Source organism: Sphingomonas sp. OK281 (assembly GCF_900115295.1).
GTDB lineage: Bacteria > Pseudomonadota > Alphaproteobacteria > Sphingomonadales > Sphingomonadaceae > Sphingomonas.
This window is the reverse complement of the sequence record NZ_FOVZ01000001.1, coordinates 170,107-224,837: the sequence shown is the minus strand read 5'-3', so window position 1 is coordinate 224,837 and position 54,731 is coordinate 170,107. Positions and strand designations below refer to the sequence as shown.

Annotated in this window: 65 protein-coding genes and 1 tRNA gene (2 of these 66 only partly in view); 17 read left to right on the top strand and 49 right to left on the bottom strand. The window is 64.0% G+C overall.

Annotated elements, in window-relative coordinates; genetic code table 11:
• The 23 genes from BM244_RS01145 to rpsJ all read right to left on the bottom strand — a co-directional run.
• Positions 1-133, bottom strand: partial view of an adenylate kinase gene (locus BM244_RS01145; protein ID WP_093398012.1) — the beginning only. 518 nt of this gene lie to the left of the window's left edge; the window shows 133 of its 651 coding nt (coding positions 1-133); the start codon lies at positions 131-133; its stop codon lies beyond the left edge, outside the window.
• 52 nt (positions 134-185) lie between these two features.
• Positions 186-1,550: a preprotein translocase subunit SecY gene (gene secY, locus BM244_RS01140; protein WP_055872627.1), complete on the bottom strand. Its 1,365-nt coding sequence runs from the start codon at positions 1,548-1,550 to the stop codon at positions 186-188.
• Between the two features lie 278 nt (positions 1,551-1,828).
• Positions 1,829-2,371, bottom strand: a complete 543-nt coding sequence (gene rplO, locus BM244_RS01135) for a 50S ribosomal protein L15 (RefSeq protein ID WP_093396866.1) — start codon at positions 2,369-2,371, stop codon at positions 1,829-1,831.
• Between the two features lie 120 nt (positions 2,372-2,491).
• The gene (gene rpmD, locus BM244_RS01130) at positions 2,492-2,668 is read right to left on the bottom strand and encodes a 50S ribosomal protein L30 (protein ID WP_055872633.1); all 177 of its coding nucleotides are present in this window, start codon (positions 2,666-2,668) and stop codon (positions 2,492-2,494) included.
• Between the two features lie 6 nt (positions 2,669-2,674).
• Positions 2,675-3,469 carry a 30S ribosomal protein S5 gene (rpsE, locus tag BM244_RS01125; protein WP_060524133.1) on the bottom strand — a complete coding sequence of 265 codons (795 nt, stop codon included), beginning with the start codon at positions 3,467-3,469 and terminating at the stop codon, positions 2,675-2,677.
• 3 nt (positions 3,470-3,472) lie between these two features.
• Positions 3,473-3,829: a 50S ribosomal protein L18 gene (gene rplR / locus BM244_RS01120; RefSeq protein ID WP_031393749.1), complete on the bottom strand. Its 357-nt coding sequence runs from the start codon at positions 3,827-3,829 to the stop codon at positions 3,473-3,475.
• A complete protein-coding gene (rplF, locus tag BM244_RS01115) occupies positions 3,829-4,362 on the bottom strand; it encodes a 50S ribosomal protein L6 (RefSeq protein WP_056047628.1) in 534 nt (177 codons plus the stop codon). The genes rplR and rplF overlap by 1 nt, the downstream gene beginning before the upstream one ends.
• A complete protein-coding gene (gene rpsH, locus BM244_RS01110; protein WP_093396865.1) occupies positions 4,362-4,757 on the bottom strand; it encodes a 30S ribosomal protein S8 in 396 nt (131 codons plus the stop codon). Before rpsH ends, rplF begins: the two co-directional genes overlap by 1 nt.
• Positions 4,758-4,767: 10 nt before the next feature.
• Positions 4,768-5,073, bottom strand: a complete 306-nt coding sequence (rpsN, locus tag BM244_RS01105; protein WP_056015537.1) for a 30S ribosomal protein S14 — start codon at positions 5,071-5,073, stop codon at positions 4,768-4,770.
• Positions 5,074-5,201: 128 nt separating this feature from the next.
• Complete coding sequence (gene rplE / locus BM244_RS01100) at positions 5,202-5,765, bottom strand: 50S ribosomal protein L5 (RefSeq protein ID WP_082441396.1); 564 nt, start codon at positions 5,763-5,765, stop codon at positions 5,202-5,204.
• A gap of 49 nt (positions 5,766-5,814) precedes the next feature.
• Positions 5,815-6,132, bottom strand: a complete 318-nt coding sequence (gene rplX / locus BM244_RS01095; protein WP_056047623.1) for a 50S ribosomal protein L24 — start codon at positions 6,130-6,132, stop codon at positions 5,815-5,817.
• On the bottom strand, positions 6,132-6,500 hold the full coding sequence (rplN, locus tag BM244_RS01090) for a 50S ribosomal protein L14 (protein WP_031393755.1): 369 nt from the start codon (positions 6,498-6,500) through the stop codon (positions 6,132-6,134). Before rplN ends, rplX begins: the two co-directional genes overlap by 1 nt.
• 267 nt (positions 6,501-6,767) lie before the next feature.
• Positions 6,768-7,040, bottom strand: coding sequence for a 30S ribosomal protein S17 (rpsQ, locus tag BM244_RS01085; protein ID WP_031393756.1), 273 nt, complete (start codon positions 7,038-7,040; stop codon positions 6,768-6,770).
• Between the two features lie 10 nt (positions 7,041-7,050).
• Positions 7,051-7,257 (bottom strand): 50S ribosomal protein L29, encoded by a 207-nt coding sequence (rpmC, locus tag BM244_RS01080; RefSeq protein WP_093396863.1) that lies wholly within the window; start codon positions 7,255-7,257, stop codon positions 7,051-7,053.
• A 4-nt stretch (positions 7,258-7,261) separates the two neighbouring features.
• The gene (rplP, locus tag BM244_RS01075) at positions 7,262-7,696 is read right to left on the bottom strand and encodes a 50S ribosomal protein L16 (RefSeq protein ID WP_031393758.1); all 435 of its coding nucleotides are present in this window, start codon (positions 7,694-7,696) and stop codon (positions 7,262-7,264) included.
• 15 nt (positions 7,697-7,711) lie between these two features.
• Positions 7,712-8,419 (bottom strand): 30S ribosomal protein S3, encoded by a 708-nt coding sequence (rpsC, locus tag BM244_RS01070; RefSeq protein WP_055872646.1) that lies wholly within the window; start codon positions 8,417-8,419, stop codon positions 7,712-7,714.
• Positions 8,419-8,796 (bottom strand): 50S ribosomal protein L22, encoded by a 378-nt coding sequence (gene rplV / locus BM244_RS01065; protein WP_056047621.1) that lies wholly within the window; start codon positions 8,794-8,796, stop codon positions 8,419-8,421. Before rplV ends, rpsC begins: the two co-directional genes overlap by 1 nt.
• Positions 8,796-9,071, bottom strand: a complete 276-nt coding sequence (rpsS, locus tag BM244_RS01060) for a 30S ribosomal protein S19 (protein WP_031393761.1) — start codon at positions 9,069-9,071, stop codon at positions 8,796-8,798. The genes rplV and rpsS overlap by 1 nt, the downstream gene beginning before the upstream one ends.
• Before the next feature lies 1 nt (position 9,072).
• On the bottom strand, positions 9,073-9,912 hold the full coding sequence (gene rplB, locus BM244_RS01055; protein ID WP_055872649.1) for a 50S ribosomal protein L2: 840 nt from the start codon (positions 9,910-9,912) through the stop codon (positions 9,073-9,075).
• A gap of 4 nt (positions 9,913-9,916) precedes the next feature.
• Positions 9,917-10,231: a 50S ribosomal protein L23 gene (locus BM244_RS01050; protein ID WP_056047618.1), complete on the bottom strand. Its 315-nt coding sequence runs from the start codon at positions 10,229-10,231 to the stop codon at positions 9,917-9,919.
• Entirely contained in the window at positions 10,224-10,850 is a 627-nt protein-coding gene (rplD, locus tag BM244_RS01045) for a 50S ribosomal protein L4 (protein WP_056047616.1), read from the bottom strand. The genes BM244_RS01050 and rplD overlap by 8 nt, the downstream gene beginning before the upstream one ends.
• Positions 10,851-10,852: 2 nt before the next feature.
• The gene (rplC, locus tag BM244_RS01040) at positions 10,853-11,599 is read right to left on the bottom strand and encodes a 50S ribosomal protein L3 (RefSeq protein ID WP_056060507.1); all 747 of its coding nucleotides are present in this window, start codon (positions 11,597-11,599) and stop codon (positions 10,853-10,855) included.
• Between the two features lie 288 nt (positions 11,600-11,887).
• The gene (gene rpsJ, locus BM244_RS01035; RefSeq protein WP_007406109.1) at positions 11,888-12,196 is read right to left on the bottom strand and encodes a 30S ribosomal protein S10; all 309 of its coding nucleotides are present in this window, start codon (positions 12,194-12,196) and stop codon (positions 11,888-11,890) included.
• A 298-nt stretch (positions 12,197-12,494) separates the two neighbouring features.
• On the opposite strand from rpsJ, the gene BM244_RS01030 reads away from it, so the two are divergent.
• On the top strand, positions 12,495-12,869 hold the full coding sequence (locus tag BM244_RS01030; protein WP_093396862.1) for an endonuclease domain-containing protein: 375 nt from the start codon (positions 12,495-12,497) through the stop codon (positions 12,867-12,869).
• A 110-nt stretch (positions 12,870-12,979) separates the two neighbouring features.
• Here BM244_RS01030 and BM244_RS22530 read toward each other — a convergent pair whose 3' ends face one another.
• From BM244_RS22530 to BM244_RS01005, 6 genes are all read right to left on the bottom strand, one after another.
• On the bottom strand, positions 12,980-13,420 hold the full coding sequence (locus BM244_RS22530) for a hypothetical protein (RefSeq protein WP_139226840.1): 441 nt from the start codon (positions 13,418-13,420) through the stop codon (positions 12,980-12,982).
• Between the two features lie 235 nt (positions 13,421-13,655).
• On the bottom strand, positions 13,656-14,849 hold the full coding sequence (tuf, locus tag BM244_RS01025) for an elongation factor Tu (protein ID WP_093396860.1): 1,194 nt from the start codon (positions 14,847-14,849) through the stop codon (positions 13,656-13,658).
• Between the two features lie 213 nt (positions 14,850-15,062).
• A complete protein-coding gene (gene fusA / locus BM244_RS01020) occupies positions 15,063-17,159 on the bottom strand; it encodes an elongation factor G (RefSeq protein WP_093396859.1) in 2,097 nt (698 codons plus the stop codon).
• Between the two features lie 147 nt (positions 17,160-17,306).
• Entirely contained in the window at positions 17,307-17,777 is a 471-nt protein-coding gene (rpsG, locus tag BM244_RS01015; RefSeq protein WP_031393769.1) for a 30S ribosomal protein S7, read from the bottom strand.
• Between the two features lie 53 nt (positions 17,778-17,830).
• Complete coding sequence (gene rpsL / locus BM244_RS01010) at positions 17,831-18,202, bottom strand: 30S ribosomal protein S12 (RefSeq protein ID WP_010164594.1); 372 nt, start codon at positions 18,200-18,202, stop codon at positions 17,831-17,833.
• A 425-nt stretch (positions 18,203-18,627) separates the two neighbouring features.
• The gene (locus tag BM244_RS01005) at positions 18,628-19,641 is read right to left on the bottom strand and encodes an alpha/beta fold hydrolase (protein ID WP_093396857.1); all 1,014 of its coding nucleotides are present in this window, start codon (positions 19,639-19,641) and stop codon (positions 18,628-18,630) included.
• A 168-nt stretch (positions 19,642-19,809) separates the two neighbouring features.
• Here BM244_RS01005 and BM244_RS01000 point away from each other — a divergent pair.
• From BM244_RS01000 to nusG, 3 genes are all read left to right on the top strand, one after another.
• Positions 19,810-19,886 (top strand) — tRNA-Trp (locus tag BM244_RS01000).
• 538 nt (positions 19,887-20,424) lie between these two features.
• Positions 20,425-20,622: a preprotein translocase subunit SecE gene (secE, locus tag BM244_RS00995; RefSeq protein ID WP_056047594.1), complete on the top strand. Its 198-nt coding sequence runs from the start codon at positions 20,425-20,427 to the stop codon at positions 20,620-20,622.
• 13 nt (positions 20,623-20,635) lie between these two features.
• Entirely contained in the window at positions 20,636-21,172 is a 537-nt protein-coding gene (nusG, locus tag BM244_RS00990) for a transcription termination/antitermination protein NusG (RefSeq protein WP_055872668.1), read from the top strand.
• Between the two features lie 170 nt (positions 21,173-21,342).
• On the opposite strand, the gene arsH is transcribed toward nusG, so the two are convergent.
• The 9 genes from arsH to BM244_RS22965 all read right to left on the bottom strand — a co-directional run bounded on the left by arsH (position 21,343) and on the right by BM244_RS22965 (position 28,663).
• Positions 21,343-22,095: an arsenical resistance protein ArsH gene (arsH, locus tag BM244_RS00985; protein ID WP_093396856.1), complete on the bottom strand. Its 753-nt coding sequence runs from the start codon at positions 22,093-22,095 to the stop codon at positions 21,343-21,345.
• Positions 22,095-23,378, bottom strand: a complete 1,284-nt coding sequence (locus BM244_RS00980) for an arsenic transporter (protein ID WP_093396854.1) — start codon at positions 23,376-23,378, stop codon at positions 22,095-22,097. The genes arsH and BM244_RS00980 overlap by 1 nt, the downstream gene beginning before the upstream one ends.
• Entirely contained in the window at positions 23,378-23,806 is a 429-nt protein-coding gene (gene arsC, locus BM244_RS00975; RefSeq protein WP_093396853.1) for an arsenate reductase (glutaredoxin), read from the bottom strand. The genes BM244_RS00980 and arsC overlap by 1 nt, the downstream gene beginning before the upstream one ends.
• Positions 23,807-23,817: 11 nt before the next feature.
• The gene (locus BM244_RS00970) at positions 23,818-24,150 is read right to left on the bottom strand and encodes an ArsR/SmtB family transcription factor (RefSeq protein ID WP_093396851.1); all 333 of its coding nucleotides are present in this window, start codon (positions 24,148-24,150) and stop codon (positions 23,818-23,820) included.
• A gap of 112 nt (positions 24,151-24,262) precedes the next feature.
• Positions 24,263-25,225 carry a helix-turn-helix domain-containing protein gene (locus BM244_RS00965; RefSeq protein ID WP_093396850.1) on the bottom strand — a complete coding sequence of 321 codons (963 nt, stop codon included), beginning with the start codon at positions 25,223-25,225 and terminating at the stop codon, positions 24,263-24,265.
• Between the two features lie 213 nt (positions 25,226-25,438).
• Complete coding sequence (locus BM244_RS00960) at positions 25,439-26,032, bottom strand: hypothetical protein (RefSeq protein ID WP_093398011.1); 594 nt, start codon at positions 26,030-26,032, stop codon at positions 25,439-25,441.
• Positions 26,033-26,043: 11 nt separating this feature from the next.
• Positions 26,044-27,201 carry a M48 family metallopeptidase gene (locus BM244_RS00955; protein WP_093396848.1) on the bottom strand — a complete coding sequence of 386 codons (1,158 nt, stop codon included), beginning with the start codon at positions 27,199-27,201 and terminating at the stop codon, positions 26,044-26,046.
• Position 27,202: 1 nt separating this feature from the next.
• Positions 27,203-27,970: a hypothetical protein gene (locus BM244_RS00950; protein ID WP_093396847.1), complete on the bottom strand. Its 768-nt coding sequence runs from the start codon at positions 27,968-27,970 to the stop codon at positions 27,203-27,205.
• A gap of 522 nt (positions 27,971-28,492) precedes the next feature.
• Positions 28,493-28,663, bottom strand: a complete 171-nt coding sequence (locus tag BM244_RS22965) for a hypothetical protein (RefSeq protein WP_175517989.1) — start codon at positions 28,661-28,663, stop codon at positions 28,493-28,495.
• On the opposite strand from BM244_RS22965, the gene BM244_RS00945 reads away from it, so the two are divergent.
• From BM244_RS00945 to rplL, 7 genes are all read left to right on the top strand, one after another.
• Complete coding sequence (locus BM244_RS00945; protein ID WP_175517987.1) at positions 28,656-29,897, top strand: EAL domain-containing protein; 1,242 nt, start codon at positions 28,656-28,658, stop codon at positions 29,895-29,897. The genes BM244_RS22965 and BM244_RS00945 overlap by 8 nt on opposite strands.
• Positions 29,898-30,424: 527 nt before the next feature.
• On the top strand, positions 30,425-30,856 hold the full coding sequence (rplK, locus tag BM244_RS00935; RefSeq protein ID WP_056047586.1) for a 50S ribosomal protein L11: 432 nt from the start codon (positions 30,425-30,427) through the stop codon (positions 30,854-30,856).
• 4 nt (positions 30,857-30,860) lie between these two features.
• Positions 30,861-31,553, top strand: a complete 693-nt coding sequence (gene rplA / locus BM244_RS00930) for a 50S ribosomal protein L1 (RefSeq protein WP_056047582.1) — start codon at positions 30,861-30,863, stop codon at positions 31,551-31,553.
• Between the two features lie 220 nt (positions 31,554-31,773).
• On the top strand, positions 31,774-32,058 hold the full coding sequence (locus BM244_RS00925) for a hypothetical protein (protein ID WP_139226839.1): 285 nt from the start codon (positions 31,774-31,776) through the stop codon (positions 32,056-32,058).
• Complete coding sequence (locus tag BM244_RS22525; protein WP_139226838.1) at positions 32,058-32,537, top strand: PIN domain-containing protein; 480 nt, start codon at positions 32,058-32,060, stop codon at positions 32,535-32,537. The genes BM244_RS00925 and BM244_RS22525 overlap by 1 nt, the downstream gene beginning before the upstream one ends.
• Positions 32,538-32,989: 452 nt before the next feature.
• Positions 32,990-33,505, top strand: coding sequence for a 50S ribosomal protein L10 (gene rplJ / locus BM244_RS00915; RefSeq protein WP_093396839.1), 516 nt, complete (start codon positions 32,990-32,992; stop codon positions 33,503-33,505).
• A 64-nt stretch (positions 33,506-33,569) separates the two neighbouring features.
• Positions 33,570-33,944 (top strand): 50S ribosomal protein L7/L12, encoded by a 375-nt coding sequence (rplL, locus tag BM244_RS00910; protein ID WP_056047577.1) that lies wholly within the window; start codon positions 33,570-33,572, stop codon positions 33,942-33,944.
• Between the two features lie 485 nt (positions 33,945-34,429).
• On the opposite strand, the gene BM244_RS00905 is transcribed toward rplL, so the two are convergent.
• The 5 genes from BM244_RS00905 to BM244_RS00885 all read right to left on the bottom strand — a co-directional run bounded on the left by BM244_RS00905 (position 34,430) and on the right by BM244_RS00885 (position 40,497).
• Positions 34,430-35,788: a hypothetical protein gene (locus BM244_RS00905; protein ID WP_093396838.1), complete on the bottom strand. Its 1,359-nt coding sequence runs from the start codon at positions 35,786-35,788 to the stop codon at positions 34,430-34,432.
• 288 nt (positions 35,789-36,076) lie between these two features.
• Complete coding sequence (locus BM244_RS00900; protein ID WP_175518097.1) at positions 36,077-37,342, bottom strand: Xaa-Pro dipeptidase; 1,266 nt, start codon at positions 37,340-37,342, stop codon at positions 36,077-36,079.
• 70 nt (positions 37,343-37,412) lie between these two features.
• Entirely contained in the window at positions 37,413-38,048 is a 636-nt protein-coding gene (locus BM244_RS00895; protein ID WP_254784200.1) for a TadE/TadG family type IV pilus assembly protein, read from the bottom strand.
• Positions 38,045-38,632, bottom strand: a complete 588-nt coding sequence (locus tag BM244_RS00890; RefSeq protein WP_254784199.1) for a TadE family protein — start codon at positions 38,630-38,632, stop codon at positions 38,045-38,047. Before BM244_RS00890 ends, BM244_RS00895 begins: the two co-directional genes overlap by 4 nt.
• On the bottom strand, positions 38,629-40,497 hold the full coding sequence (locus BM244_RS00885) for a Tad domain-containing protein (protein WP_175517985.1): 1,869 nt from the start codon (positions 40,495-40,497) through the stop codon (positions 38,629-38,631). Before BM244_RS00885 ends, BM244_RS00890 begins: the two co-directional genes overlap by 4 nt.
• A 276-nt stretch (positions 40,498-40,773) precedes the next feature.
• Here BM244_RS00885 and BM244_RS00880 point away from each other — a divergent pair, with 276 nt between their 5' ends.
• The gene (locus BM244_RS00880) at positions 40,774-43,158 is read left to right on the top strand and encodes a hypothetical protein (protein ID WP_254784198.1); all 2,385 of its coding nucleotides are present in this window, start codon (positions 40,774-40,776) and stop codon (positions 43,156-43,158) included.
• Positions 43,159-43,290: 132 nt separating this feature from the next.
• Here the strand turns inward: BM244_RS00880 and BM244_RS00875 are convergent, their stop codons facing one another.
• On the bottom strand, positions 43,291-44,352 hold the full coding sequence (locus tag BM244_RS00875) for an SDR family oxidoreductase (RefSeq protein ID WP_093396832.1): 1,062 nt from the start codon (positions 44,350-44,352) through the stop codon (positions 43,291-43,293).
• Between the two features lie 119 nt (positions 44,353-44,471).
• Here BM244_RS00875 and BM244_RS00870 point away from each other — a divergent pair, with 119 nt between their 5' ends.
• Positions 44,472-44,702: a hypothetical protein gene (locus BM244_RS00870; protein ID WP_056047557.1), complete on the top strand. Its 231-nt coding sequence runs from the start codon at positions 44,472-44,474 to the stop codon at positions 44,700-44,702.
• Positions 44,703-44,754: 52 nt separating this feature from the next.
• Positions 44,755-45,042 (top strand): hypothetical protein, encoded by a 288-nt coding sequence (locus BM244_RS00865; RefSeq protein ID WP_056047554.1) that lies wholly within the window; start codon positions 44,755-44,757, stop codon positions 45,040-45,042.
• A gap of 117 nt (positions 45,043-45,159) precedes the next feature.
• Here the strand turns inward: BM244_RS00865 and zwf are convergent, their stop codons facing one another.
• The 4 genes from zwf to BM244_RS00845 all read right to left on the bottom strand — a co-directional run bounded on the left by zwf (position 45,160) and on the right by BM244_RS00845 (position 51,027).
• Positions 45,160-46,659, bottom strand: coding sequence for a glucose-6-phosphate dehydrogenase (gene zwf, locus BM244_RS00860; RefSeq protein ID WP_254784197.1), 1,500 nt, complete (start codon positions 46,657-46,659; stop codon positions 45,160-45,162).
• An 81-nt stretch (positions 46,660-46,740) separates the two neighbouring features.
• Entirely contained in the window at positions 46,741-48,288 is a 1,548-nt protein-coding gene (locus tag BM244_RS00855; RefSeq protein WP_175517983.1) for a cation:proton antiporter, read from the bottom strand.
• 244 nt (positions 48,289-48,532) lie between these two features.
• On the bottom strand, positions 48,533-49,318 hold the full coding sequence (locus BM244_RS00850) for a SapC family protein (protein WP_056047545.1): 786 nt from the start codon (positions 49,316-49,318) through the stop codon (positions 48,533-48,535).
• Between the two features lie 263 nt (positions 49,319-49,581).
• Positions 49,582-51,027, bottom strand: coding sequence for an FAD-binding oxidoreductase (locus tag BM244_RS00845; RefSeq protein WP_254784196.1), 1,446 nt, complete (start codon positions 51,025-51,027; stop codon positions 49,582-49,584).
• A 76-nt stretch (positions 51,028-51,103) separates the two neighbouring features.
• Here BM244_RS00845 and BM244_RS00840 point away from each other — a divergent pair, with 76 nt between their 5' ends.
• From BM244_RS00840 to BM244_RS00830, 3 genes are all read left to right on the top strand, one after another.
• Entirely contained in the window at positions 51,104-51,586 is a 483-nt protein-coding gene (locus tag BM244_RS00840; RefSeq protein WP_254784195.1) for a hypothetical protein, read from the top strand.
• Positions 51,587-51,934: 348 nt separating this feature from the next.
• Positions 51,935-53,614, top strand: a complete 1,680-nt coding sequence (locus BM244_RS00835; protein WP_093396827.1) for a DEAD/DEAH box helicase — start codon at positions 51,935-51,937, stop codon at positions 53,612-53,614.
• A complete protein-coding gene (locus BM244_RS00830) occupies positions 53,614-54,138 on the top strand; it encodes a thioredoxin family protein (protein WP_093398006.1) in 525 nt (174 codons plus the stop codon). The genes BM244_RS00835 and BM244_RS00830 overlap by 1 nt, the downstream gene beginning before the upstream one ends.
• 247 nt (positions 54,139-54,385) lie before the next feature.
• On the opposite strand, the gene BM244_RS00825 is transcribed toward BM244_RS00830, so the two are convergent.
• On the bottom strand, positions 54,386-54,731 hold the 3' portion of the coding sequence (locus tag BM244_RS00825) for a glutathione S-transferase family protein (protein ID WP_093396826.1). The gene runs 272 nt beyond the window's last position; 346 of the gene's 618 nt are visible here — the last part of the coding sequence; the start codon falls outside the window, past its right edge; it ends in the stop codon at positions 54,386-54,388.

Here is a 54,731-nt window from a genome sequence, read left to right as displayed (position 1 = left end):
CCGGCGTTCCGGCGGCGACCGCTGCACGCAGCATGTCACCGGTCGAAAGCTGCACCATGCCACGCTCGCTGACCAGCGTGGCGGCTTGGGTGCCCTTGCCCGCGCCGGGCGGTCCAAGAAGGATGATATTCACGAAACGCACTCCCCTCGTTCGTGCAGGAATTAAACCGGGTTAGACCCGCAGCTTAACGAAGTCGATTGCCCTTGAGCTTCGCCTTCTTGATCAGGTCGCCATACTGATGCGCCAGCAGGTGCGACTGGATCTGGGTCACCGTGTCCATCGTGACGTTGACGACGATCAGCAGGCTGGTGCCACCGAGGTAGAACGGGATCTGCAACGCGGTCACCAGATATTCGGGCAACAGGCAGATGATCGTCAGATACGCCGCACCGATCACGGTGATGCGCGTCAGCACGTAATCGAAGTAATTCTCGGTGTTCTTGCCTGGGCGGATGCCGGGGATGAACCCGCCATTGCGCTTCAGGTTGTCAGCGGTTTCCTCGGGGTTGAAGACGACCGCGGTGTAGAAGAACGAGAAGAAGATGATGCCGGCGCCGTACAGCAGCATGTACACAGGGCTGCCGTGCTGCAGGTACTGGTTGAGCGTGATGATGAAGTCACCCCACTTCGACTCACCCGCGACGCGCTGACCGGCGAACTGCGAGATCGTCAGCGGCATCAGCAGCAGCGACGACGCGAAGATCGGCGGGATCACGCCGGCAGTGTTGATCTTCAGCGGGAGATGGCTGCGATCGGCCTGCATGCCGCGCTGCGTCTGGCGCTTGGGATACTGGATCAGGATGCGGCGCTGCGCGCGCTCCATGAAGCAGATGAAGAGGATCAGCACGACCACCGCGACGACGATGCCGATAAGCTTGATCGGGTCGAGCGAGCCCGAGCGGCCGCCTTCGAGCAGGTTGACCAGCGTGACGGGGAGATGCGCGACGATGCCGGCCATGATGATCAGCGAGACGCCGTTGCCGATGCCGCGGCTGGTGATCTGCTCGCCGAGCCACATCAGGAACATCGTACCGCCGATCAGCGAGATGACCGCGGCGACGCGGAACATCATGCCGGGCTCGATGACTGCCTGGATGCCCTGTGCCGCGCCGAGCGTCTCAAGGCCGACGGCGATGAAATAGCCCTGCACCGCGGTCAGGCCGACGGTGCCGTAGCGCGTATACTGGTTGAGACGCTTGCGACCCGATTCACCGTCCTTCTTGATGGCGGCGAGCGTCGGCGACAGCGAGGTCGCGAGCTGCACCACGATCGAGGCGGTGATGTAGGGCATCACGCCGAGCGCGATCAGCGACATGCGGCTGAGCGAACCACCCGAGAAGGTGTTGAAGAAATCGAGCACGCCGCCCTGCGTCTGCTGCGAGAGCAGGCCGAGCGCGGTCGGGTCGACACCCGGCAGCGGGACATAGCTGAGCAGGCGGAAAATGATCAGCGCACCGATCGTGAACCACAACCGCTTCTTGAGGTCGGTCGCCTTCGCGAATTTCGAAAGGCTGATGCTTTGCGCCATCTGGTCGGCTGCGGATGCCATGCGTGTGATCGTCCTGGAAACAAAGAAGGCGGGATGCGTTGTGACCGCCCCCGCCGCTCATATAGGCGCACGGGCGCGCTTGTCTAATGGCTAGGTGGGATATCGCGGGCCATAAGGCTCACGAACTCTCTACTTATCCCGTTCGTCCTGAGCGTAGTCGAAGGACATTGCCCCGAGAGTGGTACCCTTCGACTTCGCTCAGGGCGAACGGAAGAGAGGAGCACTCCGGGCAAACAAAAGGGGGCGGGTGCACCAGCACCCGCCCCCTTCAGTCCGGCTTAAGCCTTGAACGACGCCTTGTGCGCCGCACGCTCCTTGTACTTCACGCCCTTCTTGGCGCCAGCCTTCTCGGCTGCGGGGACGAAGTGGATCACCTCGACCTTGCCGCCGATCTTCTCGACCGCTTCGATCGCGCCCTTCGACGCACCGTCGACGGTGAACGAGAGGACCGTGGTCAGCTCGCCCTTGGCGAGGAGGCGGACGCCGTCCTTGCCGCCGCGTGCCAGGCCAGCGGCCTTCAGCGCGTCGTGGTCGAGCGTGGCGTTCGCCTCGATCTTGCCGGCGTCGACCGCGAGCTGGATCGCGCCGAGGTTGACCTCTGCGAAGTCCTTGCGGAAGATGTTGTTGAAGCCGCGCTTAGGCAGACGCATATGCAGTGGCATCTGGCCGCCTTCGAAGCCGGCGATGGACACGCCCTCGCGGCTCTTCTGGCCCTTCTGGCCGCGGCCTGCGGTCTTGCCCTTGCCCGAGCCGATGCCGCGTCCGACGCGCATCTTGGACTTACGGGCACCTTCGTTATCGCGGAGTTCGTTGAGCTTCATGGTAATGCACTCGCTTTCGCTTGTTACGCGCTGGTTTGAAATCGCCGGGTTCGAATCCGGAAATAAGGAAGGGAGCCGTTAGCCCCCTTCCCGATATTTGTCACTAGGTAGCGTGAAGGCTCAGCCTTCGACCGACACCATGTGCTGCACCTTGCGGATCATGCCGCGGACCTCTGGGCTGTCTTCCAGCTCGCGGGTCTTGTGCATCTTGTTGAGGCCGAGACCGATCAGCGTTGCGCGCTGATCCTTCTCGCGGCGGATCGGCGAACCGGTCTGCGTGATCTTGATGGTTGCCATGATCGCTTACTCCGTGATCGCAGCTGCATCGGCCTCGGCGGTCTTCGAACCACCATGGCCGAGCAGGTCGGCGATCTTCTTGCCGCGACGCTGTGCGACGGCCTTGGGCGAGGTCTGCTCGCCAAGGGCCTCGAACGTGGCGCGGATCATGTTGTAGGGGTTCGACGTGCCGACCGACTTGGTCACAACGTCCGCAACGCCCAGCGATTCGAAGACTGCGCGCATCGGGCCACCGGCGATGATGCCCGTACCCTGAGGCGCCGACCGCAGCGTGACCTTGCCGGCACCGAAGTGACCGTTGCCGTCATGATGCAGCGTGCGACCGTCCTTCAACGGAACGCGAACCATCTTCTTCTTGGCAGCAGCCGTCGCCTTCGAGATGGCTTCCGGCACTTCGCGTGCCTTGCCATGACCGAAGCCTGCACGACCCTTGCCGTCGCCGACGACGACGAGTGCTGCGAAGCCGAAGCGCTTACCGCCCTTGACCGTCTTCGAGACGCGGTTGATGTGCACCAGCTTCTCGATCAGCTCTTCGCCGCCATCGTCCGCACCCGGACGACCGCCACGATTGTCGCGACCACGACCGCCGTCGCGACCACCGCGGTTGCCGCCTGGGCCACCGCTGCGGTTGCCGCCGGGGCCACCACGACCACCGCCGCCGCCGCCACCGGGACCGCCGCGACCGCGACCGCCACCGTTGTTGCCCTGGTAGCCAGTGCTCTGCGGGACATTCTGAGCCGTGACGTCCTGTGCGGTCGTCTCGGGAGCGATTACTGCCGGCGTGTTGTTTTCGTCAGCCATGTCTTAGAACTCCAATCCGGCTTCGCGCGCGGCATCGGCAAGAGCCTTCACGCGACCGTGGTAGAGGAAGCCGCCGCGATCGAACACGACCTGGGTCACGCCCGCTGCCTTGGCAGCCTCGGCGACGCGCTTGCCGACCGAAGTCGCCGCGTCGATGTTGGCGCCGGACGTGCCGCGCACGTCCTTCTCCAGCGTCGAGGCCGATGCGACCGTCGTGCCAGCGGCATCGTCGATCACCTGGGCATAGATGTGCTTGCCCGAGCGATGCACCGACAACCGCGGACGGGTGCCTGCACGTGCGCGGAGCGCGGTACGGTTGCGGCGACGCCGCTTGGCGAAAAGAGAAAGTCCCTTGGTCATTACTTCTTCTTCCCTTCCTTGCGGAAGATGAACTCGCCGTCGTACTTGATACCCTTGCCCTTGTAAGGCTCAGGCTTGCGCCACTGACGAATTTCCGCGGCCAGCTGGCCAACCATCTGCTTGTCCGAACCCGAGATCTCGATCGTCGTGTTGTCGGGGGTCTTGACTTCGATCCCCTCCGGCACGTCGATGTTGACGTCGTGGCTGTAGCCGAGCTGCAGCTTGAGGTTGCGACCCTGCGCTGCGGCACGATAGCCGACGCCGGTGATCAGCAGCTTCTTGGTGAAGCCTTCCGACACGCCGGTAACCAGGTTCTGCACCATGGTCCGCTGCATGCCCCAGAACGCGCGCGCGCGCTTTGTGTCGTTGGCCGGCTGCACCGAAATGCCGCCGTCTTCGATCGTGTAGCTGATCTCGTCGCGAAGCGGCATCTTGAGGGTACCCTTGGGGCCCTTCATCGTCAGCTGCTTGTTCTCGATAGTCGGCGTGATGCCTGCCGGTACGGTGACCGGCTTCTTACCAATGCGGCTCATCAGAACACCTCCGCGAGGACTTCGCCGCCGACGTTCTGCTCGCGTGCTTCGGAATCCGACAGCACGCCGCGGGGCGTCGAGACGATGGTGATGCCGAGGCCGTTACGGACGCGCGGGAGTTCCTGCGAGCCGGAATAGAGGCGACGGCCGGGCTTCGAGACGCGCGCGACATGCTTGATCGCAGGCTGGCCCTCGAAATACTTCAGCTCGATGCGAAGGCCGGCCGCGGGGCCCATCTGCTCTTCGCTATAGCCACGGATATAGCCTTCGCGCTGCAGAACGTCGAGCACGCGGACGCGCAGCTTCGACGCCGGCGTGAGGACGGAGTCCTTCTTCGCGCGCTGGCCATTACGGATACGGGTGAGCAAATCACCCAGGGGATCGGTCACTGCCATGATTTAGTCCTTACCAGCTCGACTTCGTGACGCCGGGGATGAGGCCCTTGTTGGCCAGATCGCGCAGCTGAATACGGCAGAGCCGGAACTTGCGGTAATAGGCGCGCGGGCGACCGGTCAGCTCGCACCGGTTACGGATGCGGGTCGGGTTCGCGTTGCGCGGCAGTGCCGCCATCTTGAGGCGAGCGATCAGACGCTCACCGTCGTCGAGCGTCTTGTCCGCTGCGATCGCCTTCAGTGCCGCGTACTTCGGGGCATACTGCTTGACCATGCGCTTGCGGCGCTCGTTCTTGTTGACTGAACTCAGTTTCGCCATCGACTTAAGTTCTTTCTTTGCTAGCTCCCCTCCCGCTTGCGGGAGGGGTTGGGGGAGGGAAGGACCAACGCCTGTTAGGCGCGAGGCCCCTCCCCTGACCCCTCCCGCAAGCGGGAGGGGGACTTAGATTAAGCTGCCTTCTTCTCGTCGGCAGCGTCGTCTTCGATCGGAAACGGGAAACCGAACAGACGGAGAAGCTCGCGAGCCTCGTCGTCGGTCTTTGCGGTCGTCGTCACGATCACATCCATGCCGCGGACCTTGTCGACCCGGTCATAGCTGATTTCTGGGAACACGATCTGCTCCTTGATACCGCAGGCATAGTTGCCACGGCCATCGAAGCTCTTCGGGTTGAGGCCGCGAAAATCGCGGACGCGGGGAAGAGCGATCGTGATGAAACGGTCGAGAAACTCGTACATGCGCTCGCGGCGAAGGGTGACCTTCACGCCGATCGGCATGCCCTCACGCAGCTTGAACTGCGCGATCGACTTCTTGGCCTTCGTCACGACAGGCTTCTGGCCAGCGATCAGCTCCATTTCGGAAGCAGCCTGGTCGACCTTCTTCTTGTCCTGCGTGGCTTCGCCGACGCCCATGTTCAGCACGATCTTGTCGAGCCGCGGGATCTCCATGACGTTCTTGTAACCGAACTTTTCGGTCATCGCCTTGATGATCGTCTCGTCGTACAGTTTGCGCATGCGCGCGACGTACACGGCCTCGGTGCCGGCCTGCTCGCCAGTGTTCTGATCAACCATTGATCTTCTCCCCGGTCTTGACGGCGACGCGGACCTTCTTGCCGTCCTGCTCCTCGAAGCGGACGCGGGTCGGCTTGCCGTCTGCGGTCACGTGCGCGACCTTCGAAACGTGCATCGGTGCTTCCTTGCGGATCAGGCCACCCTGCGGGTCACCCTGAGTCGGCTTGGTGTGACGCACGGCGATGTTGACGCCCGATACGACGACCTTGTCGGTCTTCGGCATGGAGACGGTGACTTCACCGGTCTTGCCCTTGTCCTTGCCGGACAGGACGATGACCTTGTCACCCTTCTTGATACGCTGCGACGCCATTACAGCACCTCCGGCGCGAGGCTGATGATCTTCATGTGCTTCTTGCCGCGCAGCTCGCGAACGACTGGGCCGAAGATACGGGTGCCGATCGGCTCCTCGTTCTTGTTGACCAGCACCGCGGCATTGCCGTCGAAGCGGATGACCGTACCGTCTGCACGGCGGATATCCTTGGCGGTACGCACGATCACCGCGCGGTGAACGTCGCCCTTCTTCACACGGCCACGTGGCTGCGCTTCCTTGATGCTGACGACGATGATGTCGCCAACGCCTGCAACACGACGCTTGGAACCCCCAAGCACCTTGATGCACTGCACCCGCTTCGCGCCGCTGTTGTCAGCGACGTCGAGATTGGACTGCATCTGGATCATGGATCCGTATCCCTTCTCTGTCTCTGGGGTCGATACCGACCGAACCCCGCCTAAAAAATCACCCCGCCACGGACGAACCGCAGCGGGGAGGAGCGGCCGCTTAGCCGTTCCCGTTTACGAAAACAAGAGCGCAGGAGGTTTCCCCCCTGCCCTCTTAACTCAAACCCGTCACCCCAGCGAAAGCCGGGGTATCCCTGTTCGAGCCGATCGCCCTCCCCCATGAGATCCCAGCTTCCGCTGGGATGACGCGGGTCGGAGCGTACCAGTTCAGCCCTCGGCCGAAGCCCGCTCCGGCGTCGCGTGGGTGTTGACCCGCTCGATCACCTTCCAGGTCTTCAGCTTGGAGATCGGTGCGGTCTCTTCGATCCGCACGGTCTCGCCCTGCTTGAACTCGTTGCTCTCGTCATGAGCATGATACTTCTTCGAGCGACGGATGATCTTCCCGTAGAGCGGGTGCTTCACCTTACGCTCGACGTTCACGACCACCGTCTTGTCGCCCTTGTCGGACACGACCAGACCGGTCAGCACGCGCTTCGGCATGATATTTTCCTTACTTCGCAGGCGCGGCGGTGGTGCGCTGCGCCTGGAGGGTCTTGATGCGAGCGATGTCGCGGCGGACCTCACGAACGCGGCTCGGCTTTTCGAGCTGGTTCGTGGCGGCCTGGAAGCGCAGGTTGAACTGCTCGCGCTTCAGTTCGCCGAGCGACTCCGACAGCTGGTCGTCGCTCTTGGTCTTCATGTCGTCGATACGAGCCATGATCTTACTCGCCTCCCAGATGCGAGGTGTCACCCAGGCGGGCAACGACCTTTACCTTGATCGGCAGCTTCATGGCCGCCCGCTCGAACGCCTCGGCGGCGATCTTGCCGTCGACGCCATCGAGCTCGAACAGGATCCGACCCGGCTTGACGCGAGCGGCCCAGTATTCCGGCGCGCCCTTGCCCTTACCCATGCGGACTTCGGCTGGCTTTCCCGAGACCGGAAGGTCTGGGAAGATGCGGATCCACAAACGCCCCTGGCGCTTCATGTGACGCGTGATCGCGCGGCGGGCCGCCTCGATCTGGCGTGCGGTGATCCGGTCGGGTTCCATCGCCTTCAGGCCGTAGGAGCCGAAATTGAGCGAGAAGCCACTCTTGGCATCGCCCGAAATCTTGCCCTTGAAGGCCTTCCGGAACTTGGTCTTTTTTGGTTGCAGCATGTCTGTTCCTGCCCCTTAGCGACGATCGTCGCGCTGCGGCCGCACGCCGGAGGTCTGAGCCTCCATCATGATGCGGTCGTACGACGTCGGATCGTTGCCGAGAATCTCGCCCTTGAAGACCCAGACCTTCACGCCGCAAACGCCATAAGACGTGTGCGCCGTAGCCTCGGCATAATCGATGTTCGCGCGCAGCGTGTGCAACGGAACCCGACCCTCACGATAGCTCTCCGACCGTGCGATCTCGGCGCCGCCAAGACGGCCACCGCAGTTCACCCGGATGCCCTCGGCACCGAGACGCATCGCCGACTGGACCGCACGCTTCATGGCGCGACGGAAAGCGATACGACGCTCGAGCTGATCGGCGATGCCCTGCGCGACGAGACGCGCATCGACTTCCGGCTTGCGGATCTCGACGATGTTCAGCGACACGGTCGACGACGTCATCTTGCCGATCGTCGAACGCAGCTTCTCGATGTCCGCACCCTTCTTGCCGATGATCACGCCGGGGCGTGCAGCGAAGATGGAGATACGGGCCAGCTTGGCCGGACGCTCGATGACCACCTTGGAGATCGCGGCCTGCGGCAGCGTCTTCATGATGAATGCGCGGATCTTGAGATCCTCGAGCAGGAGCCGACCATAGTCGGCGCCTTCGGCGTACCAGCGGCTATCCCAGGTACGGTTGATCTGCAGACGCAGACCGATGGGGTTGCTCTTCTGACCCATTATGCTTCTTCCTGCTCGCGCACGACGATGCGCAGACGGCTGAATGGCTTGAGAATGCGGGTCGACTTGCCGCGGCCGCGGGTAGCGAAGCGCTTCATCGTGATCGACTTGCCGACCGAAGCCTCGGCGACGACGAGTGCGTCGACGTCGAGGTTATGGTTGTTCTCGGCGTTGGCGATGGCCGAGGCCAGCACCTTGCGCGCTTCGATCGCCATGCCCTTGGTCGAGAAGGCGAGGATGTTCATCGCATCGCCGACCTTCTTGCCACGGATCAGCGCAGCCACGAGGCCGAGCTTCTGCGCAGAACCACGGATCTGCGTACCGACCGAAAGCGCCTCGTTGTCCGCGACCTTGCGCGGGCTGACTTGCTTAGACATCAGCGCTTGCCCTTCTTGTCGGCGGAGTGGCCGGGGAAGTAGCGCGTGGGCGCGAACTCACCGAGCTTCATGCCGACCATGTCTTCGTTGACCGAGACGGGCACGAACTTGCGGCCGTTATAGACGTTGAACGTGAGACCCACGAACGACGGCAGGATCGTCGAGCGACGCGACCAGGTCTTGATCGGCGAACGCGCGTTGGTGTCCTGGGCGGTTTCTGCCTTCTTGAGCAGATGAAGGTCCACGAAGGGGCCCTTCCAGACTGAACGAGCCATGTTAGCCCTTCCTCTTCGTCGAATGACGCGACCGGATGATCATCTTGTCGGTCGACTTGTTATGACGCGTGCGCGCACCCTTCGTCGGCTTGCCCCAAGGCGTAACCGGATGACGGCCACCCGAGGTACGGCCTTCACCACCGCCGTGCGGATGGTCGACCGGGTTCTTGGCGACGCCGCGCGTCAGAGGACGGATACCCATCCAGCGCGAACGGCCTGCCTTGCCCAGGTTCTGGTTCTGGTTGTCGGGGTTCGAGACCGCGCCAACCGTCGCCATGCAATCGCTGCGGATGTAGCGCTGCTCGCCCGAGTTCAGGCGGACCATCACCATGCCCTTGTCGCGACCGACGACCTGCACGTACGTGCCGGCCGAACGGGCGATCTGGCCACCCTTCATCGGCTTCATCTCCACGTTGTGGACGATGGTGCCGACCGGCATCTGACCGAGCTCCATGGCATTGCCTGGCTTCACGTCGGTCTTCTTGGCCGCGAGGACCTTGTCGCCAACGGCCAGACGCTGCGGCGCCAGGATGTAGGCGAGCTCCTCGTCCGGGTACTTGACCAGGGCGATGAACGCGGTGCGGTTGGGATCATACTCGATCCGCTCGACGGTGCCTTCGACGTCCCACTTGCGACGCTTGAAGTCGATGTAGCGGTACTTCTGCTTGTGACCGCCGGCGATGCCGCGCGAGGTCACATGGCCCTTGTTGTTACGACCGCCGGTCTTGTGCTTACCTTCGGTCAGCGCCTTGACGGGGCGGCCCTTCCAGAGCGACGACTTGTCGACCAGGATGAGACCGCGGCGTGCCGGCGATGTCGGATTATAATGCTTGAGTGCCATGGCCTCAGATCCCCGTCGTCACGTCGATGGACTGACCGTCCTTCAACGTCACGATTGCCTTTTTCATGTCGGAGCGCGAGTAGTTCGTGCCCTTCCACTTCTTGGTCTTGCCCTTCTGGACGAGCGTGTTCACGCCGACGACGTTCACGTCGAACAGCGCCTCGACGGCCGCCTTGATCTCGGGCTTCGTGGCATCGTTCGATACCTTGAACACAACCGCGTTGAACTCCGACAGGGTCGTCGTCTTCTCGGTGATGTGCGGGGCCAGGATAACGTCGTAATGACGATTATCGATGCCCGCCTTCTGCTTCTTAGCCATGGAAGCGCGCCTCCAGCTTTTCGACAGCGGCGCGCGTCAGCACCAGCGTGTCATGCTTCAGGATGTCGTAAACGTTCGCGCCGGCAGCCGGCATCACGTTCACTTCGTACAGGTTGCCCGCAGCGAATGCGAAGCTGGTGTCGACCATGTCGCCGTCGATGACGAGCGCACGCTTGCCGAAGCCGAGCTTTGCGAGATCGCCCTGCAGCGTCTTGGTCTTGCCACCCTCGACAGCCAGGCTGTCCATGATGACCAGCGAACCCGCCTTGGCGTGGCTGCTGAGAGCCATCCGCAGGCCGAGCGAGCGAACCTTCTTGTTCAGCGACGGGTTGAAGTCACGGACGCGGGCGCCGTGAGCCTTACCACCACCGATGAACACAGGCGCGCGACGATCGCCGTGACGAGCCGTACCGCCGCCCTTCTGGCGACCGAACTTCTTGCCGGTGCGTGCGACGTCTGCGCGCTCACGGGTGCCACGAGCCGTCTCGCGACGCTTCTCGAGTTGCCAAGTGACGACACGGTGCAGGATGTCGGCGCGCGGATCGAGACCGAAGACCTCGTCGTTGAGCTCGATGTCCGCTGCGTCAGTGCCGGCGAAAGATGAAACCTTGATCTTCACGCTCAGCCCTCCTGGCCGTCGGCTGCAGGTGCGTCGGTCGTTTCGGCCGGCGTGTCTGCTGCGGTGTTGCTGTTTGCGGTCTTGAGACCGGCGGGGAACGGTGCGTCGGCGTGGCGCGCGACCTTCACCGAGTCCTTGACGAAGAGCCAGCCGCCCTTGGAGCCAGGAACCGAACCCTTGACGAACAGGAGACCACGCTCGACGTCCGTCGATACGATCTCGAGGTTCTGCTGGGTGCGATACTTGTCGCCCATGTGGCCGGCCATCTTCTTGTTCTTGAAGACCTTGCCCGGATCCTGGCGCTGGCCGGTCGAACCGAGCGAACGGTGCGAGACCGACACGCCGTGGGTTGCCCGCAGACCGCCGAAGCCCCAACGCTTCATGCCGCCCTGGAAGCCCTTACCCTGGGTCTTGCCCTGGATATCGACGATCTGGCCTGCGACGTAATGGTCAGCCGAAATCTCGGCGCCGACGTCGAGCAGGCCGTCTGCGTTCACGCGGAACTCATGGACGACAGCCTTGGGCTCCACTTCGGCCTTGCCGAAATGGCCGCGCTGCGGCTTTGCGACATTCTTCGACTTGGCGACACCTGCACCAAGCTGGACGGCGGTGTAGCCGTCACGATCCATTTCGCGAACGGAAACGACCTGATTGCCTTCGAGTGCCAGAACGGTGACCGGCACGTGCCGACCATCTTCCTGGAACAGGCGGGTCATCCCCATCTTCTTCGCGATCACGCCAGTACGCATGATCTTGTCCCTTCCTAGACAGAGGCCCCGTCGGACTATTCCTCGGGGGCTTGCGGACCATGTCCGGAGCGAGCTCCATGATGCGTCCACCTGACCCCATCCCCGGCAAATGCCCTGAATGGAGTCGGTTCAACCCGGTAAATACGAAACGTGCCCCCGTCCCGGGCTGGTGCTCCTGCAGATGCGGAAGCGTGACGGGGGACGCTGCCCCGTCGGTTTTCACCGACGGCGGTATCCCAATGTCGAACGGCGCGGGACCGTTACCGGTCGACCGCGCCGCGCCAGCCCTTAGGCGAGCTTAATCTCGACGTCAACGCCAGCGGCGAGGTCCAGCTTCATCAGCGCATCGACCGTCTGCGGCGTCGGCTGGACGATATCCAGCATACGCTTGTACGTGCGCACCTCGAACTGCTCGCGCGACTTCTTGTCGATGTGCGGGCCGCGGTTCACGGTGAACTTTTCGATGCGCGTCGGAAGGGGAATCGGACCGCGGATGAGCGCGCCAGTGCGGCGTGCGGTGTCGGCGATGTCGCCAGTGGCCTGATCGAGCACACGGTGATCGAACGCCTTCAGACGAATGCGGATATTGCTGTCCATAGTCCCTACCGATGCGAAAGAGCGGGCCCGTTTCCGGGCTCTTGCTGGTTGATGTTTAAACCGAAGGCGGGCCATTACGGGAGAGTCGGTTGAAATGCAACCGGGGCGAGAGGGTTTTCGACGGGTTGCCGACGATCGAGGGAGCATCAGCGGAGGCTGCCTTATCCTCCCCCTCCGTCGCCTACGGCGCCACCTCCCCCTGGCGGGGGAGGATTGTGAAGGTCAGCATGCAGTCACAAACGATCCTCCCCCGCCAGGGGAGGTGGCACGCGGAGCGTGACGGAGGGGGAGGCAGGCGATGCGGCTCGAAGGATCCCTACAAGGTCGCGGCAACGCCAAGCGCCTGCGAAAACAGATGACCCCGCCCGAAATCGCCCCATGGCTGGCGCTACGACGCAGTGAGGAAGGCCTGCGCTTCCGAAAGCAACACGCAGCCGGCCCCTACGTCCTAGACTTCTACTTCGCCCCAGCCCGAATCCCGATCGAAGTAGACGGCGAAGCCCACAACCACGGCAACCGCCCCGAACGAGACGCAGCGCGAGACGCATGGCTAACAGCCCAAAACATCCAAGTCCTCCGCTACCCAACTCGCGAAATACTAGCCAACCGCGACGACGTCGTCCGCCAGATCACGTCCGCCGCACTCCAACGCCGAACCACCCTCGAGAGCTAATCGCCACCTCCCCCTAGCGGGGGAGGATGGAGAGGAAAGCCGACCTTCCGCTTTCGGGCGGTAGTCAGCCTAAATGACCGACCGGCCGAACAATATGGCGGGAGCTAAGGTTATTGAGGAAACCACGTATTAGGCTGATCCGTGAATCCGAAGTAACCGACACTCCATCCTCTTGGGGTTCGCAAAAGCTCAAATTCCCATCGAGTGACCATATCTCGATGCTGAACAAAGTAATATTCTCGCATCGCCATCGTACCAAGGGCGGCGGTCGATAACTTTTCATAGGACACCACAGGCCCATAAGCCTTGATCGCCGCGTCTATCTGTCCGACCATTTGCTCGCTCGTTCCAGGCCGCTGCGCCCAAAGCGGAGACGAAGACAGCAGCGTCATAACTGCCTCATTACCTTTACCGGCCTTGAGCGATGCGAGGAACGATTGGACTTGCTCATCCCCCTGCCTAGCTTCGTTCTGCGTGACGGGGCCCGCTGTTGCCCAAGAGGGGGTGGAAATTGCTAGAACGGCAAAGGCAATGCGAACTGTTGAGAGCATAAGTTCCTCCTGAAGCGTTCACCTTATGCGCTTAGTGCATGACGTCAATTCTGAGCGAAACGCGGCTTTCAGATAGCTCCCGTTGGAACGCGACTCTTGCACTTTAGGCGATAACGGACCGCGTCCATCTAGTTTGCCGCCACGCTTCTCGCGCCCCGTCTCCAAACACGAAAAAGCCCGGCCTCTCTCGCGAGAAACCGGGCTCTTTTCGATCACCTCCCGAAGGAGAAGATGCTTACTTATCGATCTGGCTGACGACGCCTGCACCGACGGTACGGCCGCCTTCGCGGATCGTGAAGCGCTGGCCCACGTCCATGGCGATCGGTGCGATCAGCTTGATGCCGAGCGACACGTTGTCGCCTGGCATGACCATCTCGGTGCCCTCAGGCAACTCGACGGTGCCGGTCACGTCCGTCGTACGGAAGTAGAACTGCGGGCGGTAGTTGGCGAAGAACGGCGTGTGACGGCCACCCTCTTCCTTCGACAGCACGTAGACTTCCGAGTTGAAGTCGGTGTGCGGCTTGATCGTGCCTGGCTTGCAGAGCACCTGGCCACGCTCGACTTCGTCGCGTGCAACGCCGCGGATCAGTGCGCCGACGTTATCGCCAGCCTGGCCCTGGTCGAGCAGCTTGCGGAACATCTCGACGCCCGTGACCGTGGTCTTGCGAACGGTCGGGTGAATGCCGACGATCTCGACTTCCTCGCCAACCTTGACGATGCCGGTCTCGACGCGACCGGTGACAACCGTGCCACGACCCGAGATCGAGAACACGTCCTCGATCGGCATCATGAACGGCTTGTCGAGCGGACGCTCTGGCTGCGGGATGTACTCGTCGACGGCAGCCATCAGCTTGAGGACGGCTTCCTTGCCGATCTCAGGCAGCTTGTCCTGGAGTGCAGCCGTAGCCGAACCCTGGATGACGGGGATGTCGTCGCCCGGGAAGTCGTACGAGCTGAGCAGCTCGCGGATTTCCATCTCGACCAGCTCGAGGATCTCGGCGTCGTCGACCAGATCGACCTTGTTCATGAACACGACCATTGCGGGCACGCCGACCTGGCGTGCGAGCAGGATGTGCTCACGGGTCTGTGGCATCGGGCCATCGGTCGCCGAAACGACGAGGATCGCGCCGTCCATCTGAGCTGCGCCGGTGATCATGTTCTTCACATAATCGGCGTGGCCCGGGCAATCGACGTGCGCGTAGTGACGTGCGGTCGTCTCGTACTCGACGTGTGCGGTCGAGATCGTGATGCCGCGCTCGCGCTCCTCGGGAGCCTTATCGATGTTGGCGAAGTCGACAGCGGTACCGCCGGTCGTCTCTGCCAGAACCTTCGTGATCGCAGCGGTGAGCGACGTCTTGCCATGATCGACGTGACCGATGGTGCCGATGTTGAGATGCGGCTTGTTCCGCTCAAATTTTGCCTTGGCCATTGTTTCCTACCTTCTGATTCGTATTCCGGTGCCACCCCGGGAACCGCGCGAAAGCGGCCCAATAGCGGCTGTTAAAGCGTTGCGCCAGCCCCTGCTTGGGGAGAGGCCGACGCGGACGTGAATTCCGCGTCGTCGGACTTCGGTCGCTGACCGAAGCCAGCCGGCCTTTCGACGTCTCGGAGCCAGGTTGCCCTGGCTCCGTGCGCCTCTGGCTTAGGCCAACTTCGCCTTCACCTCGTCCGCGACGTTCTGCGGCACTTCGTCATAGTGCGAGAACTGCATCGAGTAGTTCGCGCGACCCTGGGTGAACGAACGGAGTGAGTTCACGTAGCCGAACATGTTGGCCAGTGGCACCATCGCCTCGACCGTCTGCGCGTTACCGCGGCTGTCGGTGCCCTGGATCTGGCCACGACGGCTGTTCATGTCGCCGATGACGTCGCCCAGGTAATCCTCCGGGGTGACGACCTCGACCTTCATGACCGGCTCGAGCAGCGTGATGCCCGACTTCTGTGCGACTTCGCGCATTGCGCCACGTGCACAGATTTCGAACGCCAGTGCCGACGAGTCGACGTCGTGATACGCGCCGTCATATAGCACGATCTCGAAATCGATGATCGGGAAGCCGACCAGCGAACCCGAAGCAGCGGTTTCGCGGAAGCCCTTCTCGATCGCGGGCAGGTATTCCTTCGGAATGTTGCCGCCCTTGATCTCGTCCTTGAACGTGATGCCCGAACCGCGCTCGCCCGGCGTGACCTTGACCTTCACGCGACCGAACTGGCCGGTACCACCCGACTGCTTCTTGTGCGTGTAGTCGACGTCGACCGGCTTCTTCAGATACTCGCGGTATGCGACCTGAGGAGCACCGACGTTCGCCTCGACCTTGAACTCACGCTTCATGCGATCGACCAGGATCTCGAGATGGAGCTCGCCCATGCCCTTGATGATGGTCTGGCCCGACTCGGGGTCCGACGACACGCGGAACGAAGGATCCTCACGTGCGAGACGATTGAGCGCGACGCCCATCTTCTCCTGGTCGGCCTTGGTCTTCGGCTCCACCGACAGCTCGATCACGGGCTCGGGGAATTCCATCCGCTCGAGAATGATCGGTGCGTTCATCGCGCAGAGCGTGTCACCGGTCGTGGTATCCTTGAGACCCGCGAGAGCGACGATGTCGCCAGCGAAAGCCTCCTGGATGTCCTCACGGCTGTTCGCATGCATAAGCAGCATGCGGCCGACCTTTTCCTTCTTGTCCTTGACCGAGTTGGTGACCTGCGATGCAGTCTCCAGCTTGCCCGAGTAGATACGGGCGAAGGTCAGCGTACCGACGAACGGATCGTTCATGATCTTGAACGCCAGCGCCGAGAACGGAACGTCGTCCGACGAAGGACGCTCGTCCGGCGTCACGCCGTCGAGCTTCAGACCCTGGATCGCGGGAACGTCGAGCGGCGAAGGCAGATAGTCGACCACGGCGTCGAGCAACGGCTGAACGCCCTTGTTCTTGAACGCCGAACCGCAAACCACCGGCACGAACGCCATGCTCAGCGTACCCTTGCGGATCAGCGCCTTGAGGTCGGCGACGCTCGGCTCGTTACCTTCGAGATATGCCTCCATGAGGGCATCGTCCTGCTCGACGGCCATCTCGATCAGCTCGCTGCGATACTTCGCGGCCTTCTCGACCAGATCCGCGGGGATCTCGGCATATTCGAACTTCGCGCCAAGGCTCTCTTCGAGCCAGATGATCGCGCGGTTCTCGACGAGATCGACGAGGCCCTTGAAGCCGCCTTCCATGCCGATCGGGAGATACAGCACGGCCGGACGCGCGCCGAGACGCTCGATGATCGAGTTCACGCAGAAGTAGAAATCGGCGCCGGTGCGGTCGAGCTTGTTGATGAAGCACATGCGCGGCACGCCGTACTTGTCGGCCTGACGCCACACGGTCTCGGACTGCGGCTCGACGCCGGCAACGCCGTCGAAGCAGGCGACCGCGCCATCGAGCACGCGGAGCGAACGCTCGACTTCGATCGTGAAGTCGACGTGGCCGGGCGTATCGATGATGTTGATAAGGTGCTCTTCGCCCTTACCCTCTTCGGCGCGCCACTTGCAGGTGGTCGCAGCCGACGTGATCGTGATCCCGCGCTCCTGCTCCTGCTCCATCCAATCCATCGTCGCGGTGCCTTCGTGCACTTCGCCGATCTTGTAGGACTTGCCGGTGTAATAGAGGATGCGCTCGGTCGTCGTCGTCTTACCGGCGTCGATGTGCGCCATGATGCCGATGTTGCGGTAACGGTCGAGCGGATGGCTGCGGGCCATGATCGTGCTTCCTTAAGGATATGGGGAGCCGAACGTGCCGGCTCCCCAATATATAGGTGTTTGCGTGACAGGCGAAAGACCGCCCGTCACACGGATAGCAATGCTAGGCTTCAAAGCCCGCTGTTACCAGCGGCAGGAAGCCCGCTGTCACCAGCGGTAGTGCGAGAATGCACGGTTGGCTTCCGCCATCCGGTGCGTATCTTCACGCTTCTTGACCGCGTTGCCACGGTTGTTGGCGGCATCCATCAGCTCACCCGACAGCCGTGCGGCCATCGTGTTCTCGCTGCGCGAACGCGCCGCACCGATCAGCCAGCGAATCGCCAGCGCCTGTGCACGCTCGGGACGAACCTCGACCGGCACCTGGTACGTTGCACCACCAACGCGGCGCGAACGGACTTCGATGCCCGGCTTCACGTTGTTCAGCGCATCGTGGAAAACGCCGATCGGATCGCGCTTTGCGCGGCTCTCGACGGTTTCGAATGCACCGTACACGATCAGCTCTGCGACGGACTTCTTGCCGTCCAGCATGACGCTGTTCATGAACTTCGACAGAACCTCATCCCCGAACTTGGGATCAGGCAGGATGACCCGCTTTTCGGGACGACGACGACGTGCCATTTTGTATTCCTTCTAAACTTCAGCCTTGATGATCGCAAATATGAGCGATCGGCTTACTTCGGACGCTTGGCGCCGTACTTGGAACGCGACTGACGCCGGTCCTTCACACCCTGTGTATCGAGCACGCCGCGCAAGACGTGATAGCGAACACCGGGAAGATCGCGGACACGACCACCACGGATCAGGACAACCGAATGCTCCTGAAGATTGTGGCCCTCGCCCGGGATGTAGCTGATGACTTCGCGCTGGTTGGTCAGGCGAACCTTGGCCACCTTGCGCAGAGCCGAGTTCGGCTTCTTCGGGGTCGTCGTGTAGACGCGCGTGCAAACGCCACGCTTCTGCGGATTTGCTTCCATCGCAGGGACCTTCGACTTGGCCTTCTGCGGATCGCGGCCCTTGCGGACCAGCTGGTTGATCGTCGGCATTGAAGCCTTCACCTTTCAAGTGGTTACTTTGCTGGAGCCATGAGGCGCCTGAGAATACAAAAAGGACCATAGGAACGCGGGAACGCCCCTCAGGTCCTGGAATGCATCCAGCAATGTTCAAGCATGCCCGGCGGGAAACATTCCCGAAGAACAGGCCGCGCCTATAGGTCAGGACGGGGGTAAGGTCAACGGGGGCGGAATCGGTTTGGGTGCGGGTAGGTTATTGGTTTTGCGGGGGTGGATGCACGCGTGACCAACCATCGCCCATCGCCGGGGACCACCCGTCAATCCTCCCCCGCCAGGGGGAGGTGGCACCGCAGGTGTCGGAGGGGGAGGAACACGCAACGACCGTTGCCCTTACCTCCCCCTCCGTCTGGCAAGCGCCAGCCACCTCCCCCTGGCGGGGGAGGATCGCCCGGCACGCTTTACCGCAACCGCGTACCGAGCACCGCAAGCAACGTCTTCTCGAATCGCGCAGGGTCCTCGACCTGCGGCGAGTGACCCAGGCCTTCCAGCATCACCAGATTCGCATTCGGCATCTGTTTCACTGCCCGCGGCGCGACCATCGGCACCGGCTCGAGGAACTTGCGCAGGTTCGCCGGCGCCTGCGCGCGGCCGAACGCGGTCTTGTCCAGCGCCCCGATTATCAAGGTGGTCGGAGGCCTGATCCGGTACAGCTCATGCGCGACTGGTTGCGTTTTGATCATTTCACTCGTTTTGGCCTGCGCGAGCGCCACGGTGTCACGCCCTGTCCCCTGATACATGCCCGCCTGCATCCAGACCCAGCGATCATAGGACGGCTTCCACACGCCGTGGTAATAGTTCTCGAGCTGATACGCCTTGATCGACGCGTAGCTGGTCTTCTTCTCGCTCGCCCAGAGCGTGTCGACGTCGGTATAGGGCACGCCCTCCTCGCCGCGATCCTTGAGACCTAGCGGATTGACGAGCACCAGCTTCTCGACCGACGCCGGAAAGAGGATGGCGTACCGCATCGCGAGCATGCCGCCCATCGAGTGCCCGACGATCGTCGCCCGCGTGATGCCGCGCGATTCGAGCAGCCGCTTGGTGAACGTCGCCAGCATCTCGAAACTATACTGCGCCGCACGGGGCTTGGACGATTTGCAGAAGCCGATCTGGTCGGGGACGATCACGCGGTAACCGACCTCGCTCAGCGCCCGCGCGGTGCTGCCCCAAGTCGCGCCGCAGAAGTTCTTGCCGTGGAGCAGGACGACCGTGCGGCCATTGGGCCGCTGCGGCGCGATATCCATGAACGCCATTTGCGCAGGACTACCGACGATATCGACTTCCATCGTCTGGACCGGCCACGGGTAGGTGAAGCGTTCGAGCTGCGGCCCGAGGTCCGGCACCTGGGGAACCGGTCCCGCCCCCATGAGCAGCGCCGCGACCGGGAGCGCCAGCATCATCAATCCCGCCTTCATACGATTACGCTTTCCTACATCCAACGAGACGGCGTAAGGTTAACGGGCAAACCATGCACCGTGCAACGCATCATCCTTACGATGACGGTTGCGCGGATGCTCGCGAGACGAATTGCACGCGAGACGCTTGCCCTTCCCGAAAACGCTGGGTAAGGGGCGCGTCCGTGTAGGAGTGTAGCTCAGTTGGTTAGAGCGTCGGTCTCCAAAACCGAAGGCCCTCGGTTCGAATCCGAGCACTCCTGCCACCCCCATTAAATTCTCAGAAAAATCGTGGCGATCGCACTCGCCGCTTTCGTGCGCCCATCCCGATTGCAGAAATTGCATTCCTTGATGCATATTGCGCACTTGAGAAATCATCTGCTGCGATGCACAACACTCAGGCCTTTCAGGCATCCTCTCCTAAAAACTTTTACGGCCGGTCTTGTACCGGCCTTTTTTTTCGCCTGCGTTCGGCGTACACCCCGGCTGCCGTCGTCAAGCCGAACGATAAATAGAAACCGTGGGAGCGGAGCCGCCGGTCAAACCGGCACCGGCAAGACGATCGTGCGGGGGATCGAGTGACCCAAGCGCTCTCCCCCGCCACTTCTCCCGGCCGCTGCCGTGTCGCTTTCGATACGACGCCCGCCCCTCTCCTGCCGCGCACTTGCTTTCACGACGGGTGGAAGCTATCTGCCGCGCTTCCGACAGCGAGGACGGACCTGCCGCCGCTGCCCTTCACAGGGTGCGGCCAGTGGGTCTATGCCTCGCATCTCAGTTTCTCAATCAGCGGGTTCGAAGAACATCGTGGCGAAGACGTCCCCCCTCGAATTCATCCAGCAGGTCCGCAACGAGACCGCGAAGGTCACGTGGCCGACGCGTCGCGAGACGGTCATGACCGGCGTGATGGTGGTGATCATGACGACGATCCTCGCGCTGTTCTTCCTGGGCGTCGACTCGATCCTGCAAGCGATCGTCTCCGCCCTCCTCAAACTCGCTCAGTAAGCAAGGTTCCGTCATGGCGCGCTGGTACATCATTCACGCCTATTCGGGCTTCGAGGGCAAGGTCCGCGACTCGATCATGGCCGAGGCGACCCGGATGGGTCTCGAGCAGCTCGTCGAGCAGATCGAAGTCCCGACCGAAACCACCACCGAGGCCCGTCGCGGCAAGAAGATCGCGGTCGAGCGCAAGTTCATGCCGGGCTACGTGCTCGCCAAGCTGAACATGAACGACGATGTGTATCACCTGGTGAAGAACACGCCGAAGGTCACCGGCTTCCTCGGCAGCATGGGCAAGCCGCAGGCGATCAGCGAGGCGGAAGCCACGCGGATGCTGAACAGCAAGGAAGAAGCCGCCGCTGCGCCCAAGCAGAAGGTCAAGGTCGACTACGAGATCGGCGATCAGGTCAAGGTCCTCGACGGCCCGTTCGCGACCTTCAACGGGCTGGTGGAAGAACTCGACTTCGACCGCAGCCGCGTCAAGGTTTCGGTGTCGATCTTCGGGCGTGCCACGCCTGTGGAGCTCGAGTTCGAGCAGGTCGAAAGAAGCAAGTAAGGCGCGGAACGGCGCGCTTGTGGCCAAACGCGATTAGCCGCCAGCTAATCGTGAGACGGTCTTGACCGGCCGGCCGGCCAAAGGCCCGACCGACGACGTGGGATTCACTGTCACGTGGCGCCTTGGCGAAAGCCGGGCTCTACTCATACCTCGCCCGCGTATCGTCCTGATTAGAACGAACGCTGCGGCGTTGCCGCAATACTGGATAGGTCGGTCGTTGTGTCCAGCGGCACGCCCGCGTCTTTTCGTTCCGAATACCGGTCGACCAGCTGAACGGTGTGAGGCCGTAGCAGTACAGTAAAGCGCACCAGCTCTTCCATAACGTCGACGATCCGGTCGTAGTAGCTGGACGGCTTCATTCGGCCGGCGTCGTTGAACTCGTTGAACGCCTTGGCGACCGACGACTGGTTGGGGATCGTCACCATCCGCATCCAGCGGCCAAGGATGCGCAGAGTATTGACGCTGTTGAACGACTGCGATCCGGCCGACACTTGCATGACTGCAAGGGTTCGTCCCTGGGTCGGGCGCATCCCGCCCATCGACAGCGGCAGATGATCGACCTGCAGCTTCATGATGCCGGTGATCTGGCCGTGTCGCTCGGGGCTGCACCACACATGCCCCTCCGACCACATCGACAGTTCGCGCAGCTCGTGGACGGCGGGATGATCGTCCCCTGTGACCTGGTCGGGTAGCGGCAGCGTCGAGGGGTCAAAGATGCGTGTCTCGCAGCCGAAAAATTGCAGCAGGCGGGCGGCTTCTTCGACACACAGGCGAGAATAGGACCGTTCCCGCAGCGAGCCGTAGAGCAGCAGGATACGCGGGGAGGGATCACCGGCCCCAAGCCTGAGGGCGGGGCGATCACGCGCATAGTGGCGATCGAGCGCGGGCAGATGGTCAGGATCGGAGAGCGTGCGAAGCGGCATTACAGACTGAGCCTTATGGCGAGCGCGGTGAGTGTCACCAACAGCACGGGAATCGTCAGCGTCGCGCCGACCTTGAAGTAATAGCCCCAGCCGATCCGGATACCCTTTTGCCCGAGGACGTGAAGCCACAGTAGCGTTGCGAGCGAGCCGATCGGCGTGATCTTCGGGCCGAGGTCGCAACCGATCGCATTGGCGTAGATCATCGCGTCCTTGATCGCGCCCGTGGCGTGCGTCGCGTCGATCGACAGCGCGCCCACCAGGACGGTTGGCATGTTGTTCATCACCGACGACAGCAGCGCGGCGATGATCCCGGTGCCGAACGCCGCACCCCAAACGCCGCCTTGCGCGGTGCGATCGAGCAGGCCGGCAAGGTGGTCGGTGAGACCGGCGTTTCGCAAGCCGTAGACGACCAGGTACATGCCGAGCGAGAAGATCACGACCTGCCACGGAGCACCGGCCAGCACCTTGCGGGTCTGGATGACATGGCCGCGCGCGGCGATGATGAGCAGGAGGACCGCGCCGGTAGCGGCCACGGCGCTGACCGGCACGCCGATCGGTTCGAGCAGGAAGAAGCCGGCGAGCAGCAGGGCGAGGACGACCCAGCCCGCCTTGAACGTGGCAGGATCGCGGATCGCGTCAGCGGGCGTGCGAAGCTGTGTCACCTCATAGCGGGCGGGTATGTCGCGTCGGAAGAACAGCAGCAGCGTGACCAAAGTCGCGGCTATCGACGCCAGATCGACCGGCACCATCACCGAAGCATAATCGGCAAACCCGATCCGGAAGAAGTCGGCCGACACGATGTTGACGAGGTTGGAGACGATTAGTGGCAGACTGGCGGTATCGGCGATGAACCCTGCTGCCATGACGAACGCCAGTGTCGCCTTGTCCTTGTATCCCAGCGCCCGCAGCATCGCGATGACGATCGGCGTCAGGATCAGTGCCGCGCCGTCATTGGCGAACAATGCTGACACTGCCGCGCCGAGCAGGACGATCAGCACGAACAAACGGCGACCATGCCCCCCGCCCCAGCGTGCGACATGGAGCGCCGCCCATTCGAACAAGCCGGCTTCATCGAGCAACAGGCTGACGATGATGATTGCGACGAACGTCGCGGTCGCGTTCCAGACGATGCCCCACACCATTGGCACGTCTGAGAGAGAGACCACCCCGACGAGCAGCGCGACCGCGGCGCCGCCCAGCGCGCTCCACCCGATACCGAGACCCTTGGGCTGCCAGATGACGAGCGTGATCGTGGCGACGAAGATAGCGAGCGCGAGCAGCATCAGGCGATGCGCTGATCCGAGGTGTCCACGACCTGTTCGCCGTCTTCCTTAACAAACGCACCCTGTTGCGGCTCAAGCAGCAGATCAAGAACCGTTTCGGACGGCCGGCACAGCTTCACGCCGAGCGGCGAAACGACCAGCGGCCGGTTGATGAGGACGGGATGTGCCATCATCGCGTCGACCAGCGCATCATCGGACAGCGACGTATCGCCCAAGCCCAGCTCCTCATAGGGCGTGCCCTTCTCGCGCAGTAGATCGCGGGGCGCGATCTTGGCGCGGTCGATCAACTCGACCAGCAGCGCGCGCGAGGGCGGCGTTTTGAGATATTCGACGACATGCGGCTCAATGCCGGCATTGCGGATCATCGCCAGCGTGTTGCGCGACGTGCCGCACTCGGGGTTGTGATAGATCACGATATCGACGGCCACGGGGCGCCCTTTCAGCAGCAGGGAGTAAGTTCGGCCAGGAGCGGCGCGCACAGATCAGGCGAGCCGGCGCAGCAGTCCTTGACGAGGAACAGCGTCAGCGCGCGCAGCCCGTCCAGATCGGCCCGGTAGATGATCGACCGGCTATGCCGTTCCGAGCGCACGATGCCAGCGCGCGAGAGAATGCCGAGGTGAGACGACATAGTATTCTGCGGCACTTCGAGCTGACGAGAGATTTCACCCGCCGCCATCCCGTCCGGCTCGTGGCGGACCAGAAGACGAAACACGTCTAGCCGGGTAGCTTGCGCCAGCGCGCTAAGGGCTGTGATAGCTGCGTATTTATCCATATATCCAGTATAGACGATATCTGATGGCGAAGCTAGTCGCTGCTTTCGGAGCGGCGATCAGGCGTTGCTCGTCCTGGGCAGCGGGAAGCCCCATCAGGACAAACCGGCACCGCTATGCTCCCTTCCAATCCTTCAACCGCCACCCGCCGAACAGCGCGACATCCGGATCGTGCGCCACCTTCGTGGGATCGGCCTTGCTCCAGCCGGTGACCTGATCGAGCGCCGGTAGGTGTACTGGCCTCGCCGCCGGATACGGGTTGGTCAGCGTCGGTTCGCCGCGTTCGTTGCGAGCGGCTTCGGCGAGGTCGAAGGCTTCGCGTTCCAGGGCCTGGCGGGCTTCGTACATGGCCGTCAGGCGGTAGCTGTGGGCTTCGCTCGATTCACCGCGGCGGCGCCTGATGTGGGGCGGCTCCTCCTGGAGGTGGACCGTGCGGTTGTGCAGGTGGAGGAGTTGCAGCGCCTGGTTCGCGGTCATCGGCGGGATCGGCGGGGGATCGTTGTGGCGCCACGCGTCATGATCGTGCGCGCCGGGCAGGAATCCGGCGATCAGCGCGGACTCTACCTGTTCGTACCCGGCCGCCAGCGCGAGGCGCATCTCGCGGGCGAAGGCGGGGCTGGCCTTGCGCCGGGCGTAGAAGGCGGAGTGGCTGAAGCCGGCGGCCGCGGCCGAGAGACGGACGTTGGCGGTGGCGGAGAGCGCTGTGAGGAAGGCTTGCTCGGCGGCGTGGTCGAGGCGGTTGGCGGTGGGGCGGCGGAGCTGGAGGCGACCGTTGGCGGTTCTTGTCGTGGTGGGGGGTTCGGACGAGATGGCGGCGTTCTTGGCACTCCCCTCCCCCGACCCCTCCCGCAGGCGGGAGGGGAGTTTCAGGGCGGCGTTGGCCATGACCAGCGCGGCGTTCCACCTGGCGGCGAAGGCAGGGTGGGCGGCGCGGCGCTTGGTGAAAGTGGAGCGGTTATAGCCTAGCGTGCTGGCGGCCTCGCGGACGTTGCCGGTGCGGCGGAGGGCGGCGAGGAACACGGCGTTCTGGGCGGCCTGGCGTCGGGTGAACTTGTCGGGGGTGAACGGGCGCGGCATCGCTATCGGGTCTGCCTCGAAATCCTACATTGCAAGGGGCCTGTGCTGCATGCGGGGAGGCCGAGACCGTTCCTCCCGCGAAGGCAGGGATCCAGACCGGGCTCCCGTCTTCGCGGGAGACCCCAGCAGCCTCGATAATCGCCGCGACCGCCCGTCTGTCCGGCCGGGCCGGGACGAGACGGCGGCCGATGGATGCGACGTGGCCTGGCGAGCTTAAAACCGCACGCTGTCCGCCACCACCCTGGCTGCCGCCGCGCTGCGATCGTAGTAATACAAGCTCGGCGCTTCGTACGTCACCAGATACAGCTTGCCGCCGATCACCGCACCGCGGGCTTCGCCACGACGTTGCAGCGTCTCGTTCTGCTTCGCGAAGGTGTAGGTGAAGCGCACGCCCTTGTTGCCGGCGAACTGGATCGGCGCGATCGTGTCGATCGCCATCGACGACGCGTCGCGCGCGATACGGTAGCTGTTCTCGAGCAGCACCGGGATATCGGTGATCAGCATCGTCGCCGAGACCTTCGGCAGCGGTCTGTTCTTCTTGTCGACTTCGCGGAACAGCGGCCTGCCGGACTCGATGCCGCCATAGAAGCTGAGGTCGTTCAGTTCGTCGCCGTCCTGCGTCCAGGTTTCGGCATTGCGACCGGGGCGCTCGGACAGCTTGTTCCACTCCGCGCCAGGCTGCACGGTCAGCGCCGACTTGGCGACCGCGATGCGCTGGCCCGCTGGGATGAGCTTGTTGCCGGCCGCGACGGGGACGGCGAGCGAGAGCGTTGCGATCGCGGCAAGCAGGGCGAGAGTCCTGGACATGGTCATCCTCCTTACGAGATCAGCGTGGCGATGAGCGCTGCGTCGGTCGCGGCCGGCTTGAGGCGGAGATACGTCGCGAGCGCGGCCTGGCCTTCGGCAACCTGCTGGCTGCGGAGCAAAGCGAGGCCGAGGCCACGATACGCCTCGGGCAGTGCGTCGCCCTTGCCGATCGCCTCCTGGTAGAATTGCGCGGCACTGACGAGATCGCGGGGATTGCCGCGCTCTCGGTACAGGTCCCCGCGGGCGCACAGTAGCGGAGTCGTCCAGCCAGTGCCTTCCGCCAGATTGGCGAGCAGATACTCACTGCCGCCGAAGTCGTTGAGCTTGATCTGGTCGTTGAGTAAGATCGGCAGCCATTTCGCCATCGCCGCCTGGTGCGTATCGACGACCGCGGGCTTGACGTCATGCGCCTCGATCGACGCGGCGCGGAGATAGGTCGCACGCGCGAGATCGGTCGGGTGCGTGGCGAAAACGCCGGCGACGTATTTTTGCTTCGGCTTGCGCTTCCGACCGATCGCGGTGGCGTCCGCCTCGCCCATGACGTGCTCCCAGACGTCGGCGGCGGCCGACGATGGATATTGCGAGCGTGCGAGATACTGGAAGCCGGTCATGTCGGCCTCGCGCTCCTGGTCCCGGCTGAAGGCATACATCTGGCCGACCACGGCATATTGAAAGTTTGCGCTGTTGCGGACGAGGATCGATGCCCACGCCATCAGGTCGGTGCCGGTGCGGTGGCTCTTGAAGTCCTTGAGCGTATGCCGGAGTTCGAAATGGCCGAACTCGTGCCCGAGGATCGCACCGAGCTCCGCCTCGCTGCGGACACGGAGCAGCAGTCCGGTCCACACCACCATCGCGCCATTGGGCGTCATGTACGCGTTGAACGCCGGGACCTCGTCGATATACAGGCGTACCGACCGGCAACGGTCCTCGCCGACGGTCCGGCAAAGCACGCCGCGGACATAGGCGTTGAGCGCGGGATCCTTGACCAGCGACCGGGAGTCGCGCTGCACCCGCTCTCGCTCGTCCGCCTCCATCCATATCCCGCGCTCGTCGACCGTCGTCGCGGTATAGGCCTGCGTGTAGGTCGGTAGCGGCGGCCGCTTGTCGGTCGCAAATGCGGTGGTGGATAGTGTTGCGCCGAGCAGCACTATACCGGTCAGGGTTCGCATCTCAGTCGGCCGATGCAACGACGGGAGCGCCCGCCAGCATCGGACCCTCGACCGGTTTCCCCGGGAAGCCCTCCAGCAACTGCCGCACGCGCTTGTCCGCGCCGTCTGCGTCGCGCACGTCGCCGCCCATCTGCATGTCGGCGTTGAGCCAGACCAGCTCCCCCGTACGCAGGTCGACCAGCCCGGCGAATCCCTTGTGGACGCCCGCGGTGACGCCGACGCGCGCCATCGCCGCAAAGACCTGCAGCACCTTCCGCCCGGTCGAACCGAAATGATCCTCCGTCGTGATGAACAGCGCGTAGTCCGCGGTCTCCAGACCGGGGAGCGTTCGAACATCGGGACCGAGCCCCCATTCGAACTGGTCCTTGCGCTTCTTGGTGGGCAGCCGGTTGCCCTTGAAGAACTGGTATTCGATCACCGACGCGGCGACCGCACCGAACAACTCCTGATATTCGGCAGCCCTGGCCGACCTGCTGCCGATCGGCTCGACATAACCGACGACGCTGTTTCCCAAGCCGGTCTGGACCTTGGCGAGCGCGGTGCCGATGTTCTCCTTTGCCTGATCGGTCCAGTCGGCGTTCGGCTCGTACATCCCACCGGTCGACTGTGCGCCGACGCGGATGGACGGGCGCATCAGGACGATCCGGGCGGTGCCAGGCTTCAGGACGAAGCCGGGTTTCAGGCCGGTCTTCTCCTGAGAATAGGCCGCCGTAGCCACGGTAAGCGACACAAACAGCGCGGCGAGCGCCACGCGACATGACTTGACCATGATACCCCCGATATGTCGGATGCCCCCATCCCGACACACACATGGTAGTTGAAAGCCGAACGAAGAAAACAGCCTGATACGTCGGAAATGAACGCTATCTCGGCGTGCCGGCCATCGCCCGAACGCTCTCCTTCGTCGCGCTCCATCGCCCGCGAAGCTGATGGAACGACTGCCGGGCGGATCGAAAGCCCGTTATCCGCCGTGTCCCGTCAGAAGAACCCGGGATAGACTGTCGGATTATCCGCCACGCGGACTTTCTATCGAAACTAGAGATCGCGGTATACGGCGCTTTGGGGAGTTCGGCTTACTCCTCCAGCGCATTACACATCCACCAAACCGGACATAACGCCTCGTCCACCGACGGACTCTACTATTGTAACAAAAATAATACTGTATCGCAGCATTTCAATAAAGACGGCGTATCATGACTTTACGATCATCTCTGCCGGTTTTCCGATGTTCCGGTTGGAGAGTTAAGATTAGTTAACCACCTTTAGTCTTAATTCGATAATTTTTCTGGCGTCAGCCTGCCCGCGAAACGATCGCTTGGTCGACAATCGCAGCATTCGAGACGATCCAGAGCATCGGCACAACCGCATGATGCCGACCGATCATCGCGATGGTTGCAAGGTCGTACCGGGCGATCGGACGCAGGGGACGAACGATGCCGACATCCGCCATAACTATGGGCAAGTTTTCGCCGCGCCGCGACAACTTGCCCGACAAGAGCCACGGGGATCGTTCCGATCCTCACGCCGCCACGGCCGCGGCTACAGCCACGGCCGACGGACATCGCATCCTGTTCCTCGATCATGACGATATCGCCTATTCGCGCGTTCACCGCGAGTTGGAGGCGATCGGTCACAAGGTCGCCTGGATCGGCACGGCAAGCGAAGAGCGTGCCGGCGTAGCGTTCCAGCCGGACCTGATCGTCATCAACCCCGACATATCGACGCTCAACAGCCACGCGATCATCACGTTGCTCGACGATGAAGGCTATGCCGGCGCGCTGACGTTCGTGAAGTCCGGCCCCCATTCGCTCAGCGCCATCGTCAAGGCCGAACAATTCGGCATCGGCCCCATCGACCAGATCGAAGGGCCGTATGATGCGCAGGCGATCGCGCGACGACTCCTCGGCATTCCTCGGCGCGAGCATGACAGCGATCTCTGCGACCAGCGGTTCCTATCCTGGCTGATCCAGCAAGGCCGGCTGCTGCCCAATCTCACCCACGAGTTTCACGTCAAGCAGGATCTGAGGGCCGAACGCGTTGCCGGCTATGAAACGCTGACCCGCCTGCGCAATCGTCCATCGCTCAACCCGGAACACATCTTCGCGCCGTCGACGATCCTATCGATCGAGATCGCTGCGACGTTGCTCGCGGTGGAGGCCGCAGCAAGGCTGTTATCCGCGCTACAGGCCGATGACCGCGCGGTTCCCGTGGCGGTAAACTGTAGTGCCGCCGTGCTCAGCGATGATGATTTCATCACCGCGCTCCCCATGTTGCTTCGCAGGCACCGGGTCGCGACCGGTATGCTGACGATCGAGTTGACCGAAATCAGCTACCCTGGACTCAACGATCGCCTGGTGGCGAACATGCGCGAATTGGGGCGGATCGGTGTTCCCATCTCGCTGGACGACTTTGGCAAGGGGGCGACGAACTTCGACCGGATATCCGAATTGCCTATTTCCGAAGTGAAGATCGACCGAAAGATCTTCCAGAAATGCAGGAACGGCGAGTTTCCCATCTCGCTGCTGCGCGAGATTATAGAATATTGCAGGAGCCGAGCGATCGGCACCGTGATCGAAGGGATCGAGACGCCGGAGGATCTCGATCTCGCGCGGTCGTTGAACGCGGATTTCGGGCAAGGTTTTTTCTGGGGCAAACCCGTTCCCGCCAGCGCGATCGTCACGCATCGTGACACCTGACGCCGCACCGGCGCGACGCGATGACGCCGTTTCCCGGGACTTCGAGCCACACGATCCTGCGCCGCGACACGATGATCGCGTAACCGTTTTTCCGATCGCGTCCGGGGAGCCTCGCCCAACGGCCGATCCAGCGCCGAGCGAAGCCCCTGCCATGCGCCTGGAGATTTGGCAGGTTCGCGACGTGACGTTCAGACCGTCTCCCGCCCTGACCGGAGAATGGGCCTGGTTGTTGATTCACCAGGATAATTCGCTCATCGCATATTCGGACGGATATCCGACGAAATCGGTGTGCGTGGCCGCGGCCCGGCTGGTCGGATGGCCGGTTACGCTTCTCGAGTAACTTGCACTGACCAAGGCACGGCCCGGTGCCGGCGCTGGTTGCTTCGCACGCCGCGTTCCGCTATGCGCACGCGCTTCCAACGCTACAGCTGCGGGAATTTGCGGGAGGACGCGTCGGCGTTCGTCATCACCGCTAAGCTCACCGGGTGGCTCGCTTACGCGTTCGCCGCCCTTATCAAGAGAGTGACATGGCTAAAAAGATTACCGGATACATCAAGCTGCAGGTCCCTGCAGGCGAGGCAAAGCCTGCGCCGCCGATCGGGCCTGCGCTGGGTCAGCGCGGCGTGAACATCATGGAGTTCTGCAAGGCGTTCAACGCCGGCACGAGCGAACTGAAGAAGGGCATGCCGATCCCGACCGTCATCACGGTCTATGCGGATCGCTCGTTCTCGTTCGAGACCAAGACCCCGCCAGCATCGTACCTGATCAAGGAGGCCGCCGGTCTCAAGTCGGGTTCGAAGGAGCCGGGCAAGGTCGTCGCCGGCACGATCAAGCGCTCGCAGCTGAGCGAGATCGCCACGACGAAGATGAAGGACCTCAACGCCAACGATATCGACGCTGCGACGAAGATCATCGAAGGCAGCGCCCGCGCAATGGGCCTCGAAGTGGTGGAGGGCTGATATCATGGCTAAGCTGAGCAAGAAGCAGAAGGCCGTCACGGTCGACCTCGTCAAGCTGCACGGCATCGACGAGGCCATCGGTCTCGCACGGTCGGGCGCCACGTCGAAGTTCGACGAGACGATCGAAGTCGCGCTGAACCTGGGCGTCGATCCGCGTCATGCAGACCAGATGGTCCGCGGCGTGGTGACGCTGCCCAAGGGCACCGGCAAGACCGTCCGCGTCGGCGTGTTCGCCCGTGGCGCGAAGGCTGAGGAAGCACTCGCGGCAGGCGCAGACGTCGTCGGCGCCGAAGACCTGATGGAAATCATCCAGGGTGGCACGATCGATTTCGATCGCTGCATCGCGACCCCGGACATGATGGGCATCGTCGGTCGCCTCGGTAAGGTTCTGGGTCCGAAGGGCCTGATGCCGAACCCGAAGCTCGGCACGGTGACGATGAACGTCGCCGCCGCGGTTCAGGCAGCCAAGGGCGGCCAGATCGAATACCGCGTCGAGAAGGCCGGCATCATCCATTCGGGCATCGGCAAGGCGTCGTTCCCGGCGGAAGACCTGCGCGCGAACTTCGACGCACTGGTCGACGCGGTGGTCAAGGCCAAGCCGACCGGCGCCAAGGGTAAGTACGTCCAGAAGGTCGCGATCTCGTCGACCATGGGTGCAGGCATCAAGGTCGACACGACCGAGGTTGCTGGCGCGTAAGCCGCACGTGGCTAGCGAAAGCTAGCCACGAGACGGCGAGCGCCCGGCCGGCGCGGGCAACCGCGACCGACGAGGACGGGATTTACTCCCGTCCCGCCGCTACAGTTAAGAAGGGCCGGGAGCGATCCCGGCCCTTTTTGCGTCGGTCGATCGTCCGCATATGATAGCATTGCCGATACAGCATCGTCGTGACATTCTGCGTCGGATCAGGAGACTATACGTGGAAGCTCAGAACGCCATCACACTTGCAAAAAGCCAGGTCAGTACAATCTTCGCTGACGAGGGCGTCGTCAACGTAGGGCTTGAGGAACTCGAGTACGATCCGGCGAACGGCACGTGGAAAGTCACGATTGGCTTCTCGCGCCCTTGGGATATTAATACCCCTAACTTGCTAAATAACGCGATGAACGTGCCGCCACTTCGAAGAACTTACAAGGTGGTGACGATTGATGACACGTCCGGCCGCTTCCTTAGCGTATCTAACCGGGAAACGCAGAGCGCTTGATGGCGCCGCTACTTATCGACACAAATCTCCTGTGCCTTCTGCTCGTTGGCAATGTCGGTATCGACCGCATTGCCAAACATAAGCGATTGGCAAAATACGACGTGATTGATTATGATCGGGTACGCTTGATCGCACTGCGGTTCGGACAACTCGTGCTGTGCCCTCATGTCCTTGCCGAAACATCCAACATCTCCCGGCAAACACCGGAACCTCTCCGAAGCCTACTCGGTACTGCGTTGCAGGATATTGCGAACGTGAGTATTGAGTTTCACCTTCCCGCCAGTACGGCGGCAATGGCTCCCGAATATCTGCGCCTCGGCCTGACGGATGCGGTCCTGCTTGAGCTCGGACAAGCTGGCAGGACATTGTTAAGCGACGATTTTGACCTGTGCCACGCAGCAGCCGCTCGCGGATATCCCGTGATCAACTATAACTACATCCGCGATGGAATGACGCTGGAGCAGATCGGTGCGTTCTGAGTCCTGCCGGTTATTGATGCCGGGATCCTCGCTGTCAGGGAAAGGTTCCTCAGGCAGCGGACACGAAACTAGGCTTACTCTTACCGCCCCCTCCGTCTGGCAAGTGCCAGCCACCTCCCCCTGGCGGGGGAGGATCGCGGAAGCGGAATGCTCGACCGCTACGTATGCGTTGCACCTTTCCCGCCAGTTGACTCCCCCGCATATTCCGCTAAGGCGCACCTTCGTTCGGCGAGCTTGCTCGTCGAACTCCGTCCGAGACAGTGGGTGCAGCGGGTTTGCCGGTGCTTAATCTCCCACCTAGACGGGGAATGAGATTTTGTCGGCCCATATGCGTGCCGCCCCTCTCCCATGCCCCATCGACGAGACACCCGGGAGCGCGGGTTTGTCTGCGCCTCCGGTTAGTAACCGGGTCCACTGCGCAAGCGGTGAACTCGTAAAACGTGGAGAATGGCATGGATCGTGATCAAAAGACCGCGGCCGTAGCCGAGCTGAACCGCACCTTTTCCGAGGTCGGCGTCGTCGTTGTCACGCGCAACCTCGGCCTGACCGTCGCACAGTCCACTGTGCTGCGGAACAAGATGCGCGACGCCGGCGCGACCTACAAGGTCTCGAAGAACAAGCTTGCCAAGATCGCAATGGACGGCACCGACTACAGCTCGCTGGGCGACATGCTCACGGGTCCGGTCGGTCTGGCCAGCTCCATCGACCCAGTCGCGGCCGCCAAGGTGGCCGTGGAATTCGCGAAGACGAACGACAAGTTCGAAATCGTGGGTGGGGCGATGGGCGCGACTGCCCTCGACGTCGAAGGCGTCAAGGCGCTCGCAACGCTGCCCTCGCTGGATGAACTGCGTGCCAAGATCGTTGGCCTCATCGTCGCACCTGCGACGAAGCTGGCAACGATCACGCAGGCTCCGGCAGCGCAGCTCGCGCGCGTGCTTTCCGCCTACGCGGAGAAGGAAGCCGCCTGATCTTGCAGGCCTTTCGTTACCTTTTTGAACTGATGGGGCACGAGCCCCGAGATGGAGATTTATCATGGCAGACCTGAACGCGCTCGTTGAGAGCCTGAGCGAACTGACCGTTCTCGAAGCAGCTGAGCTTTCGAAGCTGCTCGAAGAGAAGTGGGGCGTTTCGGCCGCAGCAGCGGTCGCAGCACCCGCAGCAGGCGGCGGCGCCGCTGCTCCTGCAGCAGAAGAGCAGACCGAATTCGACGTCATCCTGACCGGCGACGGTGGCAAGAAGATCAACGTCATCAAGGAAGTCCGTGCGATCACCGCGCTCGGCCTGACCGAAGCCAAGACGCTGGTCGAGTCGGCTCCCAAGGCCGTCAAGGAAGGCGTGTCGAAGGACGAGGCCGCCAAGATCAAGGCTCAGCTCGAAGCAGCTGGCGCGACCGTCGAGGTCAAGTAAGCCGCAGCGGGAGAGACGCTTCAGCCACGCTGAAGCGCACTCCCCGCAAGGCCGGCCGGCGGCATTCATGCCGACCGACGAAGCAGGGGCTTTGCCCCTGCTGGCCGCAGCTAAGAAAAAGGGCGGCCCCAGCGATGGGGTCGCCCTTTTCGTTGCGCGGTAGTGTTGCGCGTGGATCATACCCGTAGGGTTCGCGTCTTATCGAGCTTGTTCCGGCATGCTCATCTTGCGATCCAGCCGCCAGCGAGTGCGTGTTGGGGCGAATGCAGGACCGAAGACGGTTATCCAATTCCGAGATAAATGCCTCGTACGGCCCCCGCCGCAATCGCTGCTTTGTTCTCCCGCGAAGGCGGGAGCCCAGTCTGGGTCCCCGCCTTCGCGGAGAAACAAGCTTTACGTCTGCGCTCGGTATTACCGTCCCGAGCAAGCGCGGCACGACCGAGTCTCTAAGGTCGGCACGCCGCGCGAAACGCGGCGCCCCTCACCTACCGATCGAACGTCACTGCATGCGGCCGCGCGGCGACGGTCGTGTACATCCGCGCCGGCGCATCGAGCCAGAACGGCGCGAGCTTGGGCGAGTCCACGCGCTCGATGCCCACCACCCAGGCGCGCGCCGTCTGCGCCTCGTCGCCAGCCGTAACATACAGGATATTGGTCGCGACGACCGGCACGAACATCGGCCGGTTCGCGGCGGTCATCGTCCGGATCGCCTCGCGCGCGATCGCCGTCACGGTACGGATCGTCCGTGTCTCGCCGGGGGCCAGCGCGAATGGCGGCGTCGACGGCCGCACGACCGGCGCCGCATTGAACGCGGCAAGATCGATATCCTGGTCGGCATGCGCGGTCAGCAGCGCGATGCCCGCGCGGATGCTCTCGGCCGGCGCAGTCCCGGTGTTGGTGACGACCATCTCGCACTCGACGGTCGCGCTCAGCAGGTTGAGACCGGCGCGCAAGGGACGCAGCTCGCAGCTCAGCCGGGCGCGTGCGACGACTGGTGGCGGGGGCGGCACCTTGCCCCTTGGTTCGAGGAACTTGGGTGCGGCCGCCGGTGCGACAGCAACGGGCAAGGCCGTAGATGCGGCGACGGGGGTGGCAGCAGCCGGGGACGATACCGGTTCGGAAGCGACAGTTTTGGGGGCGGCGGGGTTGGCGACAATAGGCAGCGGAGTCGGCTCGACATAGGCTTCGGGTTCGGCACTCTCGTACCGGTGGCGGCGCGGCTTGCGACGGAGCGCCCACAGCGCGCCGAGCACCACGACGATGGCCGTCAGCGAGAGCCATAGCGGCATGGCGCTGCCCTTTTCAGGCACCGAAAGCGTGGACTCCGGGACTGGGATCGGCGTCGGCGCGGAGGGTTGCGACGCGACTTCGGTGGCCGGGTTTTGTGTTGGCGGCGACTGGAGAGCCGGCTCGGGCGTCGGCGTGGCGACGGGTGCTGGTTCCGCCGACGTCGATGCACGCGTTGGGTCAACGTCAGGCGCGCGCGGCTGGGTCGTGGGTTCCGTCGTCGTCCGGGGGGCTGCACGTTCGCGCGTCGGCGCTTCGGTTGTCGGGCGCTCGACGCCTGCACGTTTCGTGGTCGCGCGATCCGTGGCGGGCTTTGCCGAAGCGCTCGAGCGCGGGGTACGGCGGGGGGCGGGCGCGGCGTTCGGCAGGACGATCGTCGGCGCGGCAGGCACCGGTATGGCGTTGGCGTCGGGAGTCGCCTGCGTGCCTGGGCTCTGGAGCCGCTCCAGGCCACGAACCGGTGCCGCCGGCTCGGTTTGGGCGACGGCCGGCGTCGCGGTAGCCAGCACGGTCATGGTTGCAAGCAGGGCAGCCAGCGCCCCGCGATCGATCGTCATCGTCGAAATCCCCTGCGCGCGGTCGTCGCGGCGTTGTGGGCGGGGGAGGCTGAACGGGGTCCGACGGCAACCCGTGATGCGACGAGTTGCGGCTGGGTAGCGGTGAAACGTTAATCGTGAGGGCGCGGCTGGATGCGGAGGAATTGCAATCCTCCAACGGCAGAGGGGGGGGTGTCACCGAAGGTGACGGAGGGGCTGACACGGAACATACGTTTCCCGGACCTCCCCCCTCCGTCTGGCAAGTGCCAGCCACCTCCCCCTGGCGGGGGAGGATCAGGACGGCTCGTTCTACTTCGGCGCGACGACCACTGCCCCGCCCTTCATGACGAAGACGGGATGCTCCAACTGGCGCACGTCGGCGAGTGGATCGCCGTCGACCGCGACGAGATCGCCGAACCGGCCCGGCTGGATCGCACCGACATCCACAGTCCTGCCGAGCGCGACCGCGGCGCTGGAGGTGGCCGCCTGGATGGCCTCGATCGGCGTCATGCCCCATTCCACCATCTTGGCGAACTGCAGCGCGTTGTTGCCGTTGGGGTATACGCCGCCGTCGGTGCCAAACAACATCTTCACGCCGGCGGCATGCGCGGCGCGGTAAGTCTGGCGCTGCTTGAGGCCGACCTGGCGTTCCTTTTCGAGGCTCTCGGGGAAGACGCCGTTCTTGGCGCCTTCGGCCAGGATATAGTCGTCGTCGTAGATATCCATGTCGAACCACGCGCCGCTCGCCTTGGCCAGCCGGAATGATTCGGCATCGGCAAGGCTGGCGTGCTCGATCGTGTCGACGCCCGCGCGCAATGCGTCGTTGATGCCTTCGCTGCCGTGCGCGTGGACCGCGACCTTCATGCCGAGCATGTGCGCCTCCTCGACGATCGCCTTGATCTCGGCGAGGCTGATCTGCTGCGCGCCGACGCTGTCGGTCTTCGAGAGGACGCCGCCGGTCATGCAGACCTTGACGACTTCCGCGCCGTATTTGCGGATCGTGCGGACGAGGCCACGGAATTCGTCCGGGCTGTTGGCGATCTGCGGATGTGGCACCGAGATCGAAGGCGGGAACTCGGTCGCGTCGCAGTGCCCGCCGGTCGCGCCGAGCGCATAGGTGGCAGGGACGATACGCGGACCAGGAACATAGCCCCGATCAATCCCCTGCTTGAGCGCGACGTCGTCGTAATTGGACGAGCCGACGTTGCGAACGGTGGTGAAGCCGGCGTCGAGCGTCCTGCGCGCATTGGCCACGCCGACGACGGTCCAGAAACTATCGGTGAATTCGAGCTGGCGATACCCGCTGAGCGTCGGGTCGCTGGTCAGGTGGACGTGCATGTCGATGAGGCCGGGGAGCAAGGTACGCCCGCCCAGATCGACGCGTTCGGCGCCTGCGGGCACTGCGTCGCCCTTGCGTCCTACCGCGGTGATGCGACCATCGACGATCGTCACCTGCGGGTCGTCTACGCGTTTGCCGGCGACGACGTCGATCATGTGCGCGGCGGTGACCACCACCGTCTTCGCGTCGGTGGCCGTGGCAGCGGTGCCCGAAAGCAGCGCCGCGGCGAGAATCATAGCGGTCTTCATGTGTGCCCCTGCCCCAATCGGTCCGAATGTGCGGCACGTGCCGCCGCAGGGCAAGCGCTCACAGTCCGTTCGCGGTCGTGCACTTGTCCTTCGGCGGAAACCGATCGTCGGGGGTCGGCGACTGGAAATCCTTGTTGCGCGCGCGGAACATCGCGATGCGCGTGAAATCGACCGGCAGCGACAGCATGCGGAACGGGATATCACTCATGATCGGCCGGTATTTATAGCTGACCTGGACGTGAAAGAGGATCTCGTCGAGCAGCATCCGGCGGCCGTTCGGCAAGGTCGCGACGGCGGTGGTCTTGTTGCATCCCACTTGCGGCGCGATCACGTACCCGCCGTCGAAGCGTTGCCACAGGATACGGTTCTCGACCGTGCCGTTATTGTCGGTATCCGTGCCGCGCACCCCCGTGATGACGATGCGCCCGTCGTTGCGCAGGTCGTACGGTCGCGAAGTAAGGTCCAGTGCGCTGAACAGGTCGTAGATCTGGCCCTCGCCGATGCCGATGTCGCCGGTCCCGCTCTGCGCGACCAGATCCGCGCTCATGGCCGCCATCCGCTGCACGCGGTTGTTGGCCATGATGTAATTGGCAAACTCGATCGCCGTCAGCAGAAACCCCAGGAACAGGGGAAGCATCAACGCGAATTCCAGCATCGCGACAGCGCGGCGGTCGCGGAACAGACCGCGCCTCACGACGTGCTCGACACGACGGCTTCGTTGCGCACGACCGTCGACGCCGACAACGGGATCACGCCCGAGCCATAGCCCATCACGCTGCCGACGAACCCGAACAGCACGCGCTTGGGGAACTTGACGGTGTAGCTAACGACGTCACCGGGCCCGCCCAGCGTATTGCCGGTGACGGGGGTCGCGTTGTCCCAGATCCCGTTCCTGTTGCGATCGACATAGGCTTCACCCTTGTCGTATTGCTTGTTGCCGTTCGCATCGGTGTAGGTTTCGGGAAATGCGGTGCTGAAGTTCCGATAGACGGTCGTGGTAATGTCGATCGTCTTGCCGGGTGCGGTGCCGAAATCGTTCATCGACCGGGCAATGCTCGCCCGCATGATCGCGGTGCGCTCCGATTCCTTGGTCTCCAGCGTGGCCGTCGCCGCGCGTGCGGCCTCCGTCACCGCGCCCTCGAGGACGACCCGCGCGAACAGCATGTGGCCGAACTCGATCGCGCCGCAGATCAGCGACAGCATCGCCGGCAGGATGATCGCGAACTCGACGATGGTGACGCCGCGGACGTTCCCGCGCAGCCTGGCAAGGATATTCACTGGACGAGGTGGAGGTCGACGAGTTCGGAGGCGATATCGTCGAAGGCGGCCTTCAGCGTCGCGGTATCGGACGTCTGGTAGACGTGCCCCGGCGCGCATTTCTCGAACATCGCGAGCGTGTTCTTGTCGGTCGTCGTCAACGCGACGATGTACACCTTGGGCGCGTTGTCCTCCGCCTGGAGCGCGGCGCAGGTCTTGCCGAACCGGCGCTCCGACTGGCCGATCAACCCACCCCTGCTCGCGGAGATCGGCGAGTCCGCGTAATTGCCGTAGAAGGTCCATGTCCGGTCTTCATAGCCGTTCTGGCTGGCCCCCAGCGCGGTCTCGCCATCGGTCATGAACACCAGCGCGCGCTTGGGATCCTCCTGTCCCCGCGGAGGCGTTCGCTTGAAGACGTCGTCGCGCACGAGCAGGCGGTAGCCCCACAACAGTCCGGCGTGGTGCAACGTCCCGTTGGCCGGATAGATCGCGGCGTTCTGACGATCGATGACGTCGTCGTAGAAGCTCCGCGACCGGCCATAGTCGACCTTGGTCGCGGCTTCCGGGCACTGCCAGTTCGGCGATGGGAAGTCGGTCTTGTTCTTCGATCCGTCGTCGACGCTGCCGCCGAGCCGGTTGACCGTATATTCCGTGGCATCCTTCCAGTTGTTGAACTGGGGAACCTTGTCGTAGCGGACCCTGAACTGCGTGCCGGTGCGCGTCGCGAAATTCCACGGATTGCTTGCCGGATCGTAGAAGCCGCCATTGTCCGCACGGACGATCACGTCGTCGTCCATCTTCGCGGCATTGTCGTTCAGCGTGATGTACGCGTCGTAGAACGCCTCGCGATACGGGTTGTTGGCGAACTGGTTGGCGTAGAAATCCAGGTTCAGCATCTGATCGTAATAGCTGGGGTGCAGCTTGTAGAGATTGTTGTTCGGCTCGACACTGGCGACGCTGTAATAGGCGCTGGACGGGTTCGACTTGGCGCCGTTCGCGACCGCGTTGCCGGGCATCTGCGGAACGTACATCGGCGGGATGAAGTACGGATTGACCGGCGGATGCGCGCCCTCGCCCGGCAGCGTACGATCGATATCCCATGCATTCGGCTCGCGGTAGGTGAGCGTCGCGTTGAGATCCTTGACCGTATCGTCGCCGAACACGCAGCCCTTCCAGCCAAGCTTGTTGCCGGGCCAGGTGCCGCCATAGGTAGTCGCGACAATGTCGTTGAACCCGAACATCTGGCGCACCGACGTCGGCCGCCAGTCGGTCAGCAATTTCCCGACGTTCACGGTGATGTCGTACATGACATACCCCATCGCCAGATCCTTGCGCGTGTCGCTGCCCTGAAACAGGATCTCGTTGAAGCTCTTGGCGGCATCCTTCAGCGCGGTGATGCGGGTCTTCACCACGCCGTTCGAATCGCGCGGCAGATTGGCCTTCAGCGAACCGGTATTGTCGAGCACCATCATCACCTCGAGCGGATGCGGGTTGATCGCTGCCTTGGCAGTCGCCCGGATCGGCTGCTGGACGAAGCCGAACAGCCGCATGAACGACATCGGCAGCGTCGCGGTGGCGACGACCGTGGTGGTGTTGATATCCTTGACCACCGTGAACGCGGGCGAGACCTTGAGGTTCGTGACGCCCATATAGGTGTCGGGGAAGTTGCCGCTGAAATAGGCCGAAACCTGACTCTCCCGAGAATTGGCCGCAGTGCCCGATACCGAGAACGCGCGCGCGCCGGCCAGTGCGGCGGCGTCGACGCCGGTCTGCAACTGCGACTTCACGATATAGATGCGCCCCGCGTCGATCGCCGAGCCCAGCGCGGCGATCGCAGGGATCAGTCCCGCCGCCATCATCGCGATCGCCGATCCCTTGCGGTCCATCCGCAGGCGCCGAAATGCGCTGCCGAGCGACCCTCGCGGACCGCCAGCTGGTGTACTGCCCTGTTGCATCCATCTCCCCTTCGAACCGGATCAAGTCCGGTTCCAATCATTTTGGTTCAATCGCAGATGAACGTTAACGTGCAGTTATAACTGCCTTTTATGGCAATGCCTTTCGAACAGGCCGCCAAAACCAAGCATGCCTCAAAATCGACATCGCTTGCGCCCAGACCAACAATCGGACGTACACTGTCGTCGACAATCAGAGATCGCGCGCCGATGAAACTTCGACTGCTCCCATCATGCCTGCTCGCGGGCCTGCTCGTACCGCAGGCCGTAAAGGCCGATCCCGCGCCGTTCGACCTGACCGGCCCCAGCCTGCGCGTCGGCGTGACGCATGGAACGACGACGTTGCCAATCGCGCAGGTCCCAAAGCTCGCGACTGGCGACCGCGTATCGATCGCGGCGGACTTGCCCGTCGGGAGGAAGGACGATGGCGCACGCTATCTGCTGGTCGCGGCGTTCCTGCGCGGGGCGACCGAGCCGCCGCCGAAATCATGGTTTTTCAGGGCGGAAACGTGGAAGGCGAAGAAGAACACGCTCGCGTTGACGGTGCCGGACGGGGCGCGGCAACTGGTGGTGTTCCTGGTGCCGGAGAGCGGCGGGTTCGATGCCGTCGTGTCGGCGGTGCGCAAGCAGCCGGGGGCATTCGTGCGCGCGGTGCAGGATCTCGACCAGGCGTCGCTCGATCGCGCACGGCTCGATGCGTTTCTCGACGGGATCCATGCGCTGGAGCGGACGCGGCCGGAGCGGATCGAGGCGGTGTCGCCGTTGCTGTCGCGCAGTCTGGCGATCAAGCTGAAGGCGGAGTGCCTCGATCTAGCGGCGGACCTGCAAGCCTCCTGCCTGACGCAGAGCCGCGATTCACTGGTGCTCGCCGATGGGCAGAGTTCGACGCTGGCGGATACTTTGGTGGGCGCGCCGACCGACCTGGCGCTGCAACTGAGCGCGACGCCGGAGGGCGGGCTTGGCTATTACAGCCCGTATATCGGCGTGGTGCGCGATCTGGCGAAGATCTTCGGTGCGTTCCAGACGACGCAGTTCCGGTATATTCCGGCACTGGCGCGGGCGCATGACGATCGGCTGGCACTGCTGCTGAACGCGGCGCCGTCGTTCGCCAGCCCGAAGTCGGTGATGGTCGTGGCGATGCCGGTGATCGAGACGGGCACGCCGCAGACGCCGACGATGCGACGCGCGGAGGCGGACCGGCTCGTGTGTGCGGCCAAGCCCGATCTGGTGCTGCCGGTCGAGGGCGCGCCGCTGATCTATGCGACCAAGTTCGCGCACGACATGAGCTTGCGGGTGACGACGCCGCAGGGGGGCGTGGTCGAGATGCCGGTGCAGGCCGATGCGGAACGCGGCGGGTATGTTCTCGATCAGGTCGGGATGCAGACCGCGGGCTTGAGTAGCGTGACCGATGCAACGCTGCACGGCCGCTGGGGCTTCACGCCGTTCGACGGGCCACGGTTCCGCTTGCAGGTGCCGCGCGCGGGCGGGTGGACGATGGTCGATACCAATCCCGAGAATCTGGTGGTCGGGCGCGATAACGCGGTCTCGCTGGCAGGGCCGACGCCGAGCTGTGTAGAGTCGGTGACGCTGGTCAGCGCGTCGGGCGACGTACCGCTCGCGTGGACGTCGACTGGCGAGCGGATCGGGCTGACGTTGCCGTTGGCCAAGACCGCGCAAGGAAAATTGTCGCTACTGGTGAAGCAATACGGGATCGAGGCTCCGGAACGGATCGCGCTCACGGCGCTCGCCGAGGCCGGACGGATCGACGGTTTCACGCTGTATGCGGGCGATGCGTCCGGGACACTGGCGGGGACGCGGCTGGATCTGGTCGCGGCGATGAGCGTCGACGGCGTGGCGTTCAAGCCGGGCGAGGTCGTGCGGGCGGACAAGGCGGATCGGCTGGGATTGGTTGCGGACACGGCGCCCGCTTTCGCCGCAGGTCAGGCGAAGACGGCGCTCGTAACTCTGACCGGCGGGCGGAAGCGGTCGGTGAAGTTCGTCGTTGCCGCGGCGCGGCCCAAGGCGACGCTGATCGCGAAGAGTGTGGCTTCACCGCCCTCCGCTGGCCTTCCCGTCCTATTGGCGGGGGATACGGCGATCGCAGAGGATTCCCGGCTGACATTCTCGTTGCGCGCCGAGGGGACGAAGTTTTCGGCGGGCGACCGCGTCGAAATCGCGACGGCGGACGGCGCCATGACGACGAGCGTCGCGTCGGGGCGCGGACTGACCGTGCAGGACGATCGGATCGCGGTGGTCTCGGTCGAGCCGGGCAAGGCGCTGGGGGTGTCTGCGCACGGACCGCTCCGGTGGCGACTGGTGCAGGACGGCGTTGCGGGCGACTGGGTGCCGTTGACGACCTTGGTGCGGGTGCCGGGGTTGGCCGACGTCACGTGCAAGGAGACCTGCACGCTGACCGGAAGCGACCTGTTCCTGATCGATTCGGTGGCGGCGAATGCGGGGTTCGCGGATGCGGTTCGGGTGCCGGAGGGGTTTACCGGGGCTTCCCTGACCGTGCCCAAGCCGGTTGGCGGGGCGCTGTTTCTGAAGCTTCGGGATGACCCGGCAGTGGTGGCGACGGTGGCGGTCAAGCCGTAACGCAGGAGCTCACCGTTTCCTTCCGTCATCCCCGCGAAGGCGGGGACCCATATCCTCCGACGATCGTGCGCAATCGCACGGCCAGCCAGTATGGGTTCCCGCCTTCGCGGGAATGACGAAGTTGAGCGGTATTTACGGGATCAGCCGATCCGCACGCAGCTCCGCGAACAGGTCGAAGAACGCGTCGTCGGTCGGCTGGTATTCCTTGAAGCCCAGGCGGCGGCTCTTGCCCATGTCCGTCACCACCTCGATCGGGCGGCCGAGATCGGCGTCGGTGTGCCACGGCGACGCGAGCCGCGACAGGTCGGCCTCCGCCAGACCTTCGCGCGCGGCGATCTCGCGCCAGATGCCGGCATCGTCCTTCATCTGCTCGTCGAGCGTCAGGATGGTGCCGTCGAACGGGGCCGGCTCGATCCCGAACCACTCGGCGATGCGACCCCACATCCAGCTCCAGCGGAAGACGTCGCCGTTGACGACGTTGAACGCCTGATTGCGCGCTTCCGGCGTGGTCGCCGCCCAGATCAGGTGATCGGCGAGCATCGTCGCGCTCGTCATGTCGGTGAGGCCGTTCCACTGCGCCGCCGAGCCTGGGAATCGGAACGGGCGGCCGGTCTCGCGGCACAGCGTCGCGTAGACCGCGAGCGTGGTGCCCATGTTCATCGCGTTGCCGACCGCCTTGCCGATGATCGTGTGCGGGCGGTGGACGCTCCAGCCGAAGCCGTCGCGCTCCGCAGCCTCGAACACGGCATCTTCCTGCGCGTAGTAGAAGTTCTCGACATCGAGACGACCCTGTTCCTCGCGGAACGGGGTCTGCGGGAGGACGCCCTTGCCGTACGCTTCGAACGGTCCGAGGTAATGCTTCAGGCCCGTCACCAGTGCGACGTGGCCGACGCTACCGGCGGGCGAGAGTGCGCCGAGCAGGTTGCGGACCATGCCGCCGTTGACGCGGATATTCTCCGCCTCGCTGTCCTGGCGCGACCAGGTGGCGATGAATACCGCGTCGGGCTTGAGACCGGTGAGCGCCGTTTCGAGGCTGGCGGGATCCTGGAGATCCGCCGCGACCGGCTGGACGCCGTCCTGCTCGGTCGGGCGCCGCGCGAGACCGTGGACGGTCCAGCCCGACTTCACCAACGCCGCGGCGGTCGCGCTGCCGACGATCCCGCTCGTTCCCACTACCAATGCCGTCTTGGCCATGTGCAATTCCCGTAATGTAGATAATCTGTTCCGATCCCAAACGCGCCGTAATTTGTATGGGATCCGCCGCGGCCCGTTTGCGGTGGCGGCAGGCGGGCGATTGTCGCTATGGGGCGCGGATGACCGCATCGGATCTCCAGAGCCTGTTCGTCACCAACCTCGTCCGGTACAATAGCGGCGACCGGCGGCGGTGGCGGCTGATTGTCGGCGACGTGAAGGTCTACAGCCTAGCGACGCACGCGCATTGCAACTGGGCGGTGACGCCGTCGGGCAGCGCGAGCGAGGTCGACGCGGTCGAGCGGCTGGCGGACCGGCTGCGCGAGGATCATCCTATCATCACCGCCGGCTGACGGCGTCTCATATACCCCGGCTGACGGCCTTTCATCTACGCAGGAGCGACACATGGCGAAGCAATATTGGGCGCAGATCATCGAACTCGATGAGGAAATGACCGCCGCGACGATTCCGGGCGCGACCGATCACGAGGATGCGGCGGATTCGCTCGTGGCGGATTTCGTCGGCGCGATGGGCGGCGAGATCACGTCTGGCGCGGTGCGCGTCTGGGTGCAGGGCGGCGTCGAGAAGGTGTACGACTGGAAGGCGGACTTCACCATGCCCGACATGGACGAGATGGGCGACGAGGACGAGATGGAGGTCGAGGGCGAGATCGAGCTGACCGAGCGGGTTTGAGCGCTCTTATGGTCCAGACCATTGCTGTTCCCCCGCGGAGGCGGGGGTCCAGGGTCACGAGCACCATCGTTCGAGACCCTGGGCTCCCGCTTTCGCGGGAGAACAGTGAGGGATGAGTTACGGCACCGTCTGCCCTGCCGGGGCAAGTTCGTGCCAGCTGTGGTCGTCGTGCGCGAGGAGGGCATCCGCCGCGGCGGGGCCTAGCGTGCCCGCCTCGTAGGGTTCCGGCATGCCGGCGTCATGCGCCCATAGGTCGAGGAACGGTTGCACCGCGGCCCAGCCCGCCTCGATCGCGTCGGCGCGTTGGAACAGCGTCTGGTCGCCGACGAACAGGTCGTAGATCAGCGATTCGTAGCCGGTTAGGTGACCGATATCGAATTCGTCGGCATACCGGAAATCGAGCGCGATCGGCGCGGTCGCGACTTCAAGGCCGGGGCGCTTGATATTGATGTCCATGCTCAGCCCCTCGTCGGGCTGGATCTGAATGATCAGCCGGTTGGGCGGCAGCATGTCGGCGGCCGCCCCGGGGAACGACGCGAAGGGCACCGGCTTGAAGGTGATCGCGATCTCGGTATCGCGACACGTCATCGCCTTGCCGGTGCGCAGGTAGAACGGCACGCCCGCCCAGCGCCACGTGTCGACCATCAGCTTCAGCGCGACATAGGTTTCGGTCCGGCTGTCCGGCGCGACGTCGGGCGAGGCGGTGTAGGCTGGGACATCCACCCCCTTCACTTTTCCTGCGGTATACTGGCCGCGGACGCCGTTGCGCTTGGCCTTGCCGGGCGAATAGACGCGGACGGCTTTGAGCACCTTGCCCTTTTCGTTGCGGATCGCCTCGGCGTCGAAGCTCGCGGGCGGCTCCATCGCGACCATCGCGAGCAGCTGGAACAGGTGGTTGGGGACCATGTCGCGCAGCGCGCCGGTGCCGTCGTAGAATTTGCCACGGGTGCCGACGTCGACCGTCTCGGCCGCGGTGATCTGGACGTGCGCGATGCAGTCCGCATTCCAGACGCGCTCGATCATCATGTTCGCGAACCGCGCGGTCATGATGTTCTGGACGGTTTCCTTGCCGAGAAAATGATCGATCCGGTAGATTTGCGCCTCGGACACGCGGGCGAGGATGCGTGCGTTGAGATCGCGGGCGGAAGCGAGGTCGTGGCCGAACGGCTTCTCGATCGCGATCCGGCGGAAGCCGTGCGGCGTCTCTGCCATCAGGCCGTGGTCGGCGAGCTTGTCGACGATCGTGCCGAAGAACTTCGCGGGCACCGCGAAGTAGAACGCGACGTTGCCGTGCACCCGGGCCTTGAGTTGCTCGAAGACGTCGTCCTTGGTGAAATCGCCCTGGAGATAGCCAACGCGGTCCTTGAGCCGTGCCCAGGCGTCGCCCTTCTCGCCGGCCCCCTCGCCGCCCTTTGCATCGAAAGTGCCGAGCGCCTCGCGCAACGACTGATCGTTGCCTTCGTCGATACCGACACCGAGCACGTGGAAATCGTTACCGACCAGCCCGAGCCGGGTCATGTTGATTAATGCCGGCATCAGCAGGCGGCGGGTCAGGTCACCGAATGCGCCGAAGATCACGAGCGTCGTCGGCGGGGCGGGCTTCACGGACTTGCTCACGAATTCGCCTCGGACATGCATCGACCCTTTCTGTGGTGGTTCTCTCAAACAGCGTAGCGCATGCCGATGTTCCGCGCGCCCTCAGGTCGCCGTGAGGATGTTGTCCCCGAACGCGCGCGCATCGACCTCCGCCCAGTCGAGTTCCTCCTGCAGGCGGCGATAGACGTCCTCGGCCACCTCGCCCTTGTCGCGCATTTCGTGGAGGACGACGCGCTGGCAGGCGATCATCTCAAGATGAAGTTCGTCGAATTCGGAGGTCGCCTGTGGATCGTCCGCTTCGGCCGTGACCTTGCCCGCCGCGCCGTAGCGGAAGCGCAACGCGTCCGCTGCTGCGCCTTCGCGTGCCGGGAGCACCGCGAGGCCTGCGTCGATCAGTCGCTTGCGCGCGGGGGCGATCTCGTCGGCGAGCCCGGTGTCTGCGCCGAGATCGAGGCGGCGGATCAGCGGGCCGAGCGTGAGCCCCTGCAGAACGAGCGTGCCGATCACGACAGCGAACGCCGCCAGCACGATCAGGTCGCGCCCCGGCACCGACCGCGGCAGCGCGAACGCGGTCGCCAGCGTCAGCAGGCCCCGCATGCCCGACCAGGACAGGATGATCGACGCATTCCAGGGGGGAGGCTTGGGCAGCCAGGACGGCGCGTAGCGGTTGGCGATCACACCCTCGACGAACCGCACGAAGAACACCCACGCGATACGCGTGACGAGCACGGTCACCAGCACCGCGGCAGCGAACCCGATCGCGGGCCAGCGCTCGGCGGCGGGCAGCCCGACCAGCACGTCGCGCGATTGCAGCCCCATCAGCGCGAACGCGATGATGTTGAGGACGAGCACCGCCGCCGACCATACCGCCGCGCCCTGCAACCGGTCGCGCGCAGGCTGGCCGATCGGGCGGCGCTGCGACACGATCATTCCGAACGTGACGACTGCGAGCACCGGCGAGATGTGCAGCCGCTCGGCCAGCAGCCATATGCCGAACGTCACCGCGAAATCGGCGAGGCTCGCGCCGAGCGTCCGCGCGAACAGCGGCGTCACGCGGAGGTAAAGCCACGAGGCGATGACGCCAAGAACGATCCCGCCCGGCACCGCGGCGGCGAGCGCGAGTGGCGTCACCGGCGTGTCGGAATGCGTCGCGAACGCCACCGCTAGCCCGAACAACAGCAGCGCCGTCGCGTCGTTGAGAAGGCTTTCGCCCTGAAGCAGCAACAGGCCACGCCGCGGGATGCCGACTTCGCCGAGAACCGCTTCCGAAGCGGCGGCATCGGGCGGTGCGACGATCGCCCCTAAGGCGAACGCGGCGGCGAGCGGCAGTCCGCCGATCGTCACGCCGACTAAAGCAACCGCCGCGGCGGTGACGAGTACCGCGAACACGGCGAGGCTCAGCAGTGGGAACCAGTGTCGCCGCAACGCGCGTGGGCTGGTGTGATAGGCGGCGTGGAGCAACGCGGGTGCGATGAACAAGGCCAGCGCTAGGTGCGGCTCGACCGTGATCTTCGGCGCGAACGGCAGCGCCGCAAAGGCGATCCCGGCCACCGCCAGCAAGGTCGGGTACGGCACGTTCAACTTGCGCGCGAGGACCAGCAGGACCAGCGCGGCGAGCAGGATGACGTCGAGACTTTCGAATAATTCCACGGGCACGCAACGGGTGGGAGGAAAGGACGGGCCCGCCGCATTGCGCAGGCCAAAAAAAACCACCCCGTGCATGTCGCACGGAGTGGCCTAGGTTCAGGGAGGAGGGACGCTAGAAGCGTCCCGTACGGCGCCGCGAAAGGGGGGGACACGATGCCGTACAGGACCTAAATGGGTGAGCGCCGTTTTGGTTCAACCCCTGCTGCACCGCACCCCAAATAATTTTCATACCCTCCCGGTTTCGCTATCAGACGTTGAACTGCGCGGGGGCGGGCATCTGCTGCTGCGGAGTCATGCCGAGCTGCGCCTGGCGCGCGAAGATGTCGCGCATCAGCGACAGCGAGAACAGGTGCGCGTACAGCAGCGGCAGCATGCCCGACTTGCTCATCTTGCGCAGCGCATCGCCGCGCAGGTCGATCAGCTTTTCCTCGTTGATCATCTGGAAGCCGCGATAGACGAACGGCTGGTCGGCGCCGTCGGGCTGGATCGTGACTTCGCCGTCCATCAGCAGCTCGAGCTCACGCAGCTCGTTCATGAAGTTCTGCGTGCGGGCGCCAGCCTGTTCGAACGACTCGTTGAAGCCGAGGATGTTCTTGGTCAGCTCGGTCGGCTGGCCGTTCTCGAACAGCGCATCGCCGTCCTCGAAATCACCGATCGCCTGCGAGGTCGGGTCGAAGCAGAGCGACAGCTCCTGCGCATCGGGGTGCAGGCGCGCGAGCATGTACGGGTAGCGGCGGACATAGGCGGGCACGTAGAAGGTGTTCTCGGTCAACTTGCCGTCTTCGCCGACGAACACGTTGACGCCCTCGTTCAGGCCCATCAGCGCGAGCGGGATCGCGTCGTCACCGACCGAGAAGACGATCGGCATGTGACGCTGGACCAGCGGAAATTCGTCGACGGTGATCGGGATCGCGTGCTGGCCGACCAGGAACGGCGCGCTGTCCTGCGGGCGGACCTTGTAGTTCGCGTGCGTGTCGCTCGAAAGCGGCTCGAGGCCATTATAGAAAAGCGGAAGCTGGGCGGTGCTGGCCATGTTACTCTCCGGATCGGTCGGTCGAAATGCCGGTGGCTCATGCCACCGATTGGGGCGAGGCTCTATGGTGCGGGGCGGGTTGGTGCAAGTGTGGCGCTGGAATCGGCCAACGCCGGCGATCCTCTCCCGCCAGGGGGAGGTGGCTGGCGCTTGCCAGACGGAGGGGGAGGACACGGAACGTGCGTAGCCGCTTGCCTCCCCCTCCGTCGCCTTCGGCGCCACCTCCCCCTGGCGGGGGAGGATCGTGTGAATACCGTTCGCGACTAGACCAGCTTGCCGGGGTTGAGGATGCCGAGCGGATCGAGCGCGGACTTGATCGCCCTGAGCGCGGTCATCCGCGCGGGCGATGAGAGGCGTTCGAGTTCGTCACGCTTCATCTGGCCGATGCCGTGCTCCGCCGAGATGGATCCGCCAGCCGCGACGACGAGGTCGCCGACGAACCGGGTGATGACTGGCGCGTCCTCGGCATACCAACGCGAAGGGTCGGTGCCGGGCGCGGCGCGGACGTGGAAATGGACGTTGCCGTCGCCGAGATGGCCGAACCCGCTCGCATGCGTGCCGGGGAAGCGCGCGTCGCATGCCGCCGCCGCCTCGATCATGAAGCGCGGCATCGTCTCGACCGGGATCGAGATGTCGTGCTGCGTCGCGGGGCCGAGCGCGCGTTCGGCGGCGGAGAGCGAGTCGCGCAGCAGCCAGAACGCGGTGGACTGGGCTTCGCTGGTGGCGATCGTCGCGTCTTCGATCGCGCCGTCTTCGAGCGCCTTGCCGAGGAGGCGTTCGAGCAGCGCGGTCGGAGACTCGCCTTCGGTGGTGGCCGAGGTCGCCTCGATCAGGAGGTGCCAGGGGTGGCGGCCGGCGAGTGGCGCTCGGGCGTTCGGGAGGTACGCGATGGCGGCGTCGAGCGACTCGGCGGGGAGGATCTCGAAGCTCTCGATCGCGTCGGTCTTCGCCTGCATCGTCCGCAGTAGCTTGAGTGCCGCCTGGGGGGACGCGATGCCGACCCACGCCGTGCCGCGCGCTGCGATTGCGGGGGCGAGGCGAAGCGTGGCGGCGGTGACGATCGCCAGCGTGCCCTCCGCGCCGATGAACAGCTGGTCGAGGTCGTAGCCGCGGTTGTCCTTCTTGAGCGCGGACAGGCCGTCGTAGATCGTGCCGTCGGCGAGCACCGCTTCGACGCCTGCGACGAGGCCGCGCATCGTGCCGAACTTGAGCACCTGCGTGCCGCCGGCGTTGGTCGAGACGAGCCCGCCGATCGTCGCCGTACCGCGCGCGCCGAGCGTCAGCGGGAAGCGCCAGCCCTGCCCTTGCGCGGCGCCGTCGAGGTCGGCGAGGATCACGCCGGCCTCGGCAATGGCGAGACCCGCGTCGGTGTCGAGGCTGCGGATGCGGTTCATACGACGCAGCGACAGGATTAGTGCGCTGCCGTCCGACGGAGCGGTCGCGCCGCCGACCATCGATGTGTTGCCGCCTTGCGCGACCAGCGGCACGCGGTGTTCGGCGGCGGCTGCAACGATCAGCGCGACTTCGGCCGTAGAGGTCGGTGCGAGCATCGCGGGCGCGACGCCGTGGAAGCGGCCGCGCCAGTCGTGCAGCCACGGGTCGATGTCGACGGGGTCGGTTACGATCGCCTTGGCATCGAGATGCGAGAAGAGCGATTCGAGCATTGCCGCCTGCGAAGGCGTCAGGATTGCTGACTGAATTTCGGCCATGTACGCGGCGCTAGACAAAATTCATCGCGCGTTCAACGATTGGCCCTAACGGTTACGTCAGCATGATCCAGCCAACATGATTCATCCCGCGATACCCGCCACCCTGCTTGTGCTTGCGGGTCCGCTTGCCATGGCAATGCGCGATGTGCCGTCGTCCGGCCTGTCTTCGGGATTCGAACTGGATGGCACGCAGGTCGCGCAGGTCTCGATCCACGAGCGGATCATCATCCGCGTGCCCCGGATGAGCCGAGCCCCCATCCGCACCTACGCGCCGCCGACCGAGTGGAAGGAGCACAAGGGCCCCAAATGCATCGCGGTCGACCAGATCGCCGGCGCGATGCTCAACAAGGACGGCGCAGTCGACCTGGTCATGGACGACACGACGCGGTTGCGCGCGCGGTTGGACGGGGACTGCAAGCCGCTCGATTATTATTCGGGGTTCTACCTGCGTCCGGGTGCGGACGGGATGATCTGCAAGGACCGCGACGCGATCCGGATGCGATCGGGTGCGCGCTGCGAGATCGAGGGGTTCAAGAGCTTGCGGGCGAAGAAGAAGTAAGCCGGGTAGGCCAAGTCGAGACTCCGCGAGCTCCATCTGCACCGCTCGATACACACTACCGATTGGCCGCCGAAACCGATCAAAGCATGTTTCCCCGCGAAGGCGGGGACCCAGACTGGGCTCCCGCCTTCGCGGGAGAACAATAGGTGTGTTAGCCGTTTTGCAGCTCAAATCTTTCATGTCCGGGAAACCGTGAGCGGCGGAACGAGCTCGGCATGACTAAGAATCTGCTCCCAGCCCCCTCCCCACCCTCCATTCACCGCGTTTCCTTGACATTTGTCGCCAAATCGGCGAGCGCCGGAACGCTTGAGGGCAGTGCATTTCACCCTCCATTTACCGGACATTTGCATGAGTTTTGCCGATCTCGGCCTCTCCGACGAACTGCTGAAGGCAGTCACCGACTCCGGCTATACCGAGCCGACCCCGATCCAGGCCGGCGCGATCCCGTCGGTGCTGATGATGCGCGACATCATCGGGATCGCCCAGACGGGCACCGGAAAGACCGCGTCGTTCGTGCTGCCGATGATCGACATTCTGGCGCATGGTCGTAGCCGCGCGCGGATGCCGCGCTCGCTGATCCTCGAGCCGACGCGCGAACTCGCCGCGCAGGTGGCGGAGAATTTCGAGAAATACGGCGTCAATTCGAACCTCTCGATGGCGTTGCTGATCGGTGGCGTGTCGATGGGCGACCAGCTCGCCGCGCTGGAAAAGGGCGTCGACGTCCTGATCGCGACGCCGGGCCGGCTGATGGACCTGTTCGGGCGCGGCAAGATCATGCTCAACGGCTGTTCGCTGCTGGTGATCGACGAGGCGGACCGGATGCTCGACATGGGCTTCATCCCCGACATCGAGGAAATCTGCACCAAGCTGCCGAAACAGCGCCAGACCCTGCTGTTCTCCGCGACGATGCCGCCGCCGATCAAGAAGCTGGCGGACAAGTTCCTGACCAATCCCAAGACGATCGAGGTGTCGCGCCCGGCGTCGACCAACCTCAACATCAAGCAGTATCTGGTGCCGGTGCCGAGCCAGACCGCCAAGCGCGATACGCTGCGCCGTATCCTCGCGCAGGAAGAGGTGACCAACGCGATCATCTTTTGCAACCGCAAGACGACGGTGCGCGACCTCAACAAGGTGCTGAAGCAGGCGGGCTACAAATCTGGCGAGATCCACGGCGACATGGAGCAGCCGCAGCGGCTTGCCGAGCTGGAGCTGTTCAAGACCGGCGCGGTGACGATCCTAGTCGCCTCGGACGTCGCCGCGCGCGGGCTCGACATCAAGGGCGTGTCGACGGTGTTCAACTATGACGCGCCTTGGCATCCGGACGATTACGTCCACCGGATCGGTCGCACAGGGCGTGCGGGCGCGACCGGCACGGCGTACACGTTCGTTGCGCCGGACGATGCCGAGAACATCGTCAATATCGAGAAGCTTACCGGGCAGACGATCGAACGGCTGAAGGTAGCCGAGCCGAAGGGTGCAGCCCCCGCTGCCGTCGAAGCCGACGAGGATGCGCCACGTCGTGATCGGTCGCGGAGCCGTCGCGGGGGGCGTTCGGAGGACATGGCTCCGGTCGCTGTTGCGGAGGAGGCCGGTCGCGAGCGGCCGCGGACTCGCCGCGTACCGCGCGAAGACACGGTCGCGCCCGCGATCGTCGCCGAAGTGCTGGCCGCGGTCGAGCCGGTCGTGGTGGCCAAGCGCCCGCGCTGGGAGCGGACGCCGATCGACGAGCCCGTGCCTGCGGTGAAGCCGCGCGTTGCGGAGCCGGTGCGGGTCGAACCGGTGGCGGTCGAACCGGCGTATGTCGAACCGGTTCGCGCTGCGCCCGTTCGGTCTGAACCGGTGCGGTCGGAACCTCCTCGCTCGCAACCTGTTCGTTCAGAAGCCGCGAAGGTCGAACCGCCACGCACGGAGCGCATTCCTGCGGATCCAACCGGTGGTCGTCGCCCGCCGGTCGCCGATGCGCCGGTGGATGGCTGGAACGGACCGTTCCCGAGCTTCCTCAATGCCGTAATCGGAGGATATGAATGATGTCGATGAGCCGTATCGCTGCCCTTGCCCTGCTCGCCACCGCGGTTGCAGCACCGGCAGCGCCCCGCGCGAAGGTCGCGGCGCCGCACGTCAACACGGCCAGCTTCGACAAGCTGCCGCAGCCTCTGCCGCTGCCGTATGACGAGGCGGCCAACGCCAATGCGCAGGTTGCGGCGGCGCGGGCGCGGGCGCTGAAGACGCACAAGCGGTTGCTGATCGATCTTGGCGGCAACTGGTGCCTCGACTGCCGGCTGCTCGCGGGGACGATCGACCTGCCCGAGATGAAGCGCTTCGTGGACAGCAAGTTCGTGGTGGTCACGGTGGACATCGGCCGCTTCGACAAGAACGGGCAGATCGCCGCGGGTTACGGGATCAAGGGCCGCCTGAAGGGTGTGCCGGCGGTGCTGATCGTCGATCCGCGGAGCAACAAGTTGCTGAACGCCGGGCATGAGACCGAACTGGCCGACGCTCGGTCGATGGGACCGCAGGCGCTCGCCGACTGGCTGGCGAAATGGGCAGCTTGATCTTCCCTGGTTGAGCATTGAGGTCGGGATATCGGTAAGCGGTATCCCGCAGATTTGCGTTCTCCAACAGAGACCGGGGCCCATTTTGGTGGGCCCGAGCACGTCCCGCAAGGTCTACGCAATTGCCCCGACCTTCGGAGAACGTGAAGGACTACGGCCCTAACCTACCGCGTGCCGCGAATGCGGAGTCGACGGCTTGGCTGCTCTACTCCTGCAGCACTAGCGCCTCCGAATTCCCTGAGAATGGTCAGGCCTTTACGACCGGGATCAGCGCATCGTCCAACGCCGCCGCTCGAATATAGGCGGGGCGTTTCGTAAGCCGCTCCGCATAGGCGGCGAACACGTCACGCTTCGGTAGCCAGTCGAACTGCTGGCCCCAGATCACTTGTGAACCGACATACACGTCGGCCGCGGTAAAATTGTCTCCGGCGATATAGTCGTGCGCGCCGACTGCCTGTTCGAGCACGGCGACCATCGTATCGAAATTGCCATAGCCGACCATCCGCTCCTGCGACTCCGTTGGCACGACGCTGAGCGCGCGGTTCGCGGTGGCTGCTTCGACCGGGCCCGCGGCGTAGAACAGCCAGCGGTAA

Bases quoted from the DNA above. Each gene is read 5' to 3' on its own strand.
- rpsN (WP_056015537.1), bottom strand. From the start codon at position 5,073: ATGGCGAAACTGAGTTCAGTCAACAAGAACGAGCGCCGCAAGCGCATG.
- rplB (WP_055872649.1), bottom strand. From the start codon at position 9,912: ATGGCACTCAAGCATTATAATCCGACATCGCCGGCACGCCGCGGTCTC.
- secY (WP_055872627.1), bottom strand. From the start codon at position 1,550: ATGGCATCCGCAGCCGACCAGATGGCGCAAAGCATCAGCCTTTCGAAA.
- BM244_RS00880 (WP_254784198.1), top strand. From the start codon at position 40,774: ATGAAACTTCGACTGCTCCCATCATGCCTGCTCGCGGGCCTGCTCGTA.
- BM244_RS22525 (WP_139226838.1), top strand. From the start codon at position 32,058: ATGGCGCCGCTACTTATCGACACAAATCTCCTGTGCCTTCTGCTCGTT.
- rplE (WP_082441396.1), bottom strand. From the start codon at position 5,765: ATGCGCAAACTGTACGACGAGACGATCATCAAGGCGATGACCGAAAAG.
- rpsS (WP_031393761.1), bottom strand. From the start codon at position 9,071: ATGGCTCGTTCAGTCTGGAAGGGCCCCTTCGTGGACCTTCATCTGCTC.
- rpsH (WP_093396865.1), bottom strand. From the start codon at position 4,757: ATGGCAGTGACCGATCCCCTGGGTGATTTGCTCACCCGTATCCGTAAT.
- rpmD (WP_055872633.1), bottom strand. From the start codon at position 2,668: ATGGCAACCATCAAGATCACGCAGACCGGTTCGCCGATCCGCCGCGAG.
- BM244_RS00835 (WP_093396827.1), top strand. From the start codon at position 51,935: ATGAGTTTTGCCGATCTCGGCCTCTCCGACGAACTGCTGAAGGCAGTC.
- rplJ (WP_093396839.1), top strand. From the start codon at position 32,990: ATGGATCGTGATCAAAAGACCGCGGCCGTAGCCGAGCTGAACCGCACC.
- BM244_RS22530 (WP_139226840.1), bottom strand. From the start codon at position 13,420: ATGCTCTCAACAGTTCGCATTGCCTTTGCCGTTCTAGCAATTTCCACC.
- BM244_RS00840 (WP_254784195.1), top strand. From the start codon at position 51,104: ATGATTCATCCCGCGATACCCGCCACCCTGCTTGTGCTTGCGGGTCCG.
- rplP (WP_031393758.1), bottom strand. From the start codon at position 7,696: ATGCTGCAACCAAAAAAGACCAAGTTCCGGAAGGCCTTCAAGGGCAAG.
- BM244_RS01050 (WP_056047618.1), bottom strand. From the start codon at position 10,231: ATGGCTAAGAAGCAGAAGGCGGGCATCGATAATCGTCATTACGACGTT.
- arsH (WP_093396856.1), bottom strand. From the start codon at position 22,095: ATGCCGCTTCGCACGCTCTCCGATCCTGACCATCTGCCCGCGCTCGAT.
- BM244_RS00980 (WP_093396854.1), bottom strand. From the start codon at position 23,378: ATGCTGCTCGCGCTCGCTATCTTCGTCGCCACGATCACGCTCGTCATC.
- BM244_RS00870 (WP_056047557.1), top strand. From the start codon at position 44,472: ATGACCGCATCGGATCTCCAGAGCCTGTTCGTCACCAACCTCGTCCGG.
- BM244_RS00965 (WP_093396850.1), bottom strand. From the start codon at position 25,225: ATGCCGCGCCCGTTCACCCCCGACAAGTTCACCCGACGCCAGGCCGCC.
- nusG (WP_055872668.1), top strand. From the start codon at position 20,636: ATGGCGCGCTGGTACATCATTCACGCCTATTCGGGCTTCGAGGGCAAG.
- tuf (WP_093396860.1), bottom strand. From the start codon at position 14,849: ATGGCCAAGGCAAAATTTGAGCGGAACAAGCCGCATCTCAACATCGGC.
- BM244_RS00850 (WP_056047545.1), bottom strand. From the start codon at position 49,318: ATGGCCAGCACCGCCCAGCTTCCGCTTTTCTATAATGGCCTCGAGCCG.
- BM244_RS00885 (WP_175517985.1), bottom strand. From the start codon at position 40,497: ATGGACCGCAAGGGATCGGCGATCGCGATGATGGCGGCGGGACTGATC.
- BM244_RS00945 (WP_175517987.1), top strand. From the start codon at position 28,656: ATGGGCAAGTTTTCGCCGCGCCGCGACAACTTGCCCGACAAGAGCCAC.
- rplO (WP_093396866.1), bottom strand. From the start codon at position 2,371: ATGAAGCTCAACGAACTCCGCGATAACGAAGGTGCCCGTAAGTCCAAG.
- BM244_RS00955 (WP_093396848.1), bottom strand. From the start codon at position 27,201: ATGCGAACCCTGACCGGTATAGTGCTGCTCGGCGCAACACTATCCACC.
- rplX (WP_056047623.1), bottom strand. From the start codon at position 6,132: ATGGCGTCGCAGCGTATCAAGAAGGGTGACAAGGTCATCGTCCTGTCC.
- BM244_RS01030 (WP_093396862.1), top strand. From the start codon at position 12,495: ATGCGGCTCGAAGGATCCCTACAAGGTCGCGGCAACGCCAAGCGCCTG.
- BM244_RS00960 (WP_093398011.1), bottom strand. From the start codon at position 26,032: ATGTCCAGGACTCTCGCCCTGCTTGCCGCGATCGCAACGCTCTCGCTC.
- BM244_RS01005 (WP_093396857.1), bottom strand. From the start codon at position 19,641: ATGAAGGCGGGATTGATGATGCTGGCGCTCCCGGTCGCGGCGCTGCTC.
- rplR (WP_031393749.1), bottom strand. From the start codon at position 3,829: ATGACCAAGGGACTTTCTCTTTTCGCCAAGCGGCGTCGCCGCAACCGT.
- rplK (WP_056047586.1), top strand. From the start codon at position 30,425: ATGGCTAAAAAGATTACCGGATACATCAAGCTGCAGGTCCCTGCAGGC.
- rpsQ (WP_031393756.1), bottom strand. From the start codon at position 7,040: ATGCCGAAGCGCGTGCTGACCGGTCTGGTCGTGTCCGACAAGGGCGAC.
- rplV (WP_056047621.1), bottom strand. From the start codon at position 8,796: ATGTCTAAGCAAGTCAGCCCGCGCAAGGTCGCGGACAACGAGGCGCTT.
- BM244_RS00900 (WP_175518097.1), bottom strand. From the start codon at position 37,342: ATGATTCTCGCCGCGGCGCTGCTTTCGGGCACCGCTGCCACGGCCACC.
- BM244_RS00970 (WP_093396851.1), bottom strand. From the start codon at position 24,150: ATGGATAAATACGCAGCTATCACAGCCCTTAGCGCGCTGGCGCAAGCT.
- BM244_RS00865 (WP_056047554.1), top strand. From the start codon at position 44,755: ATGGCGAAGCAATATTGGGCGCAGATCATCGAACTCGATGAGGAAATG.
- fusA (WP_093396859.1), bottom strand. From the start codon at position 17,159: ATGGCCCGCAGCCATCCGCTCGACCGTTACCGCAACATCGGCATCATG.
- rplC (WP_056060507.1), bottom strand. From the start codon at position 11,599: ATGCGTACTGGCGTGATCGCGAAGAAGATGGGGATGACCCGCCTGTTC.
- BM244_RS00845 (WP_254784196.1), bottom strand. From the start codon at position 51,027: ATGGCCGAAATTCAGTCAGCAATCCTGACGCCTTCGCAGGCGGCAATG.
- BM244_RS00830 (WP_093398006.1), top strand. From the start codon at position 53,614: ATGTCGATGAGCCGTATCGCTGCCCTTGCCCTGCTCGCCACCGCGGTT.
- rpsC (WP_055872646.1), bottom strand. From the start codon at position 8,419: ATGGGTCAGAAGAGCAACCCCATCGGTCTGCGTCTGCAGATCAACCGT.
- rplF (WP_056047628.1), bottom strand. From the start codon at position 4,362: ATGAGCCGCATTGGTAAGAAGCCGGTCACCGTACCGGCAGGCATCACG.
- BM244_RS00950 (WP_093396847.1), bottom strand. From the start codon at position 27,970: ATGGTCAAGTCATGTCGCGTGGCGCTCGCCGCGCTGTTTGTGTCGCTT.
- rpsL (WP_010164594.1), bottom strand. From the start codon at position 18,202: ATGCCGACGATCAACCAGCTGGTCCGCAAGGGCCGCGATCCGCAGAAG.
- BM244_RS00875 (WP_093396832.1), bottom strand. From the start codon at position 44,352: ATGGCCAAGACGGCATTGGTAGTGGGAACGAGCGGGATCGTCGGCAGC.
- rplL (WP_056047577.1), top strand. From the start codon at position 33,570: ATGGCAGACCTGAACGCGCTCGTTGAGAGCCTGAGCGAACTGACCGTT.
- rpmC (WP_093396863.1), bottom strand. From the start codon at position 7,257: ATGGCTCGTATCGACGACATGAAGACCAAGAGCGACGACCAGCTGTCG.
- rpsJ (WP_007406109.1), bottom strand. From the start codon at position 12,196: ATGGACAGCAATATCCGCATTCGTCTGAAGGCGTTCGATCACCGTGTG.
- rpsE (WP_060524133.1), bottom strand. From the start codon at position 3,469: ATGGCTGACGAAAACAACACGCCGGCAGTAATCGCTCCCGAGACGACC.
- rpsG (WP_031393769.1), bottom strand. From the start codon at position 17,777: ATGGCACGTCGTCGTCGTCCCGAAAAGCGGGTCATCCTGCCTGATCCC.
- rplA (WP_056047582.1), top strand. From the start codon at position 30,861: ATGGCTAAGCTGAGCAAGAAGCAGAAGGCCGTCACGGTCGACCTCGTC.
- rplN (WP_031393755.1), bottom strand. From the start codon at position 6,500: ATGATCCAGATGCAGTCCAATCTCGACGTCGCTGACAACAGCGGCGCG.
- BM244_RS00905 (WP_093396838.1), bottom strand. From the start codon at position 35,788: ATGACGATCGATCGCGGGGCGCTGGCTGCCCTGCTTGCAACCATGACC.